Genomic DNA, 57671 nt, shown 5'->3' on the forward strand with positions numbered 1-57671 from the left:
GGCGCTGGTGCTGTCAGAGTCATGAGATGACGTGGTCTTCCTGGCTCAGTCGGAACCGGGTCACTTGGAGAAGTCGGGCAGCAGGTCGGCGAAGGCCGTGTCCAGCGTCGTGATGCCCTTGTCGAGGGTCTCGGCGCCGGAGGCGATCTTCGGCAGCTCCTGGTCCATCGGACCCCACAGCGAGGAGTACTCCGGCAGCTCCGGTCGCGGCTGGGCGGCCGGGAGCACGGTCTGGAAGCCGGCGATGCCCGGATCGGCCTTGACCTCGTCGGTGTAGGCGTCGTCGCGGGTCGGGAGCGTCGAGTTCTTCAGCGCGATCTGGGACTGGGTCTCGGCCGAGGTCATGAACTTCACGAACGTCGCCGAGGCCTCCTGGTGCGCCTCGTCGGAGCCGGCGTAGATCGACAGGTTGTGACCGCCGGTCGGGGCGCCGGCCTCGCCGGTCGAGCCGGCCGGGACGGTCGCGATGCCCAGGTTGGTCTTGTCCTGGAACGCCGAGCCCTTGTAGAAGTTCGTGATCTCCCAGGGGCCCTGGATGATCGCGGCGACCTTGCCGTTGACGAAGGCGTCCTGGATGTGGGCGTACGCGTCGGCGGTGGTGTCCGCCTTGTGCAGGCCCGCGCCGTCGAAGAGACCCTGCCAGGTGGTCAGGCCCTTCTTGGCCTCCGGGGAGGTGATGGTGATCTTCTTCCCCTCGGCGTCGACCATGTTGGTGCCCTCGCCGTAGAGGAACGGGGTGGCGTAGTAGCCCGACGTCGAACCCCAGTAGCCGTCGACACCGGTCTTGGACTTGATCGTGGCGGCGTCCTTCTTGAGGTCGTCCCAGGTCGCGGGGGCCTCGGTGATGCCGGCCTTCTCGAAGAGCGCCTTGTTGTAGACCAGCGCGAGGGTGTCGGTGACGAACGGGACGCCGTAGGTCTTGCCCTCGAACTGGGCCTGCTTGATCAGGTTGGGCTGGAAGGCGTCCTTCTCCTCGAGCGCCTCGGTGTCGTCGAGGGGCGCGAGGTAGCCCTTCTGGGCGAACGCGGGGGTCCAGCCGACCTCGGCGCGGAGCACGTCCGGGGCGCCGCTGGCACCGGCCGCGGTGTCGAACTTGTTCTGCGCCTGGTCGAACTGCACGTTGACGTACTTGACCTTGATGTCCGGGTTGGCCTTCTCGAAGTCCTTGACGAGGGCCTTGTACGTCGGGGCCTCGTTGGTCGCGTTCGAGGTGTCCCACCAGGTGATGGTGACCGGACCGTCGCTGCTGTCGCCGCTGCTACCGCCACATGCCGTTGCCGCGAGTGCGAGCGATGCCGCCACTGCGGTGGCCACGATGCCACGTCGCATGAGTTCTCCTTCGATATGGGGCCGGGCGAGGAATCCGCCCGGTGGTGTGACGAAGGTAACCCCGCGTCGAGGAGAATGTAAGAGCCTTTCAGCAAAAGTTGCAAACTTGCTGAAACTTCTTGCAGGCCGTGTAGGGAGGGGGCATGATGTGACCGTGCCCATAACACCAGCCTCCGCCCGTCTTGCTGACATCGCGGCCCATGCGGGCGTCAGCGAGGCGACGGTCAGTCGCGTCCTCAACGGCAAGCCGGGTGTCGCAGCGGCGACGCGGGAGGCGGTGCTGGCGGCGATCGACGTCCACGGCTACGAGCGCCCGGTGAAGCTGCGCCAGCGCAGCGAGGGCCTGGTCGGGCTGATCACGCCCGAGCTCGACAACCCGATCTTCCCCGCGCTCGCGCAGGTCATCGCGCAGGGGCTGACCCGGCAGGGCTACACCCCGGTGCTGGCGACGCAGACGCCCGGCGGCTCCACCGAGGACGAGCTCACCGAGATGCTCGTCGACCGCGGCGTCACCGGGATCATCTTCGTCTCCGGCCTGCACGCGGACACCACCGCCGACATGACGCGCTACGAGAAGCTGCGCGCCCAGGGCGTGCCGTACGTCCTCCTCGACGGTTTCAGCCCCGACATCAAGGCGCCGTTCATCTCGCCCGACGACCGCGAGGCGATGCAGTTGGCGGTCACCCACCTCGCCACGCTCGGCCACTCCAAGATCGGCCTGGTCGTCGGCCCCCGCCGCTTCGTGCCGGTCCAGCGCAAGATCGAGGGCTTCGTGGCGACGATGTCCGAGCGCTTCGGCCTGAGCGCCGACGAGGTCGAGAAGGGCCACATCCGCGACTCGCTGTTCACCCTCGAGGGCGGCCAGGCTGCCGCCTCCGCGCTCCTGGACGAGGGCTTCACCGCGATCGTCTGCGCCAGCGACATGATGGCGCTGGGCGCTATCCGGGCCGCCCGCTCGCGCGGTCTGCGGGTCCCCGAGGACGTCTCCGTCGTCGGCTACGACGACTCCCAGCTCATCGCCTTCACCGACCCGCCGCTGACCACCGTCCGCAAGCCGGTCCACGCGATGGGCCAGGCCGCCGTCCGCGCCATCCTCGACGAGATCGCCGGCACCGGCACGCCTCACTCCGAGTTCGTCTTCCACCCCGAGCTGGTGGTGAGGGGCTCGACAGCCTCCGGCCCGCGCGTCAACCCCTGACCCCGCCGAGAAGTCAGAGTCTGACGCCGAGAGGTCGATTTCTGGCCTCGAAGAGTCGATTCTCGAGGTCGGGATATGCGAGCCTCCGGCCATCGATGAGTCACCAGCGACGGTTCGTCATCGCCGGCCTGAGAGCAGCGCGTAGCTCGCGCAGCCAGCGATCGAGATTGTCGCCAGTGAAGTCGCCGCGGCGTACGACGATCACGGTCCAGCCATGGTCTCGCAACCATCGGCGTCGTTCCGCGTCGTACCTGCGCTGCTCCGCCGTCAGGTCATGTGCGTCGATGCCGTCATACTCGACGCACACGCGAGCGTGTTCGTAGGCGAAGTCGAGTCGGAAGGTCGGCGCCCCGTCGATCTCGATCCAGAACTGGGGCCGCGGTGATGGCAGCCCGGCATCGTGGATGGCGAGGAGAGTCCAGGCCTCCCGCGCCGACTCGACCCTCGGTTCGACCAGCGGCGCGAGGTCCTTGAGCTGTCGTACGCCTCGCCGACCGCGGTAGCGCGGCAGCATGTGCAGGAAGTCGGCTGCCACCAGGCCGTGCTCCCGGGCCAGTGCACACATCGCAGCGAACGCCTCTCGGCGACGGAGGTTGCATCCGAGGTCACAGCCTGTGCGGATCGGGACGGTGACTGTGACGCCGCCGATCGTCATGATGTCGGCCGGGACGAGGTCCCGGATGTGACCGTCGATCCCCGTACGCCGAGACCGGGTGTGCCCGCGCAGGGCACAGGTCTCGAGATCCACATCGAGGTCGAGCTCCGCGTAGGTGAGGACGTTGACTCCGTGGATGAGCGCGGCGGTGCGGTCGATCACCACATGATGGGGTGCCACGACCCGAGCGACTGCCGCAGCGCGCGTCTGCGGCGTGTCAGGTGTGCTCGCCGGGATGAACGCGCCGTGCACCACGCGGCGAACGACGCCGTTGTCGATCATGCGGTAGACGTCGTCTGCGCTGAGGCCGATCTCGGCAGCATCGGCAAGGCTGAATGGGCTGTCGGGCACGGTGAGAGTGGTCATGAGGCCAGCCTCGACGTGGCTGCCGACAGTTCTGAGCCCGTCGCCGGCGCCTGGGGATAACCGCGTCTTGAGCATCACCTGTGGATGGCAAACGGCCCGGAGCGCTCCGAGAGACACTCGGCCTCAAGAATCGACCTCTCGCGTTCGAAGAGTGACTCGTCGCGCCAGATTCTGACTCTTCGCGGTCAGGAAGTGACCGGTCGGGAGGAGGCGGCGCGCGGCTGGCAGGATGGGCGCGTGACGATTGTGGCTGCTGCTGATGGGTCGGCGCTCGGGAACCCGGGGCCTGCGGGGTGGGGTTGGTACGTGGACGAGTCCACGTGGGCCTGCGGCGGCTGGCCGCACGGGACCAACAACCAGGGCGAGCTGACCGCGGTCCTCGACCTGCTGCGCCAGACGGCCCACACCGGCGAGCCGCTGCTCGTCTACTGCGACTCCAAGTACGTCATCAACTCGGTCACCAAGTGGATGGCCGGCTGGAAGCGCAAGGGCTGGAAGAAGGCCGACGGCAAGCCCGTCCTCAACGTCGAGATCATGAAGGAGCTCGACGCGGCGATGCAGGGCCGCGACGTCCGGTTCGAGTGGATCAAGGGCCACTCCGGACATCCGCTGAACGAGGCCGCCGACAGGCTCGCGAACGGCGCCGCGCTGGCCTACCAGCAGGGGAGCGTGCCGGACCCCGGCCCGGGATTCGCGGGGGCCGTCGAGGCGCCCGCGGTCGCGCCGCAGGTCGCGCAGCCCGAGCCCGAGCCGGACGACCTGCTCGGCCTGCTGGACGCGGAGCCGACGGCGTCCGGGACGAGCCCGGCGTACACCTTCTCGGCCGACCAGAGCCGGATCGACCCCGACTGGGTGCACCGGATGCTCGCGCAGTCCTACTGGGCGAGCGACCGCACGCGCGAGGTGCAGGACGCGGCCAACAAGGGGTCGCGCTGCTACGGCGTCTACGACGCGGCGGGCAACCAGGTCGCCTTCGCCCGCGTGGTCAGCGACTTCGCCGCCTTCGCCTGGCTGTGCGACGTGATCGTCGACCCGGGCGTACGCGGCCAGGGGATCGGCAAGATGCTGATCGAGGGCGTCGTCGCCGACCTCGAGCCCTACCGAATCCGCCGCACCCTGCTGGCCACCGAGGACGCCCACGAGCTCTACGCGAAGTACGGCTGGGAGCCGCTGCCCGCGCCCGAGCGCTGGATGATCCGCACCCGCTAGGGGAGGGCCTCCGTGGTGGCGGGTTCGATCGCGGGGACGTCGCGGCGGCGACCGACGCTGACCACACCCCACGCCACCAGGGTGAAGGCCGCGGCGATGCCGGCGACGTAGAACGAGACGACCAGATAGCCGTCCTGCACGTGCGGGTTGAGGAACGGGTAGGGATACCACCAGCCCTCGCCGGTGAGCGGGGAGACGACGTTCTCGCCGCGCAGCAGGGTGTAGACCACCCACAGGATCGGCCACGAGATGATCACCGCGACCGTACGCCACGGCAGCCGGCGGCGCGGGGGAGCGAAGAGCAGGTCGACCACGAGGAAGACCGGCCCGATGAGATGCAGCACCTCGTTGGCCCACGGCGTCGCGGCGAGGGCGATCCCGCGCAGCAGCAGGTTGTAGACGATCCCGGTGATGGTCATGAACGTCGTCGCCGCGGCGAGCAGGACGGCCGTCCACACCGGCTCCGGACCCTTCCGGGTCAGTGCCCACAGCGCTCCGGCCACCAGGGCGGCCAGGGCGAAGAGGTTCGACTCGATCGTGAAGTAGCTGAAGAAGTTCACCAGGACCGTCGCGGTGCTGGAGCCGTCTGCGGGCACCGTACGCAGCGCGTTGCGGAACTCGGCCAGGACGGCCGCGAGGATGAGCGCGGCCATGGCCAGGCGCAGGATCGACCAGGTCTTCGTCACGGACTCACCGTAAGCCTGGGGCCGGGCGATCGGGGCGGTAATCGGGGTGAACCGCGCCGTGTCCCCGTGCTAGCGTCGTCGCGATCGTGATTCGACGGCAGGAGGTGAGACCCGTGTACGCAACGACCACTGCGGGTGCTCCCCGCCTTCCACGATCCTGCGGCTGAGCCCGATCCGGGCCGAGCCACCCGGGAGCGCCTGCGGAAACCCTTCCGAAAGGCGACTCCCATGAACACGACGACACGAGCCCAGCTCACCGGCGAGCGCGCCCTGGTCCTCGGCGGTGGCGGATCGGCGGGCAATGCCTGGCTTATCGGCGTCATCGCCGGCCTGCTCGAGGGCGGCCTGGATGTGACCGACGCCGATCTCGTCATCGGCACCTCCGCCGGTGCGACCGCCGCGGCCCAGATCAGCGGTGCCGGCCCGGCCGACCTGCTGGCCGCCGTCCTCTCGACACCGACTCCCCAGGCTCCGTCAGGACCACGCGGCCCCATCTCCTTCGCCCATCTCGAGCGGACCGACGCCATCATCGCCGCCTCGGCCGACCTGGCCGACATGCGGCGCCGGATCGGCGCGGACGCGATCGAGCTCGCCGAGGTATGGGGCGAGCAGGGCCGGGACCGCTGGCGGGAGACGGTTGCCGCCCGGCTGCCGAGCCCGCACTGGCCCGGGCGCAACATCCTGCTCACCGTGGTCGATGCCGACACCGGTGAGCCGGTCGCGCTCGACCGCGACAGCGGCGTCGACCTGGCCGACGCGGTCGCCGCCAGCTGTGCAGGCGGCCCGGCGTACGCGATCGGCGGACGCCGCTACATCGACGGCGGCTACCGGCGCTCGAGCGAGAACGCCGATCTGGCGGCAGGCTACGAGCGGGTGCTGGTCCTCTCGCCCCTCGGCGGCCGGACCCGGCATCCGGCCACGTGGCGCAGCGACCTCGCGACGCAGGTCGAGGAGCTGCGCGCCGGCGGCAGCACGGTCGAGACGGTTCTCCCCGACGGCGACTCCCTCGAAGCGTTCGGCGACAACATGATGAATCCGTCGACCCGGCCACCGGCGGCTCGGGCCGGTCACCGCCAGGGCCTACGCCTGGCGGGGGATATCGCCGGATTCTGGCGCCGATGAGGGCGGCCGCAGCGTAGGTTTCCTGTCGCAGCAGAGCGAGGGCAGGTCGAGACGGCGGCGCGCCCGCTTCGTGGAGAGGACCGAAGGTGGGCACGACCGGGGTCGTCGGCGGCGGGATCGTCGGACTGGCGGTGGCGCGGGAGATCCTGCGCCGCCGCCCCGCCGAGACGGTGATCGTCTTCGAGAAGGAGACCACGCTCGGTGCCCATCAGACCGGCCACAACTCCGGCGTGGTCCACGCGGGGATCTACTACCGGCCCGGCAGTCTCAAGGCCCGGCTGTGCACCCGCGGCCGCGGTCTGCTCGAGGAGTTCGCGGCCGAGCACCGGATCCCGTTCGAGGAGTGCGGCAAGCTCGTCGTCGCGGTCGAGGAGTCCGAGCTGGGCCGTTTCGACGCGCTGGAGAAGACGGCGACGGCCAACGGCGTCCCCGGCCTCAGACGCGTCGGTCCCGAGGAGATCAAGGAGATCGAGCCGTACACCGCGGGGCTGGCCGCCCTGCACTCGCCGCGGACGGCGATCATCGACTACGTGGCGGTGGCGCAGGCGCTCGGCCGGAGCATCCGCGAGACCGGGGGAGAGGTACGCCTCGGCGAGGAGGTCGTCGGCATCCACCGGGTCACCGGCGGGACCGAGGTCGAGACGGCCTCCGGCCGGACCCGGGTCGACCACCTGGTCGTGTGCGGTGGCCTGGAGTCCGACCGCCTCGGCGAGCTGACCGGTGGTCCGAAGGCGCCCCGGATCATCCCGTTCCGGGGCGAGTACATGCAGGTCAGCGAGGCGAAGCAGGACCTGGTCCGCGGCATGGTCTACCCGGTCCCCGACCCGCGCTACCCGTTCCTCGGCGTGCACTTCACCCGCCGGGTGGGCGGTGGCCTCGAGGTCGGGCCGAACGCCTTCCTGGCGCTCAGCCGCCGACGCTACGGCCGGACGTCGCTGACCCCGCGCGACGTCGTCGACACGCTCGCCTGGCCGGGCTTCTGGCGGTTCGCCGCCGAGCACTGGCGCACCGGCATCACCGAGCTTCGCGGCGTACTGTCCAAGCAGGCCTACATGCGCGAGGCCCAGCGCTACGTGCCCGAGATCGGCGCCGCCGACGTCGAGCGGGCGGGCCTGGGGCTGCGGGCCCAGGCCGTCGAGCGCGACGGCTCGCTGGTCGACGACTTCGTCATCCACCACGCCGACGGCGTCACGTCAGTGCGCAACGCGCCCAGCCCGGCCGCGACCTCGAGCCTGGCCATCGCCGAGTACGTCGTGGACCGGATGTGACCAACGTGCCACGTCATGGGCGCTGCGTGCCGCGGAGCGCCTCTGCGAGCCGGGACATCATGTCCTCGTCACGCTTGTAGTGGATCCACTTGCCGATCCGCGTGGAGCGGACGAGACCCGCTCGCTCCAGCGTTGCCATATAGGACGAGACGGTTGACTGGGCCAGCCCTGACTTGGCCTGGATATGGCTGACGCAGACCCCGACCTCGTCCCGATCGGCGATGGGTTCCCACTGTGAGAACTCGCCGTGTGGGTCCAGCAGCCAGTTCATGATCTGCAGCCGCGCGGGGTTGGCCAGAGCCTTCAGGGCCTCGACCGTCTCCAGGGGGTCGGCGTTCGCCGGGTCTGTTGTGCGCGCCATCGCCACGGCCTCCTCCTTGTCATTCACACATCATCATATCCCGATGTGGCGTACTGAGTCCGCGCTATGTATTTACATATCGCGATGTGACGATATGATGGTCTCCTGACCACGCCTGAGGTGAAGGAAAACACGATGTCTGATGTCAGCAAGCCGTTGATCGTCGTCGCCGGTGCGACCAGCAAGCAGGGCAGGAGTGTCGTCACCTCCCTGCTCGACAGCGGGCGGTTCCGTGTGCGAGCGCTGACCAGATCCGCCGACTCCGTCCAGGCCAAGAGCCTCGCGGAGATGGGCGCCCAGGTCGTCACGGTTCCCCTGGAGCCGGGGCATCAGCGCGAGTTCGTGCGGGCGTTCGGATCGGCTGACGGGGCCTTCCTCATGACGCCGCCGGTCGCGCCGCCATCGACCGACGAGTTCGTCCTCGGGTGTCAGCTCGCCGATGCCGCGGTCGAGGCCGGCGTGGGACACATCGTGTTCAGTGCGCTCGAGAACGTCGAGGAGAGGGCCTCGGGCACCAAGTACGCCCCACACTTCACGGACAAGGCGCTCGTCGCCGAGCACATTCGGACGTTGCCGATCGGGCACACCATCGTGATGCTCTCGTTCTTCTACACCAACGCGCTGGAGTACTACCCCCCGCGCATCGAAGGCGACAAGGTGCTCATGCCCTTCTACCTCCCCGAGGACTTCCGGGCCCCGTTCGTGGACCCGCTCACCGCGACCGGTCCCGCAGTCCTGGAGGTGTTCTCCGATCCCGGCGCCTACCTGGGTGCCGTGCTGCCGATCGTCGGTGACGTCATCTCGCCGAGAGAGATGGTCGATGCCTTCTCGCGCGTCACCGGCCTCGAGGCCGAATACCGCAGCGCCTATTCCCGGGAGGACTTGCTGACGTACTTCCCTGAGCTCGGAGAGAACCCGCTGCTGGTCGACGAGACCCTCGGTATGGTCGAGTACGCGGTGGAGTACGGATACTTCGGCAACGGTCGCGACCTGGAGTGGAGCCGGCGGATCGACCCTGGCGCGCTGAGCTGGGAGCAGTTTCTCCGTAGGTACGACTGGCGCGGCGAGCGACTTTCCTTCGGTGCCTAGTCGACGGCTTCGCCGGCGGGCCAGTCGGCGGGGTAGTCCTTGGCCAGGCGGTCGTGCTCCTTGGTGAGCTTCTTGCGGGCCTTGGCGGAGATGCGGTCGCCGAAGACGGTGCCGTTGGTGTGGTCGGTCTCGTGCTGGAGGCAGCGCGCGAGCAGGCCGTTGCCCTCGAAGTGGACCGGTTGGCCGTCGAGGCCGAGGCCGTCGACGGCGGCCCAGTCGGGCCGGCCGCAGTCGATGAAGGCGCCGGGGAAGGAGAGGCAGCCCTCCAGGTCGACGTCGAGATGGCGGTCATCGCCCTCGGGCAGGGTCACCACCGGGTTGCAGACGACGCCGACGGTGCGCTGACCGGTGGCGTCGGGGCAGTCGAAGACGAAGAGCGCGACGTCCTCGCCGATCTGGTCGGCCGCCAGCCCGACGCCCTCGGCGGCGTACATCGTCGCGACCATGTCGGCGGCCAGCTCGGTCAGCGCGGCGTCGAAGACCTCGACCTGCTTCTTCGGCCGGTGCATGACCGGGGTGCCCCAACGCGTGATCGGCCGCACCTTCCCGCCCTCGGGCAGGGCGCCGTGGGGCGCGAGCGGGGCAGCGGATTCGAGCGAGGAGTCGGCCATGTGCCAAGTCTATGAACAAGCCGTACGTCGTTTGTTACCGCCATCACCACCCGCAAGTGTAGACCGCGTTGTAACTCCCAGTTACAGTTCTACCCATGAGTATCCTCCAAGGCCTACGTGGCGGGAACGCGAACGGCGTCCCGTCCGGCGAGTCGCGTGATCCGATCGGGTTCGCCGTGGCCGGTCTGCGCAAGCTCTCGCAGAGCCCTGCGCTCGACCGGCTCGGCGTCCGCAAGCAGACCGAGCAGGTCGTCTTCACGGTGACCCGCAGCGGGTTCAAGACGATGGCGGCGACCAGTCGCGCGTTCAAGAAGAAGGGCAAGCGAGGCGCCCCGGGCGTCCGCGTGCCCAACGCCATCCCCCACGGCGTCTTCGACCTGACCCCGACCGAGGACGAGCAGATGCTCGTCGACGTGGTCACCGAGTTCGCCGCGGAGGTCGTTCGTCCCGCGGCGGCCGAGGCCGACGAGGCCTGCGCTGCGCCCGAGGAGCTGCTCAAGTCGAGCCTGGAGATCGGGCTGCCGATCCTGGGTGTCCCCGAGGAGCTCGGCGGCATCTCCGAGACTCGCTCCGCGGTCGCCGGCACCCTGGTCGCCGAGGCGCTCGCCAAGGGTGACCTCGGTCTGGCCGTCGCCGCGCTCGCGCCCGGCTCGGTCGCCACCGCGCTCGGCCTGTGGGGCACCGACGAGCAGCAGCAGACCTACCTGCCGGCCTTCACCGAGGGATCGGTGCCGGCCGCCGCGTTCGCGCTCAACGAGGACAAGGTCCTCTTCGACGTGCTCTCCCCGGCCACCACCGCGACCCGCACCGCCGACGGCTACACGATCAACGGCGCCAAGTCGCTGGTGGCGCGTGGTGCCGAGGCCGAGCTCTTCGTGGTCGGTGCCGCCCTCGACGGCAAGCCGGTCCTGTTCCTCATCGAGTCCTCGACCGACGGGCTGAGCATCGAGTCCGAGCCGGCGATGGGCGTCCGCGCCGCCTCGCTGACCAAGCTCACGCTCAACGACGTGAAGGTCCCCGCCACCGCTGTCCTGGGCGAGACCGACGGCTCGACCTACACCGAGGCCGTGCGGCTCTCCCGCCTCGCCTGGTGCGCGCTCTCGATCGGTGTCGGCCAGGCCGTCCTCGACTACGTGACGCCCTACGTCAAGGAGCGCGAGGCCTTCGGCGAGCCGATCGCCCACCGCCAGTCGGTGGCGTTCATGGTCGCCAACATCGCGATCGAGCTGCAGGCGATGCGCCTGGTGACCTACAAGGCGGCCAGCCGGGTGGCGCAGGGGATCGACGCGTCCCGCGAGATCGCGCTCGCCCGCAAGCTGTGTGCCGACAAGGGCATGCAGATCGGCCTCGACGGCGTCCAGCTGCTCGGTGGTCACGGCTTCGTCAAGGAGCACCCGGTGGAGCGGTGGTACCGCGACCTGCGTGCGATCGGGATCATGGAAGGCACGGTGCTGGTCTGATGGCCATCAATCTGGAGGACCCCAAGAAGCTCAAGCCGCTGCGCGAGCAGATCCACCAGGTCGCGATGAACATGCTGCGACCGATCTCGCGCAAGTACGACAAGGCCGAGCACGAGTACCCCACCGAGCTCGACATGCTCGCCGCCATGGCGGACGGTCTCTCGGAGTCGGGTCAGGGCGAGGGCGCGGGCGCCACCGGCGTACGCCGTGACTCCAAGCCCGACGACGGCAAGGTCAAGAACGGCGCCAACATGTCCTCGGTCCTCTCCGTCTCGGAGATGTGCTGGGGCGACGTCGGGCTCACGCTCGCGATGCCGCGTCAGGGCCTGGGCAACTCGGCGATCGCCTCGGTCGCCAACGACGAGCAGCACGAGCGCTTCGACGGCATCTGGGCCTCGATGGCGATCACCGAGCCCGGCACCGGCTCCGACTCGGCCAACATCAAGACCACCGCCACCCTCGACGGCGACCACTACGTCCTCAACGGCGAGAAGATCTTCGTCACCTCCGGTGACCGCTCCGACGCGGTCGTGGTGTGGGCGACGCTCGACAAGGAGCTCGGCAAGGCGGCGATCAAGTCGTTCGTGGTCGAGAAGGGCACCCCCGGGATGAAGGTCGAGCGCCTCGAGCACAAGCTCGGGATCAAGGCCTCCGACACCGCCACGATCACCTTCACCGACTGCCGGGTGCCTGCCGAGAACCTGCTCGGAAGCCCGGAGATCAACGTCAAGGAGGGCTTCGCCGGCGCGATGGCCACCTTCGACAACACCCGTCCGCTGGTGGCGTCGATGGCGGTCGGCTGCGCCCGGGCCGCGCTCGACTACACCCGCGACCTGCTGGCCAAGGCCGGGGTGGAGATCGACTACGACCGCCCGGCTCACCTGCAGTCGGCGGCCGCGGCGAAGTTCATCCAGCTCGAGTCGGACTACGAGGGCGCCTACCTGCTGATGCTCCAGGCCGCCTGGATGGCCGACAACCGTCAGCCGAACTCCAAGGAGGCCTCGATGGCCAAGGCCAAGGCCGGCCGGATGGGCTCCGACGTGACCCTGTCCTGCGTCGAGCTGGCCGGCACCATCGGCTACTCCGAGGGTGAGCTGCTGGAGAAGTGGGCCCGCGACTCGAAGATCCTCGACATCTTCGAGGGCACCCAGCAGATCCAGCAGCTGATCGTGGCTCGCCGGGTCCTGGGGCTCTCCTCCGCAGAGCTCAAGTAGAACCTGAGCCGAGTCGGCCCATCCTGACCGGAATCCACGCCGAGTCGGCGCGTTCGAAGGCGCCGACTCGGCGTCTGGGTCTCGGGCGGCGGTAGGGTCACCGGCCGTGAGCGTACTCGTGGTGTCGGCGACCAAGGCCGAGGCGGCCCATGTTCCTTCCGGGCTCGAGGTGGTGATCACCGGGATGGGGAAGGTGGCGTCCGCCTCGGCCGTCTCGCGTGTGCTGGCGGCCGACAAGACCATCCGGCAGGTCGTCAACATCGGGTCCTGCGGCGCGCTGCGCGACGACCACACCGGGGTCTACGAGGTCGGGACGGTGATCAACCACGACTTCTCCTCCGCCGCCATCCGGGCGCTGGGCCACCGGGTCGAGGACGAGCTGCACGTGGGCGAGTCGGACATCGTCTGCGCCACCGGCGACCTCTTCGTCACCGACCCGGTCGTACGCGCCGAGCTCGCCCGTCGGGCCCACCTGGTCGACATGGAGGCCTTCGCGGTCGCCTGGGCCTCCCGGGAGGCCGGCGTCCCGGCGCGCATCGTCAAGCACGTCTCGGACAACGCCGACGAGTCCGCGCTGGACTGGGCCAAGGTCGTCGACCGGTCGGCCCGCGACCTCGGCGCCTGGCTCGCCGCGAACGTGTGACGTGCGCCCCTGTCCCGGCGTGTCGGAGCGACCCGATGCCAGGACCTACTCCTCGGTAGCACCACAATCCCGGTGTGGACGCAAAGCAATCGGGAGTGGCGGAGCTGTTGCGCTCCCGCCTCGGTGGGAACGGTCGGAACGACGATGACGGGGCGACCCTGGCCCTCGTGATCGAGGGCGGCGGGATGCGGGGGATGCTGTCGGCGACGATGGCCTCGGTGCTCGCCGACCACGGCCTCGTGGACGCGGTCGACCTGGTGGTCGGCACCTCCGCCGGCGCGGCCAATGCGACCGCGGTCGCGGCGGGGACGATCGGCGCCTTCAGCGAGTCGTACGCCACGGTGTTCGCCTCGCCCGAGTACATCGGCGCCGGCCGGATGCTGCGGCGCAAGTCGATGGTGGACACCCGGGGGATCACCACCCGGTCCTCGGAGCTGTTCGAGTGGTCGCTGGCGCTGCGCGACGGCGCCCCGCGGCTGGCCGCGGTCGCCACCGACGTGGTCACCGCGAAGTCCGTACCGCTCACCGACTTCACCGACGCCACCGACCTCGCCGACTCGGTGATCGCCTCCAGCCAATTGCCCCTGGCGGGCGGCCTGCCCGTGACCGTACGCGGCCGCCGCTGGCTCGACGGCGGGCTGATCGAGGCGGTGCCGGTCGCCTCGGCGGCGGCGCTCGGGGCGACGCACGCGATCGTGCTCGTGACCCGCCCGTTCGGGACGGCGCCGAGCTACGGTCCGGCCGACCGGGTCATCGAGCGCTACCTGCGCCGGGTGAACCCCGAGCTCGGCGACCTCTACCGGAGCCGGCCGGAGCGCTACCGCAGCACGGTCGCGGAGATGCGGGCCGGCAGCTACGCCGGTGTGCACACGCTGACGTTCGCACCCGGCGCGGACGACCCGATCCCGGGTCGCACCGAGACCCACGTCGACCTCTTGCGGGCCGCCCGTGAGGCCGCCGTGGCCACCGCGACCCGGGGGCTCGCCGAGGCGGATCTGGTCTGAGCCGGCGGGCCGGGCGGGATGCTCACCGAGTTACCTCGGTGAACATCGCGCCCGCCGACGGGCTGGCGATCAGGTGCCCCGGGGCGCCGTAGCCGGCCCCGGCGAAGGCCTTGTCGATGGCCGCGCTGACCGTCTCCACGGCCTCCGCGGGGAGGATCGAGACGATCGAGCCGCCGAAGCCGCCGCCGGTCATCCGGGCGCCGTCGGCACCGGCGGCGACCGCGGTCGCCACGGCCAGGTCGAGCTCGGGGACCGAGATCTCGAAGTCGTCGCGCATCGAGGCGTGCGAGGCGGCGAAGAGCTCGCCGATCGCCGCCCAGTCGCCGCCACCCAGGGCGTCGACCGTCGGCTCGACGCGCGCGATCTCGGTGACGATGTGGCGGGCCCGGCGGCGGACCACGTCGTCGCCGAGGGTCTCGACCTGGTCCAGGGTGGCCGCGCGCAGCGAGCGCAGGCCGAGGTCGGCGGCGGCCTTCTCGCACTGGGCGCGGCGGGAGGCGTAGCCGCCGTCGGTCAGCTGGTGCTTGACCCGGGTGTCGGTGACCAGGATGGTGCGCTCGCCCAGGGCCAGCGGCACGCTGCGGTGGGCGCCGGAGTCGAAGTCGATCAGCAGCGCGCCACCGGCCTCGGCGAAGACCGCGACCGACTGGTCCATCCCGCCGGTCGGCGCGTTGGCGACCTCGGTCTCGGCCCGGATCCCGGCCGCCACCACGGCACGCTGCAGCTCCTCGTCGAGCGTCCTGCCGGCGACACCGAGCGCCGCCATCGCGGTAGCGCACTCGACCGACGCCGACGACGACAGGCCGGCGCCGAGCGGGACCGATGACTCCAGGTGCATGTCCAGGCCACCGGTGAGGAGGCCGGCCTCGCGCAGGGTCCACAGCACCCCCGCGACGTACGCCGCCCAGCCCTCGATCTGCGGCCCGAGCTCGTCGACGTGGCCGGTGAAGGGCTCCGGCTCCTGGGCCGAGGCGATCCGGATGACGCCGTCGGTGCGCGGCGCGGCCGCGGCGTACGTCGCGTGGGGGAGCGCCACCGGCAGCACCAGCCCGGCGTTGTAGTCGGTGTGCTCGCCGATCAGGTTGACCCGTCCCGGCGCCCTTCCGACCACCGTGGCCTCGGTGCCGAAGGTGGTGCGCAGCGCCGCGGTCGCGCGGCTGGTGAGGTCGGTCGGCTCGAGCATGGGGCAAGTCTGCCGGGTGGGCGCCGCCCGCGCCGCGCCGGGTCTCAGTAGACGGCGATCACCCGGACGGTCGCGGTCCGGTCGGCGGTGCTGAGGCTGCGGAGCACGCCGACCACGACGACGTTCTCGCGGTGCTCCAGCTCGTCGAAGTCCTCCTGCTTCCCGCGGCTGCCGACGTGCAGGGTGATGGTGAGACCGTGGCTCTTCTGCTCCAGGGTCCCGGTGTTGTCCGGCTCGTTCCCGGCAGGCGCGGGGACGTCGAGCACCGCCTGGCGCAGGTCGGGACCGGCGACGTGGAACTGCAGGAACTGGTCGTCGCTGTCGGTCCGCGAGACCATCGCGGCCACCCGGTGGAGGTCCCCGTCGGGCTCGTGCAGCAGCCCGCGGAGCTGCAGGGCGGCGAGCACGTCACCGACCAGCGTCTCCCGGGTGGGCTGGGCCTCCTCGGTGTACTTCTTGGCGATCTCGCGGGCGTACCTCGTCACCGCCTTGACCGGTGGGACGTCGATGCCCGCCTCGGCGCCGCCGGAGGACGTCCTGACGATCTCGCGCAGACGCGTCCCGACCTTGCCCCGGAAGAGCTGGGCGTGGAGCATCGCGATCCGGGTCTCGGAGAGGAAGTAGTAGGTGTGGATCGGCCTCCCCTCGGGTCCGCGTGGCGGGGCGGGCTCGTGCCCGCGATCCCGGGAGCCGAGCGCGGCGGTGCCGGAGCCCAGCGCGAGCGCGGCGACCGCACCGGCCGCCCAGCCCCAGGCGCCGGTGGCGACCGCCACCCCGGCCAGTGGGACCGCGGCGACGGCCCCGGCGGCGGCCCAGCCGGAGTTGATGATCGTGGTGAGCCTCGAGCCCGGCCTACTGGTAGTCACGGATCTCCTGGAAGATCTTGCGGAGGTCGGCGGCGTCCTCGGCGACGACCTCGCGGCCGCCGGTGTGCTCGGCGAAGCCGACCAGCTGGTCGATGCTCGCGTCGTCCGACGTGGCGGCCTCGCCGACGAGCACCACGTAGAGCGGCACCCCGAGGTCGCGGTAGGCCGACTCGTACGTCGTCATGAGCTGGGCATACGACTGCCCGCCGTTCTGCTCGCCGTCGGTCATCAGCACGATCGAGGTGGTCGCGCCCTCCTCGGGCGAGGCGGCGAGGTCGGCGTAGGCGGCATCGATGGCGTCGTAGTAGGCGGTGCCGCCGTGGCCGGCCAGCTCGCCGACGCGGTCGATGAGGTTGTCGAGGGCCTGGTCCCGCTCCGGCTGGTCCCGGACGACGACGGAGCCGAGCGGCCTCGCCTTGTCGGCGTAGGTGTAGACCGAGATCCGCTCGCCCTTGCGGAAGCGCTTGAACTGGCCGCTGATCGAGGTGTCGTCGCCGGCCAGGCCCTCGAAGGCACGCCGCAGCTGGTTCATCTTGATCTCGTCCATCGACGCGGAGGTGTCGAGCAGATAGGTCGTCCGGGTCTTGGGCGCGAACTCGTCGAAGTAGGTGAAGATCAGCTCGTCGATGGTGCCGAGATCGTCGGGCAGCGGGAGGGTCTTCACGTCGTTGTCCGGTACGCCGGGGGAGGCCGCCACGCTCGCGCGGCCCGGGCGGCGCCCGCTGGTCGCGCTCAGCTCCTCCTGGACCTCGGCCGTACGCAGCCACGCGACCGCCGCTTCGTACGCCTTCTGCTTCTCGGGGTCGACGAGCGTGAGCGGGTAGGTGGCCTCGGTGGTGCCGTCGCTGGGGTAGACGATGTCGAGGTCCTGGACCTGCTTGGCGAGCGCGAGCAGCTCCGACTCGTAGTTGAAGATCGCGTCGTAGGCCGACGGCTTCTCCCGGAACGTGTCCGAGAGCCATCCCGAGCTGGCCGCGCGGCCGAGCTGGCCGCTGAACAGCTGGCGTACGTCCTCGGCGACCACGCCCACGTCCTCGCTCTGCAGCGGCGGCTCGGCGTCGAAGGCGGTGGCGACGCCGGCGAGTGTGGAGAGGCCGGAGTTGGAGGAGGCGGGGCTGGTCATCAGGAACCCGAGCTCGCCGTCGGCGGCGCGGCGGGCGATCTCCTCCCAGGAGACCGGGGTGTCGCCGGTCCAGCCCAGCCTGGTCGCGACGTCGTGGTGCACTCCGAGCACGACGGGTGAGCGCATGATCGGAGCGGAGGAGGTCAGGTCGTCGGTGCCCTTGGCGGCCAGCGCCAGGCGGAGGTAGTCGTCGGAGGCGAACCAGGCGGCGTCGTAGCGGTCCGGGTCGGCGACGATCGCGTCGGCGGCCTCGAGGGTGCCGATGAACTCCGGCCGGAGCTCGACGTTCGTCTCCTTCTTCAGCCGCTTCACCAGCTCGCTGGGCTCGCAGCGCACCGGGGTGCCGGTCGACTCCTCGGCCCTGCTGGTGCCGCCGGCGCACAGGACGTCGTCGAGCTCGGAGCCGGCGGCGACCTTCAGGGTCACCGGTTCGGGCAGCCTGTCGGGCCCGGCCGGGAGCAGGCTCGCGACCACGAACCACGCGAGCAGGGCCAGCCCGAGACCGCCTGCGACGACGGTCGTCCACCCCGTGCGGTTCACCCGACAACGCCTGCCTTCTGGTCTGGATCGGCCAGAGTCTAGGGACGCGCGCCGACACCGCTGGGCGGAATCGGACCGGGGCGGCCAGATGTCGCCAGGCGTTCACCCGGCATTTGCTCGCTCAGCTGCGTGAGGAGTTCCGCGACCGGCCGCGGACGATGCCGATGAAGGTCTGCACCCGCTCGTCGTCGTTGTCGATCAGCCAGGCCAGGCCGACGGTGGTGGGCTCGAGGCCGGCAACGGGCCGGAACACGGCGTCCTTGCGGTGGTAGAGCCGGGCGATCGACATCGGCACGATCGCGACGCCCGTGCCGGCGGCGACCGTCTCGACGGCGTCCTTCTCGCTCATCGGCGGCCAGTCCAGCTGCTCGGCGGTCGGCGTCCAGCCGCCGCGCTCGGGGAGGACCAGCTGCTCCTCGGCGAGGTCGTCGAGGGTGACCTCCTCCAGCAGGGAGAGCAGGTGCTCGTGGCCCATCACCGCGACCGGCTGCTCCTCGTAGAGCGGGATGCAGTGGAGGCCGTCGCGGTCCACGGGGAGGCGGACGAGACACATGTCGAGCTCGCCCTCGCGCAGCAGCCGCTCCTGGTCCTCCTCGGTGACCGGCACCAGCTCGAGCCGTTCGCGGCTGCGGTCACGCCAGATCCGGGCCCACTTGTCGGGGGTGGCTCCGGTGACGAAGCCGACGGTGAAAGTCACCCGCGCATCCTCTCATCACCCAGCCCCGATCCCGTGATGAAGAATGCGCCGTTCTCTACCATCGTCAAGTTTCTATCGAGTGACAGTTTTGCTAAGGTCGAAGACGTCAGCCGAGACCGGCTGCCGGACGAGGGAGCCGTACCCGGAGGCGCGACAAGACGGCCGTCTGGAGTGGTCATGTCCTGGCTCTTTCTTGTTGGTTCCGGCGTCCTCGAGGCCGTGTGGGCGCTCGCCCTCGGTCGCGCCGAGGGGTTCTCGCGGCTGGTCCCGTCGATCGTCTTCGGCGTCGCCCTGATCGGCAGCCTGGTGGGCCTGGCGATGGCCATGCGCACGCTGCCGATCGGCACCGCCTACGCGGTCTGGGTCGGGATCGGCGCCGCGCTCACCGTCGGCTACTCGATGGTGGCGGGGGAGGAGGCGATCAGCCCCGTACGCGTGGTGCTGATCGTCGCGCTCGTGGGCTGCGTCGTCGGCCTCAAGCTCACGCACTGACGGGTTTGCGGTCGGACACGTCGCTCAGCGCTTGACTCTTTCGATATGAGTGCGAAACTTGCCCTCTCCTAGGTTATCTATCGTACGACAGAAAAAGGCGATGCCACGGTGTCACAGATCTCGCCGCGCCCGGGCCGCGGCCGTCCACGGCTGCTCCCCGGCAAGATTGCGGCGAACCCCCGAGATCAGATCCTCGCTGCCGCCGCAGAGCTCTTCGTGAGCCGCGGCTACGCCGGCACCACCACCCGCGAGATCGCGGAGGGTGCCGGCCTGAGGCAGGCCTCCATCTACTACCACTTCGGCAGCAAGGAGGAGATCCTCGCGGTGCTGCTCGAGCGCTCGGTCCAGGACCGGGTCGAGCAGGCCGGGAAGGTCGAGGCCGGGATGGGGTCGGTCACCCCCGACGTGGGCCTCTACGCCCTCGCCGTCAGCGACATGAGCGCCCTGGTCGCGATGCCTTACAACATCGGCATGCTCTACCGGCTCCCCGACGTCATCGCCTCACCGGTCTACGACCGCTACGGCCACCTCCGTGGTGACCTGGTCGACCGCTACGGGCGCGTCGCACAGCGCGCCGCGGAGGAGCGGGTCTCGGCGAGCACCGGCGAGCCCGGTCTCGGCGAGCTCCTCGTGCAGATGGTCGAGAGCGTGGTCAGCCTCCGTCGCGACGACCGGGTCGGCAGCTCGACCGTCGCCACGATCGCCGCGGCGTGCCTGCGGCTGTGCGGGGTCGCCGAGGACGCGATCGAGCAGGCGCGCGAGGCGGCGCTCAGCGCGCTGGCGCGGGCCTGAGTCCTCACCGCACGCACATCGCGGCCATCGCGACGAGCGAGACGGACGAGGCGCCGAGCTCGAGCCGGCCGAGGAGCGGCGTCCGGTCGCAGCAGCCCTCCCGGACCGCGTACGCGAGGAACGCTCCGGCGACGACGACGGCCACGGGTGCGACCGGGCCGCCGCCTGCCATCTGAGCGTGCGCCCCGGCCGAGTGGTTCAGGTGATGCTCGAGGCCCGGGGGTGCCATCGCCACGGCGAGGGCTGCCATCGCGATCAGGTGGAGCCCACGAGGCAGCCGATCGGGGTGGACGCGGCGCGTCGCGACGAGCCCGGCTCCGAGCACGCCGAGGACGAGCGCCCAGGACGTCGCCGGGAGGACCGCGGACCTGCCGACCGTCCCGCCCATCCCGCCCATCCCGAGCAGCATCGTGTCGGCCATCGCAACCAGCATCAGCGCCATCGCGCCGAGGGCGCTGACGTCGACGCCGCCCGGGCATGCCCTCCGGCCGGCGCCGGCCGCACAGCAGCCGGCGCCGACCACGGCAGGCACCATCGAGAGCACCACCAGCGCGGTCATCTCATCCCTCGTGGTGACAGCACGCGTCTCCCGAGGACGGCTCGGAGGACGGCTCGGAGGACGACTCCGAGGACGGCTTCGACGACGGTGCGCAGTGGGCCGCCGCGCTCGCCGGCACGTTGAGCGTCGGGTTCCGGTCGAAGAAGCCGTACGGCACCAGCTTGAAGCCCGCGTAGTCGACCGGCATCACCGGCCAGTCCTCGGGTCGCGGGAAGTGGGTCAGCCCGAACGTGTGCCACAGGACGACGTCGGCCCCGTCCAGCGGTCGGTCGGCCGCCATGTAGGCGGGGAGCCCGTCGCCGCCCGGGTTCTGGTTGACCAGGTCACCGGCCGGGTAGCGCTCCGAGGGTGAGTAGGCGGTGACGAAGAGCTCCTTGGTGGTGAAGCCCGCTCGCGCCGCGACCGAGGAGGACGGGTCCGCGAGCAGCGTCGGGTTCTGCTCGGCGTGGAGTGCGTAGCCGGTCGGCCGGCCGTACGCGTTCGTACGCTCCGTGGAGACGACGTGCCAGGTGCGGCCGAGTGCGGAGTCGGCCGAGCGGGCGCCCTCGGCCTCCGAGGCCAGGCGGGTCGAGGAGTAGGTGAACGCGTTGCCGTACGGGTTCGTCTCCGAGACGGGCAGCCGGACCGCCTCGACCTCCTCGACCGCGTTGCTGACGCCGTCGACCATCATGTCCAGGCGGGCACTGAACAGATGCTGGTGGAACGGCGCGCCGACGCCGGGCGCGACCTCGGTGGCGTACGGCCATTCCTCCATGCCCTTGTAGGAGGACGGGAACAGGATGCCGGTGAGCTTGGCCTCGCACTCGATCTTGCCGTCGAGGTAGAGGTACCAGTAGAAGCCGTAGTCGTAGTTGCCGACCGTCGTGAAGAACGAGATCACCAGGCGGCGCTGGCGGCGCACCTCGGAGACGCCCTCGACGAAGAGATCGGTGTGCTTCCACAGCGTGCCGAAGTCCTCCTCGTGCATGCAGATCGCGTTCGGGATGACCTGCGGGTTGCCGAACTCGTCGGCGAGGGTCGCGTCGAAGTAGCGGATCTCGCCGAGGCAGTCGCAGCCGAGCTTCAGGGAGTTGGCGAAGCGGCCGAAGATGTACTCGCCGGTGTCGAAGTAGTTCTGCCAGAAGCGGGTGGGAGACGGGTCGGCGTACGGCACCACCATCTCGGCGATCGAGGCCCGATAGACGACCGGACGGACCTCGCCGTCCTTGTCGGGGTCGCTGTAGGCGAGGTTGTGCAGGACGAGACCCTCGCGGGCGTCGAAGCCCAGGCTGAAGCTCCAGTTCGCCCAGGTCACGGAGTCGCCGTCCACCTGGAAGGACGGGCCCTCGGGCTGGGTGATCTCGATCGGCTTGAGGCCCTCCAGCGGCGCCGGGCGACCCTTGTCCAGGTGGAACTGCGAGGGTTCGGCCGGCACCGGGAGCACCTCGTTGTCGATCAGCTCGATGACCTCGCCCGCGATGATGTCGACGTAGGCGCACAGCCCGTCGATCGGGTGCGCCCAGGGATGGTCCGTGGGGTCGGTGAAGCCGAACGGGAAGACCCGGATGATCCGCTTCCCCTCCTCGCCGGGGTTCTCGTAGTAGCCCGGCGAGAGCGGCGCGGTGACCACGTCGGTGACGGCGTAGCCACGCTTCGCCAGCGCGGCCGCCCACGCCGGGTCGGCCTGGACGATCGGGTCGATCGCCTCGAACTCCTCGACGAGGATCGGCAGCTGTCCCCGGGAGCCGTCGACCGCCCTCACCGTGACCGTGCCGGCGGTGAGGTCCACCAGCGTGTCCAGGCCTGCTCCGGTGGCGGTGTCGAGGAGCAGAGCCCGTACGCAGCGGGCCGGTGTCGGCCCGCCGGCCAGCGCCGCGAGGACCTCGGCCTTCGCGGGCTCGTCGAGACCGACGTACGCGAATCTCGTCTTCTCGCTCACGTGCCCGGCCTCGTGGAGGAGCTTGCTGGCCGCGGTGATCTCGGCGGCGGCCAGCGAGGAGACGGGGTTGGTCCGCACGGTGGGTGACATCTGCAGGGTCATGGGGTTCCTCACTCGGAGATGGTGTCGATGACGTTCGCGTACGTCTGCGGGCGCCTGCGCCTCAGGACGTACGCCTGGACGATCCCGAGCACCGGGAAGGCGGCCATCACGATCAGGAAGGTGACCGTGAGGGTGCCGAAGCGCGGCGCGCCCGCGGCGTCGACGTCGCCCAGCAGCAGCGGGAAGTTGGCGAACAGGACGGCGGTGACCGCGACCAGGCCGACGAGCCCGATCCCGGGCGCGACCCAGGTGTGCCAGAGCCCGGCGCCGACCCGGTTGCTCGCCAGGTAGACGATCACCGCGAGGCAGGTCAGCGCCATCAGGACCACGATCGCGAAGGTGGCCACGCCGGAGAACCAGGTGAAGACCTCGAGGAAGGGGTCCAGACCGAGCACGGCGAAGGCGATGGTGAAGAGCGCCGCGGTGACGGTCTGCGCGAGCGAGGACAGGTGCGGCGACCCGTGGCTGCCGTGAACCTTGCCCACCGCTGCGGGCAGCAGCGAGGCGTGTGCCATCGAGTGCTGGTAGCGGCTGATGACGTTGTGGAAGGAGAGCACGCAGGCGAACAGGCTGGTCATCAGCAGGATCGCGACGATCTCGGCGCCCGCGCCGCCGAGGTAGCGCGCGGTCGTGGTGCCGATGAAGCCCTCGTAGTCGGACTGGATCTCCTCGGTGAAGCCGTCGCCCCATCCCTGGACCAGGGCCCACGAGGTGAAGGTGTAGAAGACGGCGATGATCGCGACCGCGGCGTACGTCGCCAGCGGGATCGTCCGCTCCGGGTCCCGGGCCTCGTCGCGAAAGATCGCGGTCGACTCGAACCCGATGAAGCCGGCCATGCAGAACATCAGCGCCAGCGCGGGGGTGCCGGAGGTGATCACCGACGGCGTGAACGAGGAGACGCTGATCCCGTCGGCGCCGCCCTGCACGAGGATCACGACGGAGAGCACCATGACGATCCCGACCTCGGCGGCGAGCAGCGCGCCGAGCACCTTCGCCGACAGCTCGACGTGGCGGTAGCCGAGCACCCCGACGGCGGCGACCATCGCCAGCGCCCAGGCCCACCAGGGCAGCGTCAGCCCGGTCTTGTCCTCGACCCACCCGGCGAGGGTGAGGCCGAGGAAGCCGTAGACCGCGATCTGAACGGCGGTGTAGGTCAGCATCGCGAGCCACGCCGCCGCGATCCCGCCCGGGCGGCCAAGGCCGTAGCCGACATAGGTGAAGAAGGCGCCGGGGCGGGCGACGTACCGGCTCATCGTCGACAGGCCGACGGCGAAGAAGAGCAGGATCACCCCGCCGATGGCGAACATCGCGGGAACGCCGGCACCGTTGCCCAGCAGGGCGGCCAGCGGGAACCCGCCGCCGATGACGGTCAGCGGTGCGGCGGCGGCGACGACCATGAAGACGATCGATCCGGCTCCGAGCTTTCCGGACAGCCGCCTGGTGGCGGGTGGGGCGGCCGTTGCGACGGTCGCCGGCTGAGCGGTGGTCATGGGGACTCCTGGGTCGGGGGACAGGGTGGTCCTACCGTTTCCGCACGCGCTTTCGTCCCCGTCACCACGACGCAAACATCCGGCGCCGACCGAACGGGAACGCTGTTCTCATCTGGTGCGTCGCCCGGTGTGACGGCCGCGTAACCGGTCCGAAACCGTCGGGCCCCTAGCCTGGTCCGAACCTCGCGAACCGGACGCGAGGCGGACCGAAAGCAGACACCGATGAGCGCACTCGACCGGGCGATCGTCGACCCACCGCGGGTCGCCGGAGTGGGCGAGCGGTCGCCGATGGCAGGCCTGGAGCGGCGTACGGTCGGGTTCGTCGACGTGCTCGCGCAGTCGGTCGGAGCCACCGCCCCGGCGGCCGCCGCCGCGACCCTTCCGGCACTGATCGCGGTCCGCTCGGGGCACTCGCTGCTGGTCTGTCTCGTGCTGGCGTGGGTCCTGGTGGCCGGTGTCGGCGGGGCGGTCGGTCAGTTCACCCGCCGGATGGCGGCACCCGGCTCGCTCTACACGTTCGTGACCAAGGGGATCGGGCCGAGCGCCGGGTTCGTGACCGCTGCCGGACAGGCCGTCGGGTACGCCTTCGTGGCGATGTTCGGGCTGGTCGGAGCGGCCTTGTCAGTGCAGACGTTCCTTGCCTCGGTCGGCGCTGCGGCCTCCTCGGCGGCGGTGACCGGTCTCGGTGTGGTGGCCCTCGGCGCGGTCTGCTTCGTGGTGCTGCGGCGAGGCATCCGGATCTCGGCGCGGGTCACCCTCGTGGTCGAGGTGGTCTCGGTCGCCCTGCTGCTGGTGCTGCTGGTGACCGTGCTGTCCCGGGCCGGGGCCGAGGCGCTGGCAGCACCGTTCCGGGCCGGGCTGCCGGGGCCGGACGGGCTGGTCGCGGGCACCGCGGTCGCGATCACCGCCTTCGTCGGCTTCGAGACCGCGGCGTCCCTGGGCCGGGAGGCGGAACGCCCGTTCCTGACCGTGCCGCGCACGATGCGCTGGACCCTGATCGTGGTCGGGTTCGCCTACCTGCTCTCCGCCTACACGCAGGAGGCGGGCGGGGTCTCCTTCGGCCTGCAGCTCGCCGACAACGACGTCGCGCTCAGTGCGCTCTCCGACGGGGCCGGCGTGCCGCTGCTGGGCCGGCTGCTCGATCTCGGTCAGGCCACCTCGTTCCTGGCCTGCGCGATCGCGTCGCTGACCGCGTTGGCGCGCGTGGTCTTCAGCCTCGGCCGCGAGGGCGTGCTGCCCCGGGCGGTCGGGTTCACTGACCCGCTGCGCAGCACTCCGCTCGGCGCGCTGGCCGTCGTCGTACCCGTCACGGTGGCACTGCCGCTGGTGCTGCTCGCCGGCGGCCTCTCGCCCTGGCGGGCGATGAGCGTCCTGATCGCGGTCTCCGCGGTCGGCTACATCGTCGCGTACGTCCTGGTGGCGGTCGCCGCGCCCGCCTTCCTGCACAGGATCGGGGAGCTGACCCGTTCGGCGTTGTGGGGTTGCGGCGCCGTGGCAGTTGCTCTCACCGGGGTGCTGGGGGTCTATCTCGCCGTCGTAGGTGGCACCGACCCGCTGGCTCTGAGCCTGGTCGGTGTGGTCGTGCTGGGCGGCGGGTCCGGCTATCTGTACGTCCGGATGCGGCAGCCCGAGGGGTTCGCCCGGATGGGCCTGTTCGACGAGCCGATCTCGGACGATCTGCTGGGTGGCCGGTGAGCCCCGGCGGCGACGCCGGCGGCCGTCAGCCGCATGCCGTACGCAGCGCCCTCTCGGTTCTCGAGGAGGTTGCGCGGGCCGGGCCGGGCATCACCGCCAAGCAGATATCGGCGGCGCTCGGGCTGCCGCGGGCCACGACCTACAGGCTGGTCAACCTGCTGGTGCAGGACGAGTACCTGGTCCGGTTGCCCGACCTGTCCGGGTTCGCGCTGGGCCACCGGGTGACGCTGCTGGCATCCAACGCGGTCCCGGACCGCGAGCGCGAGACCGCGGAGATCCTGGCCGGGATGCGCGCCCGGATCCGGGCGGGCGTTCACCTGGCCTCGTTCCGGCACGGGCACCTGGAGCTGGTCGATGTCGATCCCGACTTCCCGTTGACCGCCGCCGCGCTGGCGGAGCCGCCGGAGATCGGCGCGGACCCGGGTGCTGCGGCGCTCGGCCTGCTGCGGGCGGCGGGTGCCGTGGAACGCTATGTCGTCTGCGCCGCTCAGCCGGGGTACGGATCTCTGGCCGCGGCGGTCCGCGACGACGCCGGCGTGCTGGTCGCCGGCGTCGCGCTGGCGGTCCCGGCGCCGCGGCTCGAAGACCCCGCGGGTCTCTTCGCCCTGATCCATGACGACGTCGAGCGGTTGCGGGCGGTGCTGACCCGGGGCTGACCCGCCGCTCAGTGCATCCCCGGCTCGTGGGCCAGGTGGGTCTCCGGCTCGAGCTGGAAGGTCGAGTGCTCGACGTCGAAGTGGCCGGCCAGGCAGGCCTGGACCCGGTCGAGCACCTTCGGCGCGCTGCCGTCGAGGAAGCACTCGGGACGCAGGGTCAGGTGGGCGGAGACCGTCGGCAGGCCGGAGGTGACCGTCCACGCGTGCAGGTCGTGCACCTCGACCACGTCCTCGACCTCGAGCAGGTGCTGGCGCAGGTCCTCGACGACGACCTCCGCCGGTGCGCCTTCGAGCAGGATCCGGCCGCTGTCGCGGAGCAGACAGACACCGGCGTACGTCATCAGGGCGACGACCACGAGCGAGGCCACCGGGTCGGCCCGGGTCCAGCCGGTGAGCAGGATGACGACGGCGGCGACGAGGGTGCCGATGAAGCCGTAGAGGTCGGAGAGGACGTGCTGGTAGGCGCCCTCGACGTTGAGCGAGGTGCGGTTGGCGCGCGCCATCAGCGCGGCCGCGAGGATGTTCACCGCACAGCCGACGACCGCGACCACGAACATCGGCCAGCCCTCCGCGTCGGGCGGGTGGATCAGGCGCCGGACCGCCTCCACGCCCACGACCGCGGCGAAGACCAGCAGGGTGATCCCGTTGAGCGCCGCGGAGAGGATCTCGGCGCGCTTCCAGCCGTAGGTCCACTGGCCCTGGGCCGGCCGTGCGGCCAGCCGCATCGCCCACAGCGCCGCGGCGATCGCGCCGACGTCGGTGAGCATGTGGCCCGCGTCGGCCAGCAGCGCGAGCGAGTCGGCGAGGATCGCGACCGTCACCTCGCCGAGCAGGAACACGCTCAGCAGCGACATCGCGGCGATCAGGTAGCGCCGGTCCGCCGCGGGAGAGATGTGGTCATGATCGTGGCCCATGTCGATTGATCCTAGGCGGGAAATCCGGTTCTCGGTTGCGCCGTCCCGTGGCAGGGTGGCCGGCATGTCGCTCGCTGAGAACTTCCTGTCGCTGCACCTTCCCGGACGCCCGCTGCTGATGCCCAACGCCTGGGACGCCGGCTCGGCGAAGCTCCTGGCCTCGCTGGGCTTCTCGGCGCTGGCCACCACCAGCAGCGGGTACGCCGCGACCCTGGGCCGCCTCGACGGCCATGTCACCCGCGACGAGGTGATCGCCCACGCGACCGCGCTGGTCGAGGCGGTCGAGGTGCCCGTCTCGGCCGACCTGGAGGCCGGCTTCGGGGGTTCGATCGACGAGGTGGCGGAGACGTTCCGGCTCGCCGTCGCCGCCGGGCTGGCGGGCGGGTCGATCGAGGACTACACCGGCGTCGAGAAGGACACCCTCTACTCCGTCGAGGAGGCCGCCGAGCGGGTCGCCGCCGCGGCCGCGGCCGCCGGCGACGGCTTCGTCCTCACCGCCCGTGCCGAGAACCACATCCGCGGCCGCGACGACCTCGACGACACCATCGCCCGCCTGCAGGCCTACCAGGAGGCCGGCGCCGACGTGCTCTTCGCGCCCGGCGTCATCGCCGTCGAGGACGTACGCCGCCTGGTCGACGCGGTCGACCGCCCGGTCAACGTCCTGCTGCTCCCGGGCGGACCCTCGGTCCCCGAGCTGGCCGAGGCGGGGGCGGCACGGATCTCGGTCGGTGGCGCCTTCGCCTTCGCCGCCCTCGGCGCGGCCAAGCGCGCCGCGGAGGAGCTGCTCGGCGCCGGCACGACCGGCTACACCGAGCTGGCGGCCGAGGGTGCGAAGGCTTTTCGCAACGCTGGTTGACTGGGGCCGTGACCGATGAGCTGACGGTGGTGCGCGCGGGGTTCGCGCCGATCAAGGGGACCAGGCACCTGGCCCACGACCGGGTGATGCTCGACGCCCAGGGGCCGGTGGGTGACCGTGGGTTCGCCCTGGTGTCGGTCGACCCCGAGGATCCGGCTCGCGGCCGGGTGCTGCGCACCGTCCAGAACCCGCTGCTGGTCGCGGTGCGGGCGGAGGTGACCGGCGACCGGCTCGAGGTCGAGCTGCCCGGCGGGGAGACCGTCTCAGCGGAGCCGGCGGCGACGGGGGAGCGCATCACCTGCGACTACTGGGGCCGCGACGTCGAGCTGGAGCTGGTCGACGGCCCGCACGCCGAGCTGTTCTCGAGCTGGCTCGACCGGCCCGTGCGGCTGGCCCGTGCCCGCCGGGGCGACGTCGTCTTCGCCGGTCCGGTGTCGCTGGTGACCACGGCGTCGCTGCACGACCTCGCCCGGCACGTGGACCGCGACGCCGTGGACCCGGCGCGGTTCCGGCCGACCCTGGTGGTCGAGACCGACGAGCCCTATGCCGAGGACACCTGGCTCGGCCGGGAGATCCGGGTCGGGGAGGCGACGCTCCGGATCGGCGTACCGATCCCGAGGTGTGCCGTGATCGACATCCGTCCGGAGACGGGGGAGCGCGACGTACGGCTGCTGAAGACGCTCGCCACGCACCGGCCGTTGAACCGGGCCGGCGAGCCGGCGTTCGGCGTCTTCGCGGAGGTGGTCGTGCCTGGGGCCGTGGGCGGATAGCCGGCACACAGGCGAGGCACAGGAAGGCGAGGGCGCGGACTCAGGTGCGCTGCGTACGCTCCTGATGTGGATATGCAATCGCTGTTGTCGCGCGACTCCGTGAAGGTCGCCCTCGTCGTCAACGCCGGCTCGCGCCGGGGACAGGACGCGTTGGCGTCCTCCGAGGAGATGCTCAGGTCCGCGGGGATCGACGACGTCCGCTCCCACGCAGTCCATTCGGGGGAGGAGCTGGAGGCCACGCTCGACGAGGTCGCCGAGGAGATGCCCGACCTGCTCGTCGTCGGCGGCGGCGACGGCTCGGTCGGGGCCGCGGCGGCCCGGATCGCCGGCACCGACGTCGTGCTCGCGGTGCTGCCGCTCGGCACGGCCAACGACTTCGCCCGCACGCTCGAGCTCGACCAGGACCCGCAGACCGCGGTGCAGCAGATGCTCGAGGGGAAGGTCATCAACGTCGACGTCGGCCGGGCCAACGGACACGCCTACCTCAACGTCGCCTCCTTCGGCCTCTCCGTCGCGGTGACCAAGGCCCTGGACCCACGTCTGAAGAAGCTGATCGGGCCGGCGGCCTACCCGGTGGCGACGCTGCAGGCCTACCGCCACCACAAGCCGTTCACCGCGCGGCTGGAGTTCCCCGAGGGCGACCACGAGACGATGGAGCTCGACGACCTGCTCCAAGTTGCCGTCGGCAACGGCCGCCACTACGGTGGCGGCAACACGGTCTCGCCCACCGCCTCGGTCGACGACGACCTGCTCGACGTCTATGCCATCGTCCGCGGCCGCATGCGCGACCACGTCTCGATCGCGCGGCTGCTCCGCAGCGGCCACTTCATCGAGCACGAGCAGGTGCACCACGTGACCACCTCGGCGGTGCGGATCACCACCGACGAGGCGATGCCGGTCAACCTCGACGGCGAGATCCTCACCGAGACCCCGACCGACTTCACCCTCGAGAGCAACGCGCTCCACGTGGCCGTCCCGATCCGCAGCCGCGCCGGCCGCCTCGACGGGCCGCCGCCGGACGTCCAGAGCTGAACGGCTCAGGGACGTCCCGCCCGGGGCACGTCGACCCGGATCGCCAGCAGCCGCGCCTCGGCGCTGGCCTTGCGGGGCTCCTCGAAGAAGTCGGGCGCGGCACAGGCGTACAGCGTCTTCCCGTCGCTGCCGCCCAGCATGCAGGCGAAGACGCCACCGCCGGGCTCGATCTGCTCGAGGATCTCGCCGCCCTCGGCGACCCTGACCAGGCGGCCGAAGACGGCGTCGGCGGTCCACACCGCGCCCTCGGCGTCCAGGCAGCAGCCGTCGGGAGCCAGGACCGCGTCGCCCATCGCCTCGGCGAACGCGGTGTGGGTGGTGAGCTCGCCGAACTTCGCCCAGGTGCGTCGGTTGGTCAGCGACCCGTCCTCGGCGATATCGAACGCGCTGATCCGATTGCCGCAGGTCTCGTCGACGATCAGCGTGCCGTCGTCGGTGATCACGCTGCCGTTGGGGAACCACAGGTCGTCGGCGACCTCGGTCACCGTCCCGTCCGGGTCGACCCGCAGCAGCACCGTCGATGCCACGTCGGCGCCCGCCATGATGTCGAAACCGAAGTTCCCGACGTACGCCCGGCCCTGCTCGTCCACCACCATGTCGTTGAGGTGGTGGCTGACGTGGCCGCTGAGGTCGGCGTGGGTCACCAGCGAGCCGTCGGACTCGCGGCGCAGGATCCGGCGGTCGTTCATCGACACGACCAGCAGATGGCCGTCGGGGAGCCAGCCCAGCCCCGAGGGCTGCCCCGGCACCTCCGCCTCGACCTTGAGGTCCGACCCGTCCTCCCGGGCCGAGTAGACCTTGTAGGAGTAGAAGTCCACGAACCAGATCCGGTCCTCATGCCATCGCGGGCACTCCAGGAAGTGCAGGTCCTTCACGACGGTGCTGATCTCTCGGGCCACGGTAGATCCTCTCTGATCGACTGACCCCATCATGCCGAGAAGTCACCCCCGTCGCGCGAGAAGTCACGTACGCGAATCGAGATGGCACCGGGGTGACGCCTCGGCTACTCCTCCAGTCGCCAGGCGGCCTTGAGGGAGAGCTGGCCACCGGTCTGGAGCAGGGCGCGGCTGTAGAGGCGCTCGGCGAGGCGTACCAGCGCGATGCCGAAGGCGAGGAGCAGGAGGACGGCGATGATCGGCTCCCACCATGCCGCGCTGCCGTCGACCAGGCGCATCGGCATGAGGACGGCGGACAGCGGTGGGACGTACGAGCCGACGACCTCGCCGACACCGTCGAGGTAGAGGGCGCCGAAGAACATCACCATGAGGAGCATCGTGATCGGGGTGGAGGAGGACTGCAGGTCCTCGGTGCGGGAGGCGAGCGCGCCCGCGACCGCCCACAGGGTGGAGAGCACGACGAAGCCGATCAGGAAGAAGACGACGAACCAGCCGATCGCGCTGGAGAGCGCCGGGAGGGCGAAGCTGAAGTCGGTCAGGCTCAGCCCGACCAGCCCGACGGCCACGTAGATGAGCATCTGTCCTACGGCGATGACGGCGTTGCCGATGATCTTGCCGGCGAGCAGCTGCCGCAGCGGCACCGCGGCGGCGATCATCTCCACGATCCGCGACTGCTTCTCCTCCACGACGCTGTTGGCCAGGGTCATGCCGAACATGATCGAGGCGAAGTAGAAGACGATCGCGAGCGCGTAGCCGACGACGTAGCGGATCGCGGTCAGCTCGCTGTCGCCCTCGAGCTGGTCGATCGCGACCTCCGACCCCTTGGTCAGCTCGGCCGCGGTGGTGCCGGCGGCGTCGGCGTTGCCGGCTAGGACGATCGCCTCGACCGCCTGGCTGACCACGTCGCGCAGCTCGGAGTCGGGATCCTCGAGCGTGACCAGCGTCCAGCCCTTGGCGCTCGAGTGCAGGTACGCATCGGCCTGCTCCTCCTCGAGCGCGCGCCGGGCGGCGTCGGCGTCGTCGACGGCGACCGGTTCGATGCTCACTTTCTCGTCGATGTCGGTGGCGCGTTCGGCGATGCCCTCGGCCATCGCCCGGGCGATCGCCGAGGAGTAGGCGAGGTCGTAGGTCTTCTCCCGGCTCTCGCTCCACGCGGTGAAGCCGAGCACGCCGACGATGACGGCGAGCATCACCGCGGTGCCGATCAGGGTCGACCTGTCGGTGGCGCGGACGGCGATCTCGCGGCGGGCGACGATCTGCCACACCGGCTGGCCCTTGGGCTGGGTCCTGGCTTTCGGAGTCGTCATGCGGTGACCTCCCGGTAGATCTCGGACAGGCGGGGCACGACGCGGTGGAAGTCGAGCACGCCTCCGCGGGTGACGGCCTCGCTGAGCAGCTTCTGCTCGGCGCCTTCGGAGACGACCTCGATCTCGGCCTCGGGCCCGGAGACGTCGCGTACGTGGAGGCCGGGCAGGTCGCGTACCCAGCCGGCGTCGCCGTCGAGGACGAGCCGGTAGCGCAGCGCGGCCTCCGCGCGCAGCTCCTCACCCGTGCCCTGGATGACGACCCGGCCACGGGCCATCACCACGAGCCGGTCGCACAGCCGGTCGACGAGGTCGAGCTGGTGGGAGGAGAAGACGACGGGTACACCGTCGCGGGCATGCTCGCGCAGGAGGTCCGCCATCGCCTCGATGGCGTCGGGATCGAGCCCGGAGAACGGCTCGTCGAGGATCAGCGCCATCGGCGCCGGGACGAGTGCGGCGATGATCTGCACGCGCTGCTGGTTGCCGAGGGAGAGCTTCTCGAGCGGGTCCTTGGTGCGACCGCCGAGCCCGAACCGCTCCAGCAGCGTGCCGATCTCGCGGCGCGCGTCGGCGGTGGTCATGCCCCGCAGCCGGGCGAGGTAGACCAGCTGGTCCAGGATCGGCTGCTTCGGGTAGAGGCCGCGCTCCTCGGGCATGTAGCCGAACCGGCGCCGGTCCTCCCGGGTGACCTCGTGCCCCTGCCAGGAGACCGTCCCGGCATGTGCGGCCAGCACACCCATGATCATCCGCATGGTGGTGGTCTTGCCGGCGCCGTTGCCGCCGACGAACCCGGTGAGCCCACCGGACGGGACCGGGAAGGACACGTCGTCGACGGCGACCATGTCGCCGAAGCGACGGGTCAACCCGCTGACCTTGAGCATCGAAACTCCTCTGTCTCGGTTACGAACGGGACCCACGCTATTTCAGCGGCGGGCCCGGCGGATCCGTCGCGAGGATGAGCCCCTGCTCACCCGTTGGGAGGGCCTGCCGGGAGCAGCCCGTGGCGGTGGATGAAGACCACCGTCTGCACCCGGTCGCGCAGCTGCAGCTTGGCCAGGCAGGCCGAGACATGGGTCTTCACGGTCGCCTCGGTGAGGAACAGCCGGCGCGCGATCTCGTTGTTGCTGAGCCCCTCACCGATCAGCAGGAGCACCTCGCGCTCGCGGGCGGTGAGCAGGTCGAGCTCCTTGGGTGGCTTCGGAGCCGGAGCCGCCGGGGCGTTGGTGACCCTGCCGATCACGCGCATGGTGACCTCCGGGGCGAGCAGCGCGTGACCGTCCGCGGCGGCCCGCACGGCCTCGGCCAGCGAGTCGGGGTCAGCGTTCTTGAGGAGGAAGCCGCTGGCGCCGGCGGCGAGCGCGTCGAAGAGGTAGTCGTCGCGGTCGAAGGTGGTCAGGATGATGACCTTGGCGTGCCCCTCGGCGACGACCGTACGCGTCGCCTCGATGCCGTCGGTGCCGGGCATCTGCACATCCATCAGCACCACGTCGGGCCGCAGCTCGCGCGCCTTCGCGATCGCGTCGGCGCCGTCGGAGGCCTCTCCGACGACGGTGATGTCGTCCTCCATCGAGAGGATGAGACGGAACCCCGAACGCAGCAGCTGCTGGTCGTCGGCGAGCAGCACCCGGATCATCGCGCCGCTCCCGCCGACGGGACGGCGGAGTCGAGCGGGAACCGCACCCGCACCCGGAACCCCTGCACGGCCCGGGGCCCGATGTCGACCTCCGCCTTCCGGACGGCCGCCCGCTCCCGGACACCGAGCAGGCCGAGACCGCTGCCCGAGGTGCCGTGCCGGGGCCGGCCGTTGTCGGTGATCTCCACCTCGGCATAGGGCGCCGCCGCGGTCCGGTCGACGCGCAGGACGACCTGGGCGCGGTCGGCGGTGGAGTGGCGGCGGACGTTGGCCAGCGCCTCCTGGACGATCCGGTAGACGGAGTGGGCCAGGGGGAGCGGCAGGTCTGATACCGGACCGACGGCCTCGTAGTCGACCCGCAGCCCGCTCTCGCGGACCTCGTCCAGCAGCGCGGGCAGATCCGCCAGGCGCGGCTCGGGGCTGCGTACGCCATCGGGTTCCGAGTCCGCGTCACCCGCCGGGTCGCGCAGGGTGCCGAGCAGGGAACGCATCTGGGTGACCCCTTCGCGGGCGGAGGCCTCGACGTTGCCGAGCGCCTCGGTGGCGCCCTCGATGTCGCCGGGGCGACCGCGCTCGAGCAGCTTGCGCCCGGCGGCCGCCTGGACCCCGACGACCGCGACGTGGTGGGCGACGACGTCGTGCAGCTCGCGGGCGATCCGCAGGCGTTCCTCGATCACGGCGCGGCGCTGGAGCTGCCCGGACTGGGCCGCGATGGTCGCCGCCTGCGCGGCGAGCTCGGCCTTCTGCCGCGCGCCCCGCCAGGCGACCTGGCCGCCGACGATCGCGCCGATGAAGTAGAGGAGGTTCATCAAGGTGGTGAGCAGCACGTAGGCGGTCACCGGCCCGACCAGCGCCGAGCCCTCCGCGTCCGCGGTCGACTCGCGGATCTCGTCGATGCCGCTGCCGACCGCGTACTGCCAGGACAGCCAGGCGAACATGAACAGCGTGATCAGCCCCATCACGACCACCATGTCCCGCCTGCTCCGCGCCCAGGCGGCGCCGGCGAAGAACGCGACGAAGTAGATGATCTGCATGGGCAGCAGCCCCATCACCATCGGCAGCCACACGCCGGTGACGAACATGTGGAGCCCGGCCAGGAGGGCGATCGTGAGCGGGAACCGGCGCCGGAAGACGAGCAGGGCGGCACCGGTGATCACCGCGATCCACTCGACCCAGGTCGGTGCGTCGCTGCTGTCGAGCGTGCCGACGCCACGGATCAGCTCCAGGGTGATCAGGCTCGCGACCAGCACGACCGCACCGACCAGCCAGTCGCCGAGGCCGATCGACCCCTTCCGCTCCCAGTCGTCGTCGGTCGCGAAGAAGGTCGCCAGCCGGCCCGGGGAGCCGGCGTCGTCGTGCACAGTCACCCGGCCAACCCTAGGTCCGCCGGAGGGCGGAGTCCTCAGTCTCGAGTCGGAGCCTGGCGGGCGGCTGGCGGGGTAGTCCGGGAGCGAACTGCCCATTTACTGGCGAGTAATAGGCAGCTCGCTCCCGGACTACCCCGGTTCAGCGCGAGCCGGTGGCCCGCTGACGCTTGCGGGCGCGCGAGCCGGGACGGCTCTTCCGGTTGCCGGTGCCCTCGCCGGCGGGGCGGCGCGGGGGCTGGGTCACGACCGGGACGTACGGGCCCGGGCGGCTGCGCTCACCGGGAGCCAGCTCGACGAGGATCGGGTGGCTCGGGCCGTCGACGCGCGTGGTGGTGGGCTTGATCCCGGCGGCACGGGCGAGGCTGCGTACGTCCTTGACCTGGTCGGGCAGCATCAGCGTCACCACGGTGCCGGAGGCGCCGGCGCGGGCGGTGCGCCCGGAGCGGTGCAGGTAGGCCTTGTGCTCGGCGGGCGGGTCGGCGTGGACCACGAGGGCGACGTCGTCGACGTGGATCCCGCGGGCCGCGATGTCGGTGGCCACCAGGGTGGTCGCCCGGCCGGAGTGGAAGGCCTCCAGGTTGCGCACCCGGGCGTTCTGGGAGAGGTCGCCGTGGAGCTCGACGGCCGGGATGCCGGCGCGGCCGAGCTGGCGGGCGACGCCCTTGGCGCCGTGCTTGGTGCGGGTGAAGACGACCGTGCGGCCCGGAGCCGCCGCCAGGTCCGCGAGCACAGGGATGCGCTGCTCGCGGGCGGAGAGGTGAAGGACGTGGTGCTCCATCTCGGCGACCGGCGACTGCGCCGAGTCGGCCTCGTGCACGACCGGGGCGGAGAGGAACTGCTTGACCAGCACGTTGATGCCCTTGTCGAGCGTCGCGCTGAACAGCAGGCGCTGGCCGTCCTTCGGGGTCGCGGACATGAGTCGCTTCACCGCCGGCAGGAAGCCGAGGTCGGCCATGTGGTCGGCCTCGTCGAGCACGGTGATCTCGATCGCGGACAGGTCGGCGTGACGCTGCGCGATCAGGTCCTCGAGCCGGCCGGGGCAGGCCAGGACGACGTCGGCGCCCTTGCGCAGGCCGATGACCTGCGGGTTCTGCCCCACGCCGCCGAAGACGGTCTGCACGCTCAGTCCGGCCTCCGTGGCCAGCGGCCGCAGCGACTCCTCGATCTGGCGGACCAGCTCACGGGTCGGCGCGAGCACCAGCGCCCGCGGCTTGCCGGCCTTGGCCTTCGGGCCACCCGCGAGGCGGGCGACGAGCGGAAGCAGGAAGGCGTACGTCTTGCCCGACCCGGTCCGCCCGCGGCCGAGCACGTCGCGGCCGGCGAGGGAGTCCGGCAGGGTCGCGGCCTGGATCGGGGTCGGAGAGGTGATGCCGTGGTGATCGAGGACGGCGGTGAGGTCTGCGGGCACGCCGAGCGCGCTGAAGCTCTGCTGAGACAAGGAGTCAACTTTTCAAGCGAGGTGTCTCGCCATAGGTGAAAGTTGCTACCGAGAGCGGCCGGGGGCAAGACCGGAACGGGCCGCTGTTGAATCAGATACTAGCGGTAGGTGACCCATCCACCAGAATCCTCGGCCCGCTCGCGGGGTCTAGATGATCACGCGCCGAGTCGGCGCAACCGCACGCCTCGCTCGCTTCGCTCCAAGGCATGCAGTTGCGCCGACTCGGCTTCACCACGACGCTCACGCCCACGGATCGACCAGGATCTTCGCGTGGGTCTCCGGATCGGCGAGGTCCGAGAATGCCTGGGCGACGCCGTCCAGCCCGACGGTGCCCGTGTGCAGCGGCGAGGGGTCCACCTTCCCGCCGGCGATGAGCTCGAGCGTGCGCGCGAACTCCGCCGGGTCGTAGCCGAAGACGAACCGCAGGTCGATCTCCTTGTGGATCGCGATCGCCGGCCGGATCGTGTCAGGCTCCATGCACACCCCGACCACCACGACGCGCGTGTGCAGCGGTGCGGCGGTCATGATCTGCTCCAGCATCCCGGGCACGCCGACGCACTCGAAGACGACCGGGCCGGTCGGGGACTGCCCGAGGCGGTCGGCGTTGAGCAGCACGGTCTCCCACGGCAGCAGCGGGATGCGGCGGACGACCTGCATCGCGTCGATCCCGAAGCCCAGGTAGTCGGTCAGCGAGCTCACCGGACCACGCTGCTTGTAGGCGTCCCACGGCGGGGACTCGCGCGGGTCGACGACCACGTCGGCACCGCACTCCACCGCCAGCGCGCGACGCGCGGGGGAGAGGTCGGAGGCGACCACCTTCTTCACCCCCTGCGCCTTGAGCATGAGGATGACGGCCAGTCCGATCGGGCCGCAGCCGATGACCACGGCCGGGCGTCGCGCCGAGACCGCGCCGCGGCGTACGGCGTGGAAGGCGACGGCCAGGGGCTCGGTGAAGACCGCCTGGTCCGGCTTCACGCCGTCGGGGACGGGGAAGGTGAACGCCTCCTGGACGACGCAGTACTCCGCGAAGCCGCCGGGGGAGTCGACGTCGAAGCCGACCATGTGGATGGCCCCGTCCGTACGCAGCACCGGCAGCGCCGCCACCGAGGTGCCCGGCTCCCATCGACCCCGGGTCTCCGGGCCGTAGGCGACGACCTCGCCGAGGAGCTCGTGGCCCAGCACGATCTCCTGCTCGGGCGTCATCGCGGTGGTGTAGCCGAGCTCGGTGACCACCTCGTTGAGCTCGCTGCTGTGCTCGCGGACGTGCAGGTCGGAGCCGCAGATCCCGGCGCGCAGCACCTTGATCAGCAGCTGACCCGGCCCGGGCTCGGGACGCGGGACCGACCGCACCGAGAGCTCGCCGTTGTGGACCACGGTTGCGCGCATCTGGTTCATCGGCGCTGACGCTACCTCACTCCAGGGGCAGCGATCCGGCAGAGGTGATCCGGTGCAGGTGAGCGGTGAACGAGTGCACGTGGTCGACGCGCGGCAGTCGCAGCGCGGCGCCGGTGACCAGGTGCAAGGTGACGTCGATGCGCGGGTTGGCCTTCCGCTCGTCGACGACACCGGTGCCGATGCCGGTCACGTCCTCCCAGAGGATGACGTCGGTGTGCCGGGCGTGCTCCAGGACCAGGCCGCCCTCGTAGAGCCCGAGGTCCACCGCGACCGGGCGCTGCAGCCCGAGCCAGGTCAGCCGGAACCCGAGGATGAGCCCGCCGAGCGCGACCAGTACCCCGGCCAGCACGAGCACCGTCGGCAGGTGCGGCCGAGCGGCGACCCAGGCGCCGAGCGCAATGATCGCCGGGCCGAGGACCAGCCCGACGGGCACCAGCCACGCCCGTCCGTGCGCGGGATGGGTGCTCAGCCGGATACCGAGGTCCTCGGTGAGCGTCTCCTCGCCCGGCGTACGCAGCCACGCCCGCCGCGTCGGCAGCACCACCAGCCCGAGGACCACGAGCGCGAGCCCACCCCAGAGCACCGGGTCGCGGCCCATCCCGACGAGGCGGGCCGGCCACGGGTTGATCGCGTGCTCCCCGTACGCATCGGTGTCGACCACCCACATCCGGAAGGTCGCCTTCGAGGGGTCGGGGTCGCGGCCGATGTCGCGCAGGGTGCCGTGGATGCTTCCGGTGACCTGCTCGCCGTCGACGCGCCACCGGCCCCGGCAGGAGATGATCTCGCCGGTGCCGCCGTCGAACTCGCACCGCTCCACCACGCTCACCTTCGCCCACTGACCGCTGTTCCACCGGTCGGTGGCCTGCTGCGCCACGACGGTGGCCGGGAACAGCATCGCCAACGCGCCCAGGCCCAGGGTGATCAGGACGGTCGCGATCGACGTACGTCGACGTAAGCGGACGATCCGGCGAGACGGTTCGATGAGACGGGACTTGGGGCCGGTGGTGGGAAGCACGGGGCCTTTCACATCAAGGACTGGAAGGAGGTCGAGGCGTCGGAGATCCTAGTCGCATGCCCCTGCGGGTTTCCGCAGGGCGAGCCTGATCCAGTGATACCTGCACGGCCAAGGCCCGACCCAGTACGTTGGGCGGCATGCGGCTGCTGGCTCCGTACCACCAGGACGACCTTCTCCCGACTCTCGCCGAGGAACTGCCACCGGACTGGGCCGACGCGATCATCACCGCGGATCTCCCCGCGGGCGGGGACGGGTGGGAGCGGTTGGCGCCGATCTACGCGGCGGTCGCGGACGCCGTGGCGGACGCTCAGGTGAGCCCGACGGTGGTGTCCGGGTGCTGCTGCGTCAGTCTCGGCACGCTGGCCGGACTTCAGCGGGCGGGGATCGACCCGGCGGTCGTGTGGATCGACGCGCACGGGGACGTACAGACGATGGAGACCTCGGCGTCCGGTTATCTCGGCGGGATGCCGCTGCGGGTGATGGCGGGCTACCGGCCGGACCTGGTCGCCGACGAGATCGGCCTCCGGCCGGTCCAGGAGGACCGACTCGTCCTCGTCGACGCGCGTGACCTCGACGAGCCCGAGGCCGCCTACCTGGAGACAGCGCGGATCCGTCGTACCAGCCTCGCGGGGCTCGACGAGAGTGCCCTTCCCGACGGCCCGCTGCTGCTCCACATCGACCTCGACGTGATCGACCCGACCGATCTGCCCGGCCTTCGGTTCCCCGCCGACGCAGGACCGTCGGCAGCGCAGGCCGTGGAGGCCGTACGCAGGGTGCAGGCCACCGGACGGGTGGCGGCCTTCGACGTCGCGGCGACCTGGGATCCGGCCGCGCCCGACCCCGGCGGGGCACGAAGAAGCATTGCGGCGGAGCTGCTCGACCACGACGCGAGCTGGGCGGGAGCGACCCTCGATTGGCGGTAGTCGCCGTTGCGCCGTCCTGCCGTGAGCCTGAGGTTGCCGGAAGCCGGCGAAGGCGCGGAGCATCACGCAGCTCGAGTCCCGTCCTCGGTCTCATTCAGGCTCCTTGCCCCGAGCTGCTCGAGGGTCCCATCCGGGTACCGCACAAAGGACCTGCCCAGGGGCGAGCGCCACACATACGTCCCCGGGGAAGTCTGCTCATAACGCCAGCCACCATGCGTCTTCAACCGATGATGGCTGCGGCACAGCTTCGCGAGATTGCGGGTCGACGTCTTCCCGCCGGAGTCGTATGCGGTGATGTGATCGGTGTCGGCGTGCCACGCCGAACGCGTGCACCCCGGGAACACGCAAGTCCCGCCGGCGAGCAGGACCGCCTGCTCGTGCTGTAGTGCGGAGGGCTCGTACCCGGCGCGGGTGATCTCGCTGTTCAAGTCGATCACCTTCACGGGACGCACCACGGTTCCTGGCGTCTGCGCCCACTCGTCGACGCGCTCGACCGGCACGAGCGCACCGAAGTTGTCCACCGAGACCAAGCCAGTGCCACGTAGGTCCCCCTGATCGACATGGCAGTAGATGTGCAGGATCCGAGCCGCCCTAGAGCCTTCACCGTCGGGAGGCGGTGGGCTACCTCGACCACGTCGGCCGCCAGGCGGCGCGCGGCTCCCAAGCTCGTTCCGAGCCGAGGCTCATCACGGCGAACTCCGAGACCGGAGGAGCGCCCTCACCCGCGATGGGAATGGACCGGTCTCCAAGCAGACACGGATCCTCGTCCATCGCCACGTCGTCCGGACCACGCGGTGGCCGATCCGCGAGATATTCAGCGACCAGGATCAGGCGATCATTGGCTGCTCGAACCTCATCGACGCGGGTCTGGGAAAGTGCATCGAGCAGGTCTCGCGAGGTGCTTTCATCGGATCCCGGGAACATGTCTAATTGTACCTCTGACCTGCAGAAACGGACAGATTCTAGCCAGCCTTTCGGGGAACGTCCTGGTGACATTCAGGGTGTCTGGCCGGCGGGTAGGAGCGGTCGTCGGACGTAGCCGAGGGGTGGCACTATCTTTGGTCGCATGGGGACCCGATTCGGCGCTACCGACGTCGACTACCCAGCCGTCGGTGGAGCACACGTTGCTCTTCTGGTGAGCGCGAGCGCAGACTTCGCGACGATCGATGAGCGGCACACCAGCCGTCTCGACGATGTGGCTGACTACGTACCGGGCCGTTTCTACGAACGCGAGCTCCCGGCGATCGAGGCCGTGCTCGCGCATGCCGACCCGCTCGACGTACTCGTCATCGACGGGTACGTCGACCTCGACCCGACCGGTCGCGCCGGTCTTGGCCAGCGTGTCTGGGAGGCAGGTCTCGCACCGGTCGTGATCGGCGTCGCCAAGTCCCGGTTCCGCGCCGCCACGCATGCGATTCCGGTCATCCGGGGCATCTCGACCAGGCCCCTTTACATCACCGCGGCAGGTATGCCCCAGGATGAGGCCGCGGACCTCGTACGCGCCATGGCCGGCGACGCGCGGATCCCTGATGCGCTGAGGCTTGTCGACCGGTTGGCGCGCGGCGTGCCTGCCGATTGGATCTAGGTGTCAGTGCGGCGGATACGATCAGGTGTCTGCCGAACACGGCCGAAGACCCAAGCTGACCACAGGAGAGATCGTGTCCGAGATCAAGATCGCCGTACTCACCCCCGACGGGCGCGAGGAACGGACGGTCACTACGGGCACGAAGGCGTGGGAGCTCTTCGCGGACAACCCCGACGTGATCGCCGCGCGCGTGGGGGAGGACCTCAAGGACCTCTCCTACGAGCTCGCCGACGGCGACGAGGTCGAGGGCGTCCTGATCGACTCCAAGGACGGCCACGACATCCTGCGTCACTCGACCGCGCACGTGATGGCGCAGGCGGTGCAGGAGCTCTTCCCCGAGGCCAAGCTGGGCATCGGCCCGCCGGTGACCGACGGCTTCTACTACGACTTCGACGTCGAGACCCCGTTCGTGCCCGAGGACCTGGTCAAGATCGAGTCCCGGATGAAGAAGATCATCAAGGCCAACCAGAAGTTCTCCCGCCGGGTCACCACCGACGACGACGCCCGCGTCGAGCTGGCCGACGAGCCCTACAAGCTCGAGCTGATCGGCCTCAAGGGTTCGGCCGCCGACGCGGCCGAGGGAGCCGACGCCGAGGTCGGCGGCGGTGAGCTGACCATCTACGACAACCTCGACCGCAACGGCGAGATCGCCTGGAAGGACCTCTGCCGAGGCCCGCACCTGCCGACCACCAAGCGGATCCCCGCCTTCAAGCTGATGCGCAGCGCAGCGGCGTACTGGCGAGGTGACGAGAAGAACAAGCAGCTCCAGCGCATCTACGGCACCGCCTGGGAGTCCAAGGAGGCGCTCGACGCCCACCTGGCCCGGATCGAGGAGGCCGAGCGCCGCGACCACCGCAAGCTCGGCCGCGAGCTCGACCTCTACTCCTTCCCCGACGAGCTCGGCTCCGGCCTGCCGGTCTTCCACCCCAAGGGTGGCGTGATCAAGCGGGAGATGGAGGACTACGTACGCCGCCGGCACATCGAGGAGGGCTTCTCCTACGTCGGCACCCCGCACATCTCCAAGGACGGCCTCTTCCACACCTCCGGCCACCTTCCCTACTACGCCGACACGATGTTCCCGCCGATGGAGCTCGAGGGCGCGAAGTACCAGCTCAAGGCCATGTCGTGCCCGATGCACAACCTGATCTACAAGGCCAAGGGCCGCTCCTACCGTGAGCTGCCGCTGCGCCTGTTCGAGTTCGGCACGGTCTACCGCTACGAGAAGTCGGGCGTGGTCCACGGGCTGACCCGCGTGCGCGGCCTGACCCAGGACGACTCCCACTCCTACGTCACCAAGGAGCAGGCGCCGGCCGAGATCAAGCACCTGCTCGACTTCGTGCTCGGTGTCCTCAAGGACTTCGGCCTCGACGACTTCTACCTCGAGCTGTCGACCCGCGACGCCGACAACGCCAAGTTCATCGGCTCCGACGAGCAGTGGGAGACCGCGACCAAGATCCTCGAGGACGTAGCCACCGAGTCCGGTCTCGAGCTGGTGGCCGACCCGGGCGGTGCCGCCTTCTACGGCCCGAAGATCTCCGTCCAGGCCCGTGACGCGATCGGCCGCACCTGGCAGATGTCGACGATCCAGTACGACTTCAACCAGCCCGCCCGCTTCGGGCTGGAGTACCAGGCCGCCGACGGCACCCGGCAGGAGCCGGTGATGATCCACTCGGCCAAGTTCGGCTCCATCGAGCGCTTCCTCGGTGTGCTCGTCGAGCACTACGCCGGCGCGATGCCGCCGTGGCTCGCCCCGGTCCAGGTCGTCGGAATCCCCGTCGCCGACGCGTTCACCGACTACCTCTACGAGGTCGCCGGCAAGCTGAAGGCCCAGGGCATCCGGGTCGAGGTCGACGAGTCCGACGACCGCTTCCAGAAGAAGATCCGCAACGCCCAGCTGCAGAAGATCCCGTTCATGCTGATCGCCGGTGGCGAGGACGTCGAGAAGGGTGCGGTCAGCTTCCGCTACCGCGACGGCCGCCAGGAGAACGGCATCCCGGTCGACGAGGCGATCGAGCGGATCGTGGCCGCCGTGGAGTCTCACGAGCAGGTCTGATCCAGACTGATCCGCGAGGGCGGTGCGTGCATGTCACGCACCGCCCTCGCGGCATTTCCGGGCCTTCCCCGCGGGGCGGAGAACTACGCGCGACACAAAGTCGCGCGTACTCTTGTTATCGAGACACGTGTCCGGGTAACGTGGGTCACGTCGTTAGCAGCTCAACGTAGAACTCAACGGTGAAGGAGCGATCGTCATGACCGCCGTTCAGGATGAGAAGTCCACCGGATACGTCCGCCAGGGCAAGCAGGCCTACCTCGACACGCTTCGTACGCTGTCCGAGGCCTCGGTCGAGGTGCACTTCGATCCGTTCAAGGACATCGACTGGGACTCCGACGAGCTCGCGGTGCGGCCGGACGACGAGCGCTGGATCCTCAACGACGCCGACGAGATCGGCGCCCACCCGTGGTACAAGGCGCTGCCCAAGCAGCGCCAGATCGAGATCGGGATGTACCGCTGGGCCCAGGTCGCCAAGGTCGGCCTGCAGTTCGAGCAGCTGCTCATCGGCGGCGTCATGAACCACCTGGTCTGGTCGGAGAACAACAACCCGGAGTTCCGCTACGCGACTCACGAGGTGACCGAGGAGACCCACCACACCCAGATGTTCCAGGAGTTCGTCAACCGGGTGAACCCCGACGTGGCGGGCGCACCGACCTACTTCAAGGTCCTGGTGCCGCTGATGGCCTCGGCCGGCGCCTGGTTCCCCGAGGCGTTCTTTACCGGCATCCTGGCGGGCGAGGAGCCGATCGACCACCTGCAGAAGGGCGCGATGCGCTCCGGCGGCAGCCACCCCGCGGCCAACCGGATCATGCAGATCCACATCGCCGAGGAGGCCCGCCACATCGGCTTCGCCCACCAGTACCTCGAGCAGCACGTGCCCGAGCTCGGCCGGGTGAAGAAGACCCTGCTGGCCTACGTCTTCCCGGTCATCATGCGACTGCTCTGCGACGTGATCATGGTCCCGAGCAAGCAGGCCCGCTACGACATGGGCATCCCGGACGAGGTCGCGAAGGAGATCTGGTGGAAGTCGGAGGAGTCCGAGAAGCTGCTGCGTGACCTCTTCGGCGACGTACGCCTCCTGGCCGACAACCTGGGCATCCGCAAGGGCCCGGCCAAGCTGCTGTGGAAGCTGACCGGCATCGACGGGCGCGCCTCGCGCTTCCGTGCCGAGCCGCGCGCGGCCTCCTACTGATCCCGTCAGATCCCTCAGCCCCGTGGTCCTAGAACGGTAGTCACCAGTGCCTCACGTCGTCACCCAGTCGTGCTGTGCCGACGCCTCGTGCGTCGTCGCCTGCCCGGTCAATTGCATCCACCCCGCCCCCGGCGAGCCCGGCTTCGGTGAGGCCGAGATGCTCTACGTCGACGCCAAGAGCTGCGTCGACTGCGGAGCCTGCGTCACGGCCTGCCCGGCCGACGCGATCGTGCCGCACACGACCCTGAGCGCCGCGCAGCAGCCGTTCCTGGCGATCAACGCGGAGTACTTCGAGGTCTTCCCGCACCAGGACCGCACCCCGCTGGCCCTGGTCCACCCCCAGCGCCGGCTGACCCGCACCGGACCGTTCCGGGTCGCGGTCGTCGGTGCCGGGCCGGCGGGGATGTACGCCGCCGACGAGCTGCTCAAGCACCCCGAGATCACCGTCGACGTCTTCGACCGGCTGCCGACGCCGTACGGCCTGGTGCGGGCCGGCGTCGCTCCCGACCACCAGAGCACCAAGCAGGTCGAGAAGCTCTTCGCGCAGATCGAGTCGCAGCCCGGCTTCCGCTACTTCCTGGGCGTCGAGGTCGGCAAGGACGTCTCCCACGCCGAGCTGACCGCCCGCTACGACGCCGTCGTCTACACGGTCGGCGCGGCGAGCGACCGGCCCCTCGGGATCGACGGCGACGACCTGCCCGGCTCGCTCAGCGCGACCGACTTCGTGGGCTGGTACAACGGCCACCCCGACAAGCAGGACCTGCCCGTCCACCTCGGCGCCGAGTCGATCCCCTCGGGACGGGTCGTCCTCGTCGGCAACGGCAACGTGGCGCTCGACTGCGCCCGGATCCTCGCCGAGGACCCCGAGCGGCTGGCCGGCACCGACATCGCCGACGGGCCGCTGGCGGTGCTGCGCGACAGCGCGGTGCGTGAGGTCGTCGTCCTCGGGCGCAGGGGGCCCGGGGAGGCGGCGTTCACCGTGCCGGAGCTGGTCGGCCTGATGGGCCACACCGGCGTCAACGTCGTCGTGGACACCGGCGATCTTCCGCTCGAGGAGGCCGGTGACGGCACCACCACCCGGCTGCTGCGTGAGCTCGCCGGCCGCGAGGTGCGGCCGGAGCTGCGTACGATCGTGCTCCGCTTCCTCAGCTCGCCCGTTCGCGTGCTGGGCGAGGACCGGGTCACCGGCGTCGAGGTGGGCCGCAACCGGCTCCAGCGCGACGAGAACGGCGTCGTCCGGGCGGTCCCCACCGGCGAGACCGAGGTCGTGGAGACCGGGATGCTGCTGCGCGCGGTCGGCTACAAGGGCCTGCCCGTGGCCGATCTTCCCTACGACGCCGCGACCGGCACCGTCCCCAACGAGCGCGGCCGGGTGCTCCCGGGCGTCTACGTGGCGGGCTGGGTCAAGCGCGGCCCGAACGGCTTCATCGGCACCAACAAGACCGATGCCACAGAGACCGTCGAGCAGCTGCTCGACGACCTCGACGCGGACCGGATCCCGGCCCCGGTCGGCGACACCCGGGAGATCACCGCGATCGTCCGCAGCCGCCAGCCCGGGATGGTCGACCTGGCCGGCTGGCAGGCGATCGACCGCGAGGAGAAGCGCCGCGGCGCCGAGTCGGCCCGCCCGCGGGTGAAGATCACCGATGTCGAGGAGATGAGGGGCATCGCCGCGAAGTCGCGGAAACCCCGATACGCTCTGGGACGTCGCAAGCAGCGCTGAGACGCTCTCGACACGAGCACGGGAGCAGGGGGAGACGCGGGTGGCCGGTGAGAAGCGCGATGGTCGGCAGGAACGGTGGAGCAAGCACAACGAGCAGCGCCGCCAGCAGATCATCGATGCCGCCATCGCGGTGATCGAGGCCGGTGAGCCGGGCGCCGACGTCCAGGTGCAGCAGATCGCGGTGCGCGCCGGACTGTCCCGCACGGTCATCTACCGCCACTTCGAGGACCGCGCCGACCTCGACCGGGCCGTGCAGCAGGCGATCCTCGACGGGCTCTGGTCCGACCTGATGCCCGGGATCACCCTCGACGGCACCGTGCCGCAGATCATCGAGCGGATCATCGGCACCTACGTACGCTGGGCCCGGGCCCATCCCGCGCTCCACCTCGCCGCCGACCACGACATCGAAGGCGGCGACAACGGCCCTCTCCAGCAGGGGATGGAGCAGCTCGCCGGCCGGATCTCGACCATCGTCGGCACGGCCGTCATCGCTCTCGGGGGCAACCCCACCGAGGAGGAGGCCGAGGCGCTCGATCCGCTGATCTACGGCCTCGTCGGGGCGGTCTTCGGTGCCGTACGCCGCTGGCTGACCCGCACCGGCGAGCGGCTGCCCGCCGAGACGCTGGAGCGGCTCACCGCCCAGTCCATCTGGTTCGTGATCGACGGTCACGCACGCGGGTTCGGGATCGAGCTCGACCCCGACCTTCCTCTGGAAGAACTCCTGTCCAAGGACGTCCTCGCGGTATAGCCTCCCGGTATCACCCGGCCGCACGGCCGTTCATTCCAGGAGAAGACCATGCCCCACATGCGCAGACTCTCGATCGCCGTCACCGCCGGCCTCGCAGCCACCGCGGGCCTCGCCGTCCCGCTGAGTCAGGCCACCGCGGCCCCCGGCAGCGGCTCGTCCGAGGGCACCGCCCGCGTCTTCATGGTCAACCCGGTCCAGTCCAGCAATGACCAGGACCTGACCGACCAGAAGGACGCCGCGAGCGCCGTGCCGGACAGCGCCTACGCCGAGGTGCCGCTCAGCCACCTGGACGGCTCGGGCTACCTCCGCGGTGACTACGCCGTCGTCGAGTCGAGCACCGGCACGCCGGCGTACTCCACCACCAACAGCTACTCCTACGACCGCCACGAGGACCAGTTCGAGCAGGTCATGGGCTACTTCTGGGTGACCCGCGCGCAGACCTACCTGCACACCCTCGGCTTCGGCGAGACGCTCCCGGGCGTCCTGAACGAGCCGTTCTCGGTCAAGATCAACCAGTACGGCGGCGACAACTCCTACCAGACCGACAAGCCGTTCCGGATCCGGCTGGGCAAGGGTGGTGTCGACGACGCCGAGGACGCCGAGGTGATCGTCCACGAGTACGGCCACGCCGTGCACGCCAGCCAGGTGCCCGGCTACGGCAGCAGCCTCGACGCGGGCTCGATCGGGGAGGCGTTCGGCGACTACCTCGCCGTGACGGTCGGCCTCGACGCCGCCTCGGAGTTCGGCTGGCCGGTCGCCGCCGACCCGTCCTGCCCGATGGACTGGGACGCGACCTCCTACACCAAGGCCCCGCACTGCATCCGCAGCTTCCACACCGGCCTGACCGTCGCGGACCGTCGCGGCGAGGTCCACTACGACGGCCAGATCTGGAGCCAGGCGCTGTGGGAGATCCGTGAGGGCTACGAGGCCCTCGGCCTCTCCACCCGCGACTGGGACAGCACCCTGATCTACTCGCAGTTCTCCTACGCCCCGGACACCAGCTTCCAGGACGCCGCCGCCGAGACGTACGCCGCGGCCGTGGCTCGCGACGGCCAGGCGGCCGCCGACCTGGTCCGCGACCGGTTCGCCGCGCGGGGGATCACCTTCTGACCATCGCGCCGGCCGCTCGCACGGGGTGGGGGCCGGGACGATGAGGACGCAGCGCACGACCCGGTCCGCGGGCCCTGGACGTGATGGTCGGGTCAACCGCTGCGATCGGTCGGCAGCAGCACGGTGACGGTCATCTCCGGCCCGTGGGCGCACGCCACCGGCGCGGGCGAGCCGTGGGTGGCGTGGCGGCCGTCGTGACACAGCCTGAGCTCGCCGCCGGCGCGGGTGACCAGGGTGCTGACCAAGGACAGCCCGAGGCCTGAACCGGGGCGCGAGCGCGCCTCCTCGGCCCGGGCGAAGCGCTGCGTCGCCGTGGTCAGCAGCCCGGGAGGCATCCCGGGTCCGGCGTCGGCGACCAGCAGGCGCGCCCGACCGGTGGCGGGTTCGTCGACGCTCACCTGGACGGGTGGGGCACCGTGGACGACCGCGTTGTCGAGGAGGTTGGTGACCACTCGCTCGAGCTCGAAGTCGGCCATCCGGACCGGAACCGGCCCTTCGGGGACCGCGACGGTGAGGGCGGTGGCGTGGTCGGGATCGGCGAGACGCCGGTGGTTGACCGTACGCGTCGTGACGGTCACCAGGTCGCCGTGCCCGGCCGGGTGGCTGCCCTCGGCACGGCCGAGCTGGAGCAGCTGCTCCGAGAGCGCGGCGAGCCGGTCCAGGTCGACGGTGAGCTCGGCGAGGATCCGCTCGTGCTCGGCCGCGGTGCGGGGTCGCCGCAGGGCGAGCTGGATGCGGCTGGTCAGCAGCGTGATCGGCGTACGCAGCTCGTGACTGGCCTCGGTGACGAACTGCCGCTCCCGTTCCAGTGCGGCCTCGAGGCTGGTGAGCATGTCGTTGAAGGTGTCGCCGAGGCGGGTGATCTCGTCGTCGCGCTGGGGCGGCACGTCGAGGCGGAGGCTGGTGTTGCCGGCGGTGATCGCGGCGGCCTGGCGCCGGTAGCACTCGACCGGCCGCAGGGCGGCGCGGGCCAGCCGGTCGCCGACCAGGGCGGTGACGAGCAGGGCGCCGATCCCGGCCAGGCTGAGCTGGAGGAGGAGCTCGCGCAGCGCCTCGTCGCGGTGGTCGCGCCTCACCCCGACCAGCAGATAGCGCCGGGGAGAGGGTGAGAGCCGGACCGCCTGCAGGCGGTAGGGCTTGTCGGCGACGGGCAGGAAGTCGCCGACGTTGACGGTGCGCGGTGTCGTGGTCACCCCGGCCAACCGGGAGGTGGTGAGCAGGGGAGTGGTGCCGGCGGGGCCACCGCGGTCGATCACCGTGCCGTCCCCGTCCAGCACCTGCCACGGAACACCGGTGGCGTCGGCCGCCGACCGGCTGCGGATGCGGCCGTCGGGTCCGACCAGAGGCTCGAGCGCGTGGCGGGCGTGGGTGAGCTCGGTGTCGAGCCCGCGGTCCAGCGCGTAGTCGACGCGCCAGTAGACGAAGATCCCCGCGACGACGAGGACGACGAGGCTCGCGAGGGAGAAACCGGCGACGAGACGTACCCGTAGCGGCAGCCGCGACAGACGCGTGGTCAGCGGGCTCATCGGTTCGCCGGGGTGGTCTCGAGGCGATAGCCGGCACCGCGCAGGGTGGTGATCGTGTCGGTGCCGAAGGGCTTGTCGATCTTGCCGCGGATGGCGGCGACGTGGACGTCGATGACGTTGCTGCGCAGGTCGGTCTCGCCGTCCCAGACCTCGTCGAGTATCCGCAGCCGGGTGACGACCTGCCCGGCGTGGGAGGCCAGCAGGTAGAGGATGTCGAACTCGCGGGTGGACAGGGTGATCTCGACCCCGCGACGGGTGACCCGGCGGGACCCCGGATCGACCACGAGGTCGCCGATCTGAGCGGGGGCCTCGCCGCTGAAGCCACCGCGCCGGTAGAGCGCCCTCAGACGGGCCAGCAGCTCGTCGAGGTCGAACGGCTTGGGCAGGTAGTCGTCGGCGCCGGCGTCGAGCCCGATGATCCGGTCGCGTACGTCGCCGCGGGCGGTGAGCATGAGGATCGGCGTCGCCAGCCCGAGGTCGCGCAGCCGCCGGGCGACGGTGACACCGTCGAGACCCGGCAGCATCCAGTCCAGGAGCGCGACGTCGTAGCCGGCATCGCCGAGCAGGCGCTCGTGGGCGACGCGCCCGTTGTGGACGACGTCGACCCGCCACCCGGCCTCGGCCAGCGACTGCTCGAGCAGGCCGGCGAGGCGTACGTCGTCCTCGGCGACGAGAATCCTCATCGGCGCTCCCAGACCTGCCAGCTGTCGTAGCTCACCCTCTCAACGTAGTGCCGCAGGAGATACTGCTGCGCGTCGTCGGCGTCCACGCCCCACGTGTCCAGGCCGCCACCGTCCACGACGACCCACCGCGGGGCCGAAGGCCCCGCCAGCACTCCGAGCAGCCGCGCCAGGTGCGGGTCGCGGACCCGCACCGGCAGGCTCCACAGATACTCATAGGGGCTGTGCAGGCCGCTCGCGGCGACGATCTCGGCGTGACCGAAGCCGACCACGACGCCGTCCGTGGGGCGGTGCGAGTGCTCACGCAGGTAGGTGGAGACCTGGGCCTCGGGCGAGGGCGGGGGCGGGGCGGCGACCCGATAGGTCCACACGGTGAGGGTGGCCGCGACGGCGTAGGTCACGGCCCGAGCCAGGGCACGCCCCGACCGCGCCGGGGCGATGGCGACCAGCAGGACCAGGCCGGGAACGACGCCGGTCAGGTAGTGCAGCCAGTAGCTGCCACCCGCGGCGATCGCGAACACCTCCCAGCCGATCATCGCGAGCGCCGGCCGGGCGAGGCGGGTCCGGTGCCCGAGGACGGCCGCCGCCCCGACGACGAGCACCACCGCGGCGCCGGTGGCCACCGACGCCGCGGCCAGCTCCGCCCCACGGAGGAGGGTTGCCCCTGAGGCAGAGGCGTCGATCACCTCGGAGGCCTGCCCGCGGAAGAGCACGACGGCGTGCCACAGCCCGGCGAAGGTGGTGCCGTGGGTCCAGGCCCCGGCGAGCACCGCTCCGAGGACGGTGGTCGCGCCACCGGCGAACGCGCCGACCCGTCTCCCCAGCCGAGGCACCCGGCCGAGGGAGACCACGGCGAGGACCGCACCGAACACGAACACGTCCAGGACGTTCTGCTTGACCAGGACCGCCGACATGCCGGCCGCGCCGGCCCCGGCGGCGAGCCCGGCCGTACGCCATCCCCAGGCCCCACGCATCCCTGCGACCAGGCACACCAGCCCGGCCAGGACGAACGGCACCGCGAGCAGCTCGCCGTCGACCTCGGGCATCGCCGTCAACGGGCTGGAGAGCAGCGCGGCGGACAGCACGACAGCGGCGATCCGGCCGCGTCGGGTCGGCGCGACCAACCCGGCCAGGAGTCCGGCCAACGCCACCGACACCACGCCGGCGAGGGCGCCGAGGACCTTGACCCCGGGCGCCACGAACCCGGCCGCCGTCGCCCCGCTCGGTCCGAGTTGGCCGGCCACGGCGAACAGCCACAGCAGCAGCGGTGGCCGGTCGACCCAGTAGCTCCCGTACAGCGAATGGCCCGGCCGCCACTGCTGCGCGAGCATCAGGAACCCTGCCTCGTCCGAGGTGAGCGGTCGGTGGAGGAACGGCAGCCATGCGGCCGTCGTCACCAGAGAAGCCAGAAGCACGGCGGCGTACGCCATGCCTCGGCCGGCCGGGCGTGCGCCGCCGTCGCCGGGCCTCGTGGGCGCCGACACCGAGGTGCGGTCGCTGACGGGAGTGGTCACCCGGGCGACGCTAGAAGGATCTGGATGAAGGGGCGGTTAAGCCACTGCCCTGGTGACCACCGGAGCCAGGACTCCTGGGAGAATCAACCCACGTGACGCAGACACCGCCCAGCCACGACGCAACCCCCGCTGCCGGGCCCACGACCTGGACCCCGTGGCGTGCGGTCTTCGCCTTCGGGCTCGTCAGTCTCTGCGCCGACATGGTCTACGAGGGCATGCGGGCGATGGCGGGTCCGTTCCTGGGCAGCCTGGGCGCCTCCGCGCTGACCGTCGGCCTGATCACCGGGGCCGGCGAGGGGATCGCGCTCGTGCTGCGGCTGGTCACCGGCGTGTGGGCCGACCGCAGCCACAACCACTGGCGGCTGACCGTGCTCGGCTACGGCATGACCGCGGTCTGCGTACCGCTGCTCGCGGTCGCGCCGTTCATCGGCGGTGCCGGGCTCGCGGTCGCGGCGACCCTGATCCTGCTCGAGCGCACCGGGAAGGCCATCCGGAGCCCGGCGAAGTCGGCCCTGCTGGCCCGGATGGCCACCTCCACCGGCCGGGGCAAGGGTTTCGCCGTCCACAAGGCGATGGACCAGGTGGGTGCGTTCTCCGGACCGCTCCTGCTCGCCGGCGTCGCCGCCGCGACCGGGCTGATCTGGCCGGGCTTCGCCCTCCTCGCCGTCCCCGGTGCGCTCTCGCTCCTGCTGCTGGCCCAGCTGCGCCGCCGCGCGCCGATCGTGACCGAGCCGGAGGACGATCCCGCCGACGGCCCCGAGACCGCCGCCCCGGCGTCGAGCGCGCTGGCTGCGCTGGGCAGAGCCGTGACGGGCAGCGACCTGCCGCGTACGTTCCACCTCTTCTCCCTGGCCGCCGCGCTGATGACCGCCGGGCTGATGACGTTCGGCGTCATCTCCTTCCGGATGGTCGACGACGGTCTCCTCCTCGCGGCCGCCGTCCCCCTCGTCTACGCGCTCGCGATGGCGGTCGAGGCCGTCGCCGCGCTCGGCACGGGCCACCTCTTCGACCGCCGGGGCAGCCGCATCCTCCTGATCGTCCCGGTCCTGGTCGCCGTGGTGCCGCTGTGCGTCTTCGCCTCCCAGCTCTGGCTGGTGCTGGCCGGCGTGGTGGTGTGGGGCGTGGCGTACGGGATCCAGGACTCGACGGTCAAGGCGTACGTCGCCGACCTCGTCCCGGCGCCTCGCCGGGCCACGGCCTACGGGGTCTTCGCCGCCGTCCAGGGGATCGGCGCGCTCGCCGGCGGCGGCCTGGCCGGTGCGCTGGTCACCGGTCACGTCCCGGTCCTGGCCGCGGTGATCGGTGGGCTGCAGATCGCCGCCTTCGCGCTGCTCGTCCACGTCACCCGTCGCCGGCCTGGTCCGGCCCAGGTCTAGGCCTCGCGCAGGTAGGCGAGGACGGCGGAGACCCGCCGGTCGGTGGTGGGGTCGAGCCGGAGCTTGGCGAAGATGTTGCCGACGTGCTTGCGCACGGCGGCCTCGGAGACGAAGAGCGCGGTGGCGATGCTGCCGTTGGTGCGTCCCTCGGCCATCAGGGCCAGGACCTCGCGCTCGCGCTCGGAGAGCACGTCGAGCGGACCGTCGGGCTGGTGCCGGTTGAGCAGGCCGCGTACGACCTGGGGATCGACGACCGTCTCACCACCGGCGACCCGGTCCAGGCTGTCGAGGAAGTCCCGGACGTGGCCGACCCGGTCCTTGAGGAGGTATCCGATGCCGCCGCCACCGGTGGTGTCGAGGAGCTCGGCGAGGTAGGCGTCGGCGACGTAGGCCGAGAGCACCAGGACGGCCAGGTCACGGTGCCGCCGGCGGAGCTCGGCGGCGGCGCGCAGCCCCTCGTCGGTGTGGGTCGGCGGCATCCGGATGTCGGTGATGACGACGTCGGGGCGGGTGTGGTCGGTGAAGGCGAGCAGCGCATCGGCGTCGCCGACGGCGGCGATGACCTCGTGGCCGGCCCGTTCGAGGATGGCGAGGAGCCCCTCGCGCAGCAGCGCGGCGTCCTCGGCGAGGACGATCCTCAGGGGAGCGCGGTCGGGCACGTCATCCTCACTTCCGTCGGTCCGCCCGGTGGGCTGGTGACCTCCAGTCGGCCGTCCAGGGCGGCCAGCCGGGTGGCCAGGCCCGCGAGCCCGCCCCCGGGACGCACGGTGGCGCCGCCGGCCCCATCATCGCGTACGCCGACCTCCAGCCGGTCACCGCTCACCTGCCCCTCGACGCTGGCCGAGCGGGCACCGGCGTGGCGGACCGCGTTGGTGAGCGCCTCGGCGACCACGAAGTACGCCGCGGCCTCGACCGGCGCCGGCAGCCGGCCGTCCACGCGCAGGTCGACGGAGACCGGCAGCCCGGCGGCGTCGGCGAGCTCGTGGACGGCGGCGGTGAGCCCATGGTCGACCAGCACCCGCGGATGGATCCCGCGGACGGTGGCGCGAAGCTCGGCCAGCGCCGTCTCGGCCTGGGCATGGGCCTGCCGGACGAGGTCGAGCCCGGCACCCTCGGGCACCTCCAGCTCGGCCAGGCCGAGCGTCATGGTCAGCGCGACCAGCCGCTGCTGGGCGCCGTCGTGGAGGTCGCGCTCGATCCGGCTGCGTTCGGTCTCGAAGGCGTCGACGAGGTCGACGCGGGAGCGGCGCAGGTCGGCGACGGCGGCTGCCATCCGGGTCTGGGCCGGTTCGAGCAGGAGCCGCGCCAGGCTGGCCTGGGCGGCGGCGAGGAGCGTGGCGGCGTACAGGCCGGCGATCAGCAGCACCAGCCCCGGCGCCACCGCGATCCAGGCCTCGGTGGGCGTGGTCAGCTGCCAGGGGCCGACGGCGATCGGAGCGTCGAGCCGGACCAGCACCGGGGCGAGCACGAGCACGCCGGGGATGGTGATGATCAGGTTGAGCGCGACGGCGTCGACCAGCCACAGCACGGTGGCGAGCAGGACGGTGTAGCCGACCTCGGGGCCGGAGATCCGCAGCCGGCGCAGCGCCCGGAGCCGGTCGGCCCAGGCGATCGGCTCCGGCCGTTCGGCCGGCGCCCGACCGACGTCGGGGAGGACCAGGCGGAGGCGTACCCGCTCGACGTCGGCGACGAAGGCCGCCAGCAACGGGATCCCGGCCAGGACGAGCACTCCGACGAGGACGATCAGGGTGAGCAGCCCGACGCCGACCAGCAGGAACAGCAGGACGGCGACGACGAGACCGACCAGGGCACCGGAGGCCAGGTAGGCCAGAGCGCGCCACGGCCAGCTGGAGCCGAGCAGGCGCCAGGGGGAGGAGCGCAGCGCCGCCCAGACGTCGGAGGGAGGTCTCATGACTCCGGAGCCTAGGCACTCACCACCCCTCGGCGGGGTAGCGCACGCGCTACCCCGCCGTCGCGTCTGCGCCCGTGTGCGTGCCGCGTGCGAGGCGTTTGCTGGAGGACATGACCGCCACCGTCGCGCCCACTGTCGCGCCCGCCGTCGTCCTGGACGGCGTCACCCGCACCTACCGGTCCCGCTCCGGCAGGGTCCACGCCCTGCGCGGCGTGAGCCATGCCTTCGCCGCCGGGACGTTCACCGCCATCATGGGTCCGTCGGGATCGGGCAAGTCCACGCTGATGCAGATCGCCGCCGGCCTCGACCGGCCCACCGGTGGCAGCGTCCGGGTTGCCGGGACCGGCCTGGCCGGCCTGAACCGGACGACCCTGACGAAGCTGCGGCGCGAGCTCATGGGCTTCGTGTTCCAGCAGTACAACCTGCTCGACGCGCTCACCGCCTACGACAACGTCGCGCTGCCGGCGCGTCTGGCCGGACGGCGCGCGGATCGCGCCGAGGTGATCGCAGCCCTCGAGGCGGTCGGTCTGCACGGGCTCGCCAGGAGGCGGCCGCCGGAGCTCTCCGGCGGCCAGCAGCAGCGGGTCGCCATCGCGCGTGCCCTGCACACCCGGCCCGCGGTGCTCTTCGCCGACGAGCCGACCGGCGCGCTGGACCGTCACGCCGGGCGTGAGGTGCTCGAGCTGCTGCGTGACCTCGTCGACGCCCCGGGCGTTCACGGGCCGGCGCAGACCATCGTGATGGTCACCCACGACCCGCTCGCCGCCTCGTACGCCGACAGCGTGCTGTTCCTCGCCGACGGCCGGGTGGTCGGGCAGATGGAGCGCAGCGACCCGGTCCGGATCGGTGCGCGGATGGCCGAGCTCGAGGCCGCCCGATGAGTGTCCTTGTGATGGTCTCGCACAGCCTGAAGACCCTGCGCCAGTCCTGGCCGCCGTACGCCGGGGCCGCCGTCGCCCTCGCCGGCGGGATCGCCCTGGTCACCCTCGCCACCAACATGCTGGGAGCGCTCGGCACCGTCAGCGACGGGCTCGACCAGCAGACCCGGTCGCAGATCGACGATCTCGGCTCGCTGTTCGGGATCATGGCCGGCATCTCGCTCTTCCTGGCGCTCTTCGTGGTCTCCTCGACCTTCGGGTTCGTGGTGGCCACGCGGCGCCGCGAGCTGGGCCTGCTCCGTCTGCTCGGCGCGACACCACGCCAGGTGCGGACGCTGCTGCTCGGTGAGGCGGTCGCGGTCGCGGCCGTGGGCACGGTGGCCGGCTGTCTGCTCGGCACCGCGGTCACGGTGCCGGTGCTGCACGTCCTGCATCGGGCCGGGGTCACCCCCGTCCTGCTCACGATGCCCGGCCAGGGCGCGGGATGGGCGATCGCCGCGTCCTGCGGCGTCGGCGTCGCTCTCGTCGGAGCCTGGCGTGCGGGCGCCCGCGCGGGACGTACGCAGCCGGTCGAGGCACTGCGCGACGCGGTCCTCGAGCGCCGGCGGCCCACGGTGGTCCAAGGGCTGGTCGCGCTCACCGCGGCCGCCGCGCTGATCGCCACCGCCTGGTTCGCTCCCGGGATGCCGCTGCTGTTCGCCCTGCTCGTGGGCATGTTCCTCCCGATCGTCGCCGTGATCGGGGCCAATGCCGTCGGCGGCCTGCTCTACACCGAGCTCGCTGCCGTCGCCGGTGCCGCGATGGCGCGACGGGACCCGGCGGCCCACCTGGCCCGCGATCTCGCCCGCACCAGCGGCCGGATGACCTCCGCCGTGGCGGCGCCGGTGGTGGCCATCATGGCGGTGGCCGGCTCGATGGTCCTCGCGGTCGGTGCCACCGCCGACTGGAGCGAGGGAGCCGACCGGTCCGCGCTCCATTCGGAGCTGGTCGTCGAGGCGGCGCACCCCGAGCGGATCCGGGACGTACCCGGGGTCGAGGTGAGCGATGTCCGCCGCACCGCTCGTGTCGGGTTCTGGGACGGTCCCACCGAGGTCGAGGTGGTCGATGTCGCCGACGCGGCCGCGACGCGGAGCCTGCAGGCGACGCGGGGGAGCCTGGCCGACCTGCACGGCCGGGCGGTGGCGGTCACCGCCTCCTACGTGACCGACCTCGGCGGCCGGATCGGTCAGACCCGCCGGATGCGCATCGGCGACCGGCCCGTCGAGGTGCGCCTGGTCGCGGTCGTCCCCGACGCCCCGAACCTGTGGGCCGACGTCATCGTGCCCGACGACCTGCCGGGCATCGGCAAGGTCGCCCGCGACACCGGAACGGTCTTCGTGCGCACCGACGCCGGCGCGGACGTCGCCGTGACGGCACGCTCGATCCGGGACACCGGCGCGCAGGTGAGCACCGCCGCCGCGTGGGTCGGCACCGTCTCCGCCGAGGCCCGCGCCACGAACACGG

Annotated in this window: 52 protein-coding genes, 1 pseudogene and 1 riboswitch (1 of these 54 running past the window's edge); of the genes and pseudogenes, 26 read left to right on the forward strand and 27 right to left on the reverse strand. The window is 71.2% G+C overall.

Annotation, left to right across the window (positions count from 1 at the left end):
• Positions 1-60: 60 nt before the first annotated feature.
• Positions 61-1329 (reverse strand): extracellular solute-binding protein, encoded by a 1269-nt coding sequence (locus UG56_RS19260; protein ID WP_045550382.1) that lies wholly within the window; start codon positions 1327-1329, stop codon positions 61-63.
• Between the two features lie 160 nt (positions 1330-1489).
• On the opposite strand from UG56_RS19260, the pseudogene UG56_RS19265 reads away from it, so the two are divergent.
• Positions 1490-2555: pseudogene (locus UG56_RS19265) on the forward strand (LacI family DNA-binding transcriptional regulator); the annotation flags it as partial.
• Positions 2556-2627: 72 nt separating this feature from the next.
• On the opposite strand, the gene UG56_RS19270 reads toward UG56_RS19265, so the two are convergent.
• Complete coding sequence (locus tag UG56_RS19270) at positions 2628-3548, reverse strand: endonuclease domain-containing protein (RefSeq protein ID WP_045550383.1); 921 nt, start codon at positions 3546-3548, stop codon at positions 2628-2630.
• Positions 3549-3785: 237 nt separating this feature from the next.
• Here UG56_RS19270 and UG56_RS29165 point away from each other — a divergent pair, with 237 nt between their 5' ends.
• Positions 3786-4757, forward strand: coding sequence for a GNAT family N-acetyltransferase (locus UG56_RS29165; RefSeq protein ID WP_084101314.1), 972 nt, complete (start codon positions 3786-3788; stop codon positions 4755-4757).
• On the opposite strand, the gene UG56_RS19280 is transcribed toward UG56_RS29165, so the two are convergent.
• Positions 4754-5443 (reverse strand): Pr6Pr family membrane protein, encoded by a 690-nt coding sequence (locus UG56_RS19280; RefSeq protein ID WP_052694088.1) that lies wholly within the window; start codon positions 5441-5443, stop codon positions 4754-4756. The two genes, UG56_RS29165 and UG56_RS19280, sit on opposite strands and share 4 nt — an antisense overlap.
• A 228-nt stretch (positions 5444-5671) precedes the next feature.
• Between UG56_RS19280 and UG56_RS19285 the strand changes: the two genes are divergently transcribed.
• On the forward strand, positions 5672-6565 hold the full coding sequence (locus UG56_RS19285) for a patatin-like phospholipase family protein (RefSeq protein WP_045551212.1): 894 nt from the start codon (positions 5672-5674) through the stop codon (positions 6563-6565).
• 86 nt (positions 6566-6651) lie between these two features.
• A complete protein-coding gene (gene lhgO, locus UG56_RS19290) occupies positions 6652-7833 on the forward strand; it encodes an L-2-hydroxyglutarate oxidase (protein WP_045551211.1) in 1182 nt (393 codons plus the stop codon).
• A gap of 13 nt (positions 7834-7846) precedes the next feature.
• On the opposite strand, the gene UG56_RS19295 is transcribed toward lhgO, so the two are convergent.
• Positions 7847-8221, reverse strand: a complete 375-nt coding sequence (locus UG56_RS19295) for an ArsR/SmtB family transcription factor (RefSeq protein WP_256206756.1) — start codon at positions 8219-8221, stop codon at positions 7847-7849.
• Positions 8222-8329: 108 nt separating this feature from the next.
• Between UG56_RS19295 and UG56_RS19300 the strand changes: the two genes are divergently transcribed.
• Positions 8330-9283, forward strand: coding sequence for an NmrA/HSCARG family protein (locus UG56_RS19300; RefSeq protein ID WP_045551210.1), 954 nt, complete (start codon positions 8330-8332; stop codon positions 9281-9283).
• On the opposite strand, the gene def is transcribed toward UG56_RS19300, so the two are convergent.
• The gene (gene def / locus UG56_RS19305; RefSeq protein ID WP_045551209.1) at positions 9280-9894 is read right to left on the reverse strand and encodes a peptide deformylase; all 615 of its coding nucleotides are present in this window, start codon (positions 9892-9894) and stop codon (positions 9280-9282) included. The two genes, UG56_RS19300 and def, sit on opposite strands and share 4 nt — an antisense overlap.
• Positions 9895-9989: 95 nt before the next feature.
• Here def and UG56_RS19310 point away from each other — a divergent pair, with 95 nt between their 5' ends.
• The 4 genes from UG56_RS19310 (at position 9990) to UG56_RS19325 (ending at position 14215) form a co-directional block, all read left to right on the forward strand.
• Positions 9990-11354 carry an acyl-CoA dehydrogenase family protein gene (locus tag UG56_RS19310; protein WP_045551208.1) on the forward strand — a complete coding sequence of 455 codons (1365 nt, stop codon included), beginning with the start codon at positions 9990-9992 and terminating at the stop codon, positions 11352-11354.
• Positions 11354-12568, forward strand: a complete 1215-nt coding sequence (locus tag UG56_RS19315; RefSeq protein WP_045551207.1) for an acyl-CoA dehydrogenase family protein — start codon at positions 11354-11356, stop codon at positions 12566-12568. The genes UG56_RS19310 and UG56_RS19315 overlap by 1 nt, the downstream gene beginning before the upstream one ends.
• 106 nt (positions 12569-12674) lie before the next feature.
• The gene (locus UG56_RS19320; protein ID WP_084101316.1) at positions 12675-13211 is read left to right on the forward strand and encodes a nucleosidase; all 537 of its coding nucleotides are present in this window, start codon (positions 12675-12677) and stop codon (positions 13209-13211) included.
• Between the two features lie 74 nt (positions 13212-13285).
• Positions 13286-14215 (forward strand): patatin-like phospholipase family protein, encoded by a 930-nt coding sequence (locus UG56_RS19325; RefSeq protein WP_143055112.1) that lies wholly within the window; start codon positions 13286-13288, stop codon positions 14213-14215.
• A 22-nt stretch (positions 14216-14237) separates the two neighbouring features.
• Here the strand turns inward: UG56_RS19325 and galK are convergent, their stop codons facing one another.
• From galK to UG56_RS19345, 4 genes are all read right to left on the reverse strand, one after another.
• Complete coding sequence (gene galK, locus UG56_RS19330; RefSeq protein WP_071327206.1) at positions 14238-15398, reverse strand: galactokinase; 1161 nt, start codon at positions 15396-15398, stop codon at positions 14238-14240.
• A gap of 44 nt (positions 15399-15442) precedes the next feature.
• Positions 15443-16264 (reverse strand): hypothetical protein, encoded by an 822-nt coding sequence (locus UG56_RS19335; protein WP_071327207.1) that lies wholly within the window; start codon positions 16262-16264, stop codon positions 15443-15445.
• Positions 16251-17927: a VWA domain-containing protein gene (locus UG56_RS19340; protein WP_052694244.1), complete on the reverse strand. Its 1677-nt coding sequence runs from the start codon at positions 17925-17927 to the stop codon at positions 16251-16253. Before UG56_RS19340 ends, UG56_RS19335 begins: the two co-directional genes overlap by 14 nt.
• A gap of 121 nt (positions 17928-18048) precedes the next feature.
• Positions 18049-18624, reverse strand: a complete 576-nt coding sequence (locus tag UG56_RS19345) for a LysR family substrate-binding domain-containing protein (RefSeq protein ID WP_045551932.1) — start codon at positions 18622-18624, stop codon at positions 18049-18051.
• A 103-nt stretch (positions 18625-18727) separates the two neighbouring features.
• A riboswitch (guanidine-III (ykkC-III) riboswitch) is annotated at positions 18728-18791 on the forward strand.
• Positions 18792-18801: 10 nt separating this feature from the next.
• On the opposite strand from UG56_RS19345, the gene UG56_RS19350 reads away from it, so the two are divergent.
• Positions 18802-19116: a DMT family transporter gene (locus tag UG56_RS19350; protein ID WP_045551931.1), complete on the forward strand. Its 315-nt coding sequence runs from the start codon at positions 18802-18804 to the stop codon at positions 19114-19116.
• A gap of 108 nt (positions 19117-19224) precedes the next feature.
• On the forward strand, positions 19225-19908 hold the full coding sequence (locus tag UG56_RS19355; protein WP_143055113.1) for a TetR/AcrR family transcriptional regulator: 684 nt from the start codon (positions 19225-19227) through the stop codon (positions 19906-19908).
• Positions 19909-19912: 4 nt separating this feature from the next.
• Here the strand turns inward: UG56_RS19355 and UG56_RS19360 are convergent, their stop codons facing one another.
• Genes UG56_RS19360 through UG56_RS19370 form a run of 3 tightly spaced genes read right to left on the reverse strand, consistent with a single transcriptional unit; the run spans position 19913 to position 23977 of the window.
• Entirely contained in the window at positions 19913-20467 is a 555-nt protein-coding gene (locus tag UG56_RS19360) for a hypothetical protein (protein WP_071327208.1), read from the reverse strand.
• Between the two features lies 1 nt (position 20468).
• Positions 20469-22487, reverse strand: a complete 2019-nt coding sequence (locus tag UG56_RS19365) for a primary-amine oxidase (RefSeq protein WP_045548657.1) — start codon at positions 22485-22487, stop codon at positions 20469-20471.
• A gap of 8 nt (positions 22488-22495) precedes the next feature.
• On the reverse strand, positions 22496-23977 hold the full coding sequence (locus UG56_RS19370; protein ID WP_045548658.1) for an APC family permease: 1482 nt from the start codon (positions 23975-23977) through the stop codon (positions 22496-22498).
• 222 nt (positions 23978-24199) lie between these two features.
• Here UG56_RS19370 and UG56_RS19375 point away from each other — a divergent pair, with 222 nt between their 5' ends.
• The gene (locus UG56_RS19375; RefSeq protein ID WP_045548659.1) at positions 24200-25672 is read left to right on the forward strand and encodes an APC family permease; all 1473 of its coding nucleotides are present in this window, start codon (positions 24200-24202) and stop codon (positions 25670-25672) included.
• Positions 25669-26328, forward strand: a complete 660-nt coding sequence (locus UG56_RS19380) for a helix-turn-helix domain-containing protein (RefSeq protein ID WP_045548660.1) — start codon at positions 25669-25671, stop codon at positions 26326-26328. Before UG56_RS19375 ends, UG56_RS19380 begins: the two co-directional genes overlap by 4 nt.
• Positions 26329-26336: 8 nt before the next feature.
• On the opposite strand, the gene UG56_RS19385 is transcribed toward UG56_RS19380, so the two are convergent.
• A complete protein-coding gene (locus UG56_RS19385; RefSeq protein ID WP_045548661.1) occupies positions 26337-27242 on the reverse strand; it encodes a cation diffusion facilitator family transporter in 906 nt (301 codons plus the stop codon).
• Between the two features lie 64 nt (positions 27243-27306).
• Between UG56_RS19385 and UG56_RS19390 the strand changes: the two genes are divergently transcribed.
• The 3 genes from UG56_RS19390 to UG56_RS19400 all read left to right on the forward strand — a co-directional run bounded on the left by UG56_RS19390 (position 27307) and on the right by UG56_RS19400 (position 29900).
• Complete coding sequence (locus UG56_RS19390) at positions 27307-28098, forward strand: isocitrate lyase/PEP mutase family protein (RefSeq protein WP_045548662.1); 792 nt, start codon at positions 27307-27309, stop codon at positions 28096-28098.
• An 8-nt stretch (positions 28099-28106) separates the two neighbouring features.
• Entirely contained in the window at positions 28107-28868 is a 762-nt protein-coding gene (locus UG56_RS19395; protein WP_045548663.1) for an MOSC domain-containing protein, read from the forward strand.
• 72 nt (positions 28869-28940) lie between these two features.
• Positions 28941-29900, forward strand: a complete 960-nt coding sequence (locus UG56_RS19400; protein WP_045548664.1) for a lipid kinase — start codon at positions 28941-28943, stop codon at positions 29898-29900.
• 5 nt (positions 29901-29905) lie between these two features.
• Here the strand turns inward: UG56_RS19400 and UG56_RS19405 are convergent, their stop codons facing one another.
• From UG56_RS19405 to UG56_RS19440, 8 genes are all read right to left on the reverse strand, one after another.
• Entirely contained in the window at positions 29906-30799 is an 894-nt protein-coding gene (locus tag UG56_RS19405) for an SMP-30/gluconolactonase/LRE family protein (protein ID WP_143055114.1), read from the reverse strand.
• Between the two features lie 104 nt (positions 30800-30903).
• Complete coding sequence (locus UG56_RS19410; RefSeq protein ID WP_045548665.1) at positions 30904-32103, reverse strand: ABC transporter permease; 1200 nt, start codon at positions 32101-32103, stop codon at positions 30904-30906.
• On the reverse strand, positions 32100-32981 hold the full coding sequence (locus UG56_RS19415) for an ABC transporter ATP-binding protein (RefSeq protein ID WP_045548666.1): 882 nt from the start codon (positions 32979-32981) through the stop codon (positions 32100-32102). Before UG56_RS19415 ends, UG56_RS19410 begins: the two co-directional genes overlap by 4 nt.
• Before the next feature lie 86 nt (positions 32982-33067).
• On the reverse strand, positions 33068-33733 hold the full coding sequence (locus UG56_RS19420) for a response regulator (protein WP_045548667.1): 666 nt from the start codon (positions 33731-33733) through the stop codon (positions 33068-33070).
• Positions 33730-35100: a sensor histidine kinase gene (locus tag UG56_RS29050; protein ID WP_052693518.1), complete on the reverse strand. Its 1371-nt coding sequence runs from the start codon at positions 35098-35100 to the stop codon at positions 33730-33732. The genes UG56_RS19420 and UG56_RS29050 overlap by 4 nt, the downstream gene beginning before the upstream one ends.
• 139 nt (positions 35101-35239) lie before the next feature.
• On the reverse strand, positions 35240-36538 hold the full coding sequence (locus UG56_RS19430; RefSeq protein WP_084101324.1) for a DEAD/DEAH box helicase: 1299 nt from the start codon (positions 36536-36538) through the stop codon (positions 35240-35242).
• Between the two features lie 240 nt (positions 36539-36778).
• Positions 36779-37933: a zinc-binding dehydrogenase gene (locus UG56_RS19435; RefSeq protein WP_256206758.1), complete on the reverse strand. Its 1155-nt coding sequence runs from the start codon at positions 37931-37933 to the stop codon at positions 36779-36781.
• 16 nt (positions 37934-37949) lie between these two features.
• Positions 37950-38948: a hypothetical protein gene (locus tag UG56_RS19440; protein ID WP_045548668.1), complete on the reverse strand. Its 999-nt coding sequence runs from the start codon at positions 38946-38948 to the stop codon at positions 37950-37952.
• 137 nt (positions 38949-39085) lie between these two features.
• Here UG56_RS19440 and UG56_RS19445 point away from each other — a divergent pair, with 137 nt between their 5' ends.
• Complete coding sequence (locus UG56_RS19445; protein ID WP_045548669.1) at positions 39086-39871, forward strand: arginase family protein; 786 nt, start codon at positions 39086-39088, stop codon at positions 39869-39871.
• Positions 39872-39933: 62 nt separating this feature from the next.
• Here UG56_RS19445 and UG56_RS19450 read toward each other — a convergent pair whose 3' ends face one another.
• Positions 39934-40392 carry an HNH endonuclease signature motif containing protein gene (locus tag UG56_RS19450; RefSeq protein WP_052693519.1) on the reverse strand — a complete coding sequence of 153 codons (459 nt, stop codon included), beginning with the start codon at positions 40390-40392 and terminating at the stop codon, positions 39934-39936.
• 545 nt (positions 40393-40937) lie between these two features.
• Here UG56_RS19450 and UG56_RS19455 point away from each other — a divergent pair.
• From UG56_RS19455 to UG56_RS19480, 6 genes are all read left to right on the forward strand, one after another.
• A complete protein-coding gene (locus UG56_RS19455) occupies positions 40938-41456 on the forward strand; it encodes a DUF99 family protein (RefSeq protein WP_045548670.1) in 519 nt (172 codons plus the stop codon).
• A 73-nt stretch (positions 41457-41529) separates the two neighbouring features.
• A complete protein-coding gene (gene thrS / locus UG56_RS19460) occupies positions 41530-43509 on the forward strand; it encodes a threonine--tRNA ligase (protein WP_045548671.1) in 1980 nt (659 codons plus the stop codon).
• 196 nt (positions 43510-43705) lie between these two features.
• Positions 43706-44701, forward strand: a complete 996-nt coding sequence (locus UG56_RS19465; RefSeq protein ID WP_045548672.1) for an AurF N-oxygenase family protein — start codon at positions 43706-43708, stop codon at positions 44699-44701.
• Positions 44702-44747: 46 nt separating this feature from the next.
• Positions 44748-46424 (forward strand): FAD-dependent oxidoreductase, encoded by a 1677-nt coding sequence (locus UG56_RS19470; RefSeq protein WP_045548673.1) that lies wholly within the window; start codon positions 44748-44750, stop codon positions 46422-46424.
• A gap of 40 nt (positions 46425-46464) precedes the next feature.
• On the forward strand, positions 46465-47172 hold the full coding sequence (locus UG56_RS19475) for a TetR/AcrR family transcriptional regulator (protein WP_045548674.1): 708 nt from the start codon (positions 46465-46467) through the stop codon (positions 47170-47172).
• 57 nt (positions 47173-47229) lie between these two features.
• Positions 47230-48282: a M36 family metallopeptidase gene (locus UG56_RS19480; RefSeq protein ID WP_256206760.1), complete on the forward strand. Its 1053-nt coding sequence runs from the start codon at positions 47230-47232 to the stop codon at positions 48280-48282.
• 92 nt (positions 48283-48374) lie between these two features.
• Here the strand turns inward: UG56_RS19480 and UG56_RS19485 are convergent, their stop codons facing one another.
• From UG56_RS19485 to UG56_RS19495, 3 genes are read right to left on the reverse strand one after another with little or no spacing between them, the layout of a single operon-like run.
• Positions 48375-49808 carry a sensor histidine kinase gene (locus UG56_RS19485; RefSeq protein ID WP_045548676.1) on the reverse strand — a complete coding sequence of 478 codons (1434 nt, stop codon included), beginning with the start codon at positions 49806-49808 and terminating at the stop codon, positions 48375-48377.
• Positions 49805-50491, reverse strand: a complete 687-nt coding sequence (locus tag UG56_RS19490; protein ID WP_045548677.1) for a response regulator transcription factor — start codon at positions 50489-50491, stop codon at positions 49805-49807. Before UG56_RS19490 ends, UG56_RS19485 begins: the two co-directional genes overlap by 4 nt.
• Complete coding sequence (locus UG56_RS19495) at positions 50488-52002, reverse strand: hypothetical protein (protein WP_256206761.1); 1515 nt, start codon at positions 52000-52002, stop codon at positions 50488-50490. The genes UG56_RS19490 and UG56_RS19495 overlap by 4 nt, the downstream gene beginning before the upstream one ends.
• A 92-nt stretch (positions 52003-52094) precedes the next feature.
• Here UG56_RS19495 and UG56_RS19500 point away from each other — a divergent pair, with 92 nt between their 5' ends.
• On the forward strand, positions 52095-53378 hold the full coding sequence (locus UG56_RS19500; protein WP_045552030.1) for an MFS transporter: 1284 nt from the start codon (positions 52095-52097) through the stop codon (positions 53376-53378).
• Here the strand turns inward: UG56_RS19500 and UG56_RS19505 are convergent.
• A complete protein-coding gene (locus tag UG56_RS19505) occupies positions 53375-54037 on the reverse strand; it encodes a response regulator transcription factor (protein ID WP_045552031.1) in 663 nt (220 codons plus the stop codon). The genes UG56_RS19500 and UG56_RS19505 overlap by 4 nt on opposite strands.
• Positions 54016-55290, reverse strand: a complete 1275-nt coding sequence (locus UG56_RS19510) for a sensor histidine kinase (protein ID WP_071327210.1) — start codon at positions 55288-55290, stop codon at positions 54016-54018. The genes UG56_RS19505 and UG56_RS19510 overlap by 22 nt, the downstream gene beginning before the upstream one ends.
• 110 nt (positions 55291-55400) lie before the next feature.
• On the opposite strand from UG56_RS19510, the gene UG56_RS19515 reads away from it, so the two are divergent.
• Both UG56_RS19515 and UG56_RS19520 read left to right on the forward strand, forming a co-directional pair.
• A complete protein-coding gene (locus tag UG56_RS19515; RefSeq protein WP_071327211.1) occupies positions 55401-56171 on the forward strand; it encodes an ABC transporter ATP-binding protein in 771 nt (256 codons plus the stop codon).
• Positions 56168-57671: the 5' portion of an FtsX-like permease family protein gene (locus UG56_RS19520; protein ID WP_084101326.1), read on the forward strand. It continues 377 nt past the right edge of the window; 1504 of the gene's 1881 nt are visible here — the first part of the coding sequence; it begins with the start codon at positions 56168-56170; its stop codon lies beyond the right edge, outside the window. The genes UG56_RS19515 and UG56_RS19520 overlap by 4 nt, the downstream gene beginning before the upstream one ends.

It is taken from the genome of Nocardioides luteus (genome assembly GCF_000960475.2).
GTDB classification, from domain to species: domain Bacteria; phylum Actinomycetota; class Actinomycetes; order Propionibacteriales; family Nocardioidaceae; genus Nocardioides; species Nocardioides luteus_A.

Coding starts and splice junctions, on each gene's coding strand:
- UG56_RS19260 (WP_045550382.1), bottom strand. CDS start 1,329: ATGCGACGTGGCATCGTGGCCACCGCAGTGGCGGCATCGCTCGCACTC.
- UG56_RS19270 (WP_045550383.1), bottom strand. CDS start 3,548: ATGACCACTCTCACCGTGCCCGACAGCCCATTCAGCCTTGCCGATGCT.
- UG56_RS19285 (WP_045551212.1), top strand. CDS start 5,672: ATGAACACGACGACACGAGCCCAGCTCACCGGCGAGCGCGCCCTGGTC.
- UG56_RS19300 (WP_045551210.1), top strand. CDS start 8,330: ATGTCTGATGTCAGCAAGCCGTTGATCGTCGTCGCCGGTGCGACCAGC.
- def (WP_045551209.1), bottom strand. CDS start 9,894: ATGGCCGACTCCTCGCTCGAATCCGCTGCCCCGCTCGCGCCCCACGGC.
- UG56_RS19310 (WP_045551208.1), top strand. CDS start 9,990: ATGAGTATCCTCCAAGGCCTACGTGGCGGGAACGCGAACGGCGTCCCG.
- UG56_RS19315 (WP_045551207.1), top strand. CDS start 11,354: ATGGCCATCAATCTGGAGGACCCCAAGAAGCTCAAGCCGCTGCGCGAG.
- galK (WP_071327206.1), bottom strand. CDS start 15,398: ATGCTCGAGCCGACCGACCTCACCAGCCGCGCGACCGCGGCGCTGCGC.
- UG56_RS19350 (WP_045551931.1), top strand. CDS start 18,802: ATGTCCTGGCTCTTTCTTGTTGGTTCCGGCGTCCTCGAGGCCGTGTGG.
- UG56_RS19360 (WP_071327208.1), bottom strand. CDS start 20,467: ATGACCGCGCTGGTGGTGCTCTCGATGGTGCCTGCCGTGGTCGGCGCC.
- UG56_RS19365 (WP_045548657.1), bottom strand. CDS start 22,487: ATGACCCTGCAGATGTCACCCACCGTGCGGACCAACCCCGTCTCCTCG.
- UG56_RS19370 (WP_045548658.1), bottom strand. CDS start 23,977: ATGACCACCGCTCAGCCGGCGACCGTCGCAACGGCCGCCCCACCCGCC.
- UG56_RS19375 (WP_045548659.1), top strand. CDS start 24,200: ATGAGCGCACTCGACCGGGCGATCGTCGACCCACCGCGGGTCGCCGGA.
- UG56_RS19385 (WP_045548661.1), bottom strand. CDS start 27,242: ATGGGCCACGATCATGACCACATCTCTCCCGCGGCGGACCGGCGCTAC.
- UG56_RS19390 (WP_045548662.1), top strand. CDS start 27,307: ATGTCGCTCGCTGAGAACTTCCTGTCGCTGCACCTTCCCGGACGCCCG.
- UG56_RS19400 (WP_045548664.1), top strand. CDS start 28,941: ATGCAATCGCTGTTGTCGCGCGACTCCGTGAAGGTCGCCCTCGTCGTC.
- UG56_RS19410 (WP_045548665.1), bottom strand. CDS start 32,103: ATGACGACTCCGAAAGCCAGGACCCAGCCCAAGGGCCAGCCGGTGTGG.
- UG56_RS19415 (WP_045548666.1), bottom strand. CDS start 32,981: ATGCTCAAGGTCAGCGGGTTGACCCGTCGCTTCGGCGACATGGTCGCC.
- UG56_RS19420 (WP_045548667.1), bottom strand. CDS start 33,733: ATGATCCGGGTGCTGCTCGCCGACGACCAGCAGCTGCTGCGTTCGGGG.
- UG56_RS19435 (WP_256206758.1), bottom strand. CDS start 37,933: ATGAACCAGATGCGCGCAACCGTGGTCCACAACGGCGAGCTCTCGGTG.
- UG56_RS19445 (WP_045548669.1), top strand. CDS start 39,086: ATGCGGCTGCTGGCTCCGTACCACCAGGACGACCTTCTCCCGACTCTC.
- UG56_RS19455 (WP_045548670.1), top strand. CDS start 40,938: ATGGGGACCCGATTCGGCGCTACCGACGTCGACTACCCAGCCGTCGGT.
- UG56_RS19465 (WP_045548672.1), top strand. CDS start 43,706: ATGACCGCCGTTCAGGATGAGAAGTCCACCGGATACGTCCGCCAGGGC.
- UG56_RS19480 (WP_256206760.1), top strand. CDS start 47,230: ATGCGCAGACTCTCGATCGCCGTCACCGCCGGCCTCGCAGCCACCGCG.
- UG56_RS19485 (WP_045548676.1), bottom strand. CDS start 49,808: ATGAGCCCGCTGACCACGCGTCTGTCGCGGCTGCCGCTACGGGTACGT.
- UG56_RS19490 (WP_045548677.1), bottom strand. CDS start 50,491: ATGAGGATTCTCGTCGCCGAGGACGACGTACGCCTCGCCGGCCTGCTC.
- UG56_RS19510 (WP_071327210.1), bottom strand. CDS start 55,290: ATGAGACCTCCCTCCGACGTCTGGGCGGCGCTGCGCTCCTCCCCCTGG.
- UG56_RS19515 (WP_071327211.1), top strand. CDS start 55,401: ATGACCGCCACCGTCGCGCCCACTGTCGCGCCCGCCGTCGTCCTGGAC.